The organism is Salmonella sp. 32031103-2018-00083-FB-01-SM-01, from assembly GCF_017571995.1.
GTDB classification, from domain to species: Bacteria; Pseudomonadota; Gammaproteobacteria; order Enterobacterales; family Enterobacteriaceae; genus Salmonella; species Salmonella enterica.
Window position 1 is genome coordinate 1 of the sequence record NZ_JAGEQL010000011.1, and the last position, 47,845, is coordinate 47,845.

The 47,845-nt window shown below is 52.7% G+C and carries 42 protein-coding genes; 20 read left to right on the forward strand and 22 right to left on the reverse strand.

Annotated elements, in window-relative coordinates; genetic code table 11:
• The 9 genes from J4614_RS21080 to mdh form a co-directional block, all read right to left on the reverse strand.
• A partial coding sequence (locus J4614_RS21080; RefSeq protein ID WP_208293307.1) for a sodium ion-translocating decarboxylase subunit beta occupies positions 1-965 on the reverse strand: 965 nt, incomplete at its 3' end.
• Positions 966-977: 12 nt separating this feature from the next.
• Entirely contained in the window at positions 978-2,753 is a 1,776-nt protein-coding gene (gene oadA / locus J4614_RS21085; protein WP_111771791.1) for a sodium-extruding oxaloacetate decarboxylase subunit alpha, read from the reverse strand.
• A 16-nt stretch (positions 2,754-2,769) separates the two neighbouring features.
• Positions 2,770-3,018, reverse strand: coding sequence for an oxaloacetate decarboxylase subunit gamma (locus J4614_RS21090; RefSeq protein ID WP_076166666.1), 249 nt, complete (start codon positions 3,016-3,018; stop codon positions 2,770-2,772).
• 156 nt (positions 3,019-3,174) lie between these two features.
• Positions 3,175-3,792 carry a L(+)-tartrate dehydratase subunit beta gene (ttdB, locus tag J4614_RS21095; RefSeq protein WP_000162406.1) on the reverse strand — a complete coding sequence of 206 codons (618 nt, stop codon included), beginning with the start codon at positions 3,790-3,792 and terminating at the stop codon, positions 3,175-3,177.
• Positions 3,792-4,691, reverse strand: coding sequence for a L(+)-tartrate dehydratase subunit alpha (gene ttdA, locus J4614_RS21100; protein WP_000045349.1), 900 nt, complete (start codon positions 4,689-4,691; stop codon positions 3,792-3,794). Before ttdA ends, ttdB begins: the two co-directional genes overlap by 1 nt.
• Before the next feature lie 32 nt (positions 4,692-4,723).
• Entirely contained in the window at positions 4,724-5,992 is a 1,269-nt protein-coding gene (locus tag J4614_RS21105; RefSeq protein ID WP_000433390.1) for an SLC13 family permease, read from the reverse strand.
• Between the two features lie 210 nt (positions 5,993-6,202).
• Entirely contained in the window at positions 6,203-6,868 is a 666-nt protein-coding gene (locus tag J4614_RS21110; RefSeq protein WP_001171581.1) for a GntR family transcriptional regulator, read from the reverse strand.
• Positions 6,855-7,484, reverse strand: coding sequence for a GntR family transcriptional regulator (locus J4614_RS21115; RefSeq protein WP_000723776.1), 630 nt, complete (start codon positions 7,482-7,484; stop codon positions 6,855-6,857). Before J4614_RS21115 ends, J4614_RS21110 begins: the two co-directional genes overlap by 14 nt.
• Before the next feature lie 119 nt (positions 7,485-7,603).
• On the reverse strand, positions 7,604-8,542 hold the full coding sequence (mdh, locus tag J4614_RS21120; protein WP_000861586.1) for a malate dehydrogenase: 939 nt from the start codon (positions 8,540-8,542) through the stop codon (positions 7,604-7,606).
• A 414-nt stretch (positions 8,543-8,956) separates the two neighbouring features.
• Here mdh and argR point away from each other — a divergent pair, with 414 nt between their 5' ends.
• The 3 genes from argR to yhcN-B all read left to right on the forward strand — a co-directional run bounded on the left by argR (position 8,957) and on the right by yhcN-B (position 10,425).
• Positions 8,957-9,427: a transcriptional regulator ArgR gene (argR, locus tag J4614_RS21125; RefSeq protein WP_001257852.1), complete on the forward strand. Its 471-nt coding sequence runs from the start codon at positions 8,957-8,959 to the stop codon at positions 9,425-9,427.
• Between the two features lie 364 nt (positions 9,428-9,791).
• The gene (gene yhcN / locus J4614_RS21130) at positions 9,792-10,055 is read left to right on the forward strand and encodes a peroxide/acid stress response protein YhcN (RefSeq protein WP_000695693.1); all 264 of its coding nucleotides are present in this window, start codon (positions 9,792-9,794) and stop codon (positions 10,053-10,055) included.
• Positions 10,056-10,158: 103 nt separating this feature from the next.
• Positions 10,159-10,425, forward strand: coding sequence for a DUF1471 family stress response protein YhcN-B (gene yhcN-B / locus J4614_RS21135; RefSeq protein ID WP_000853277.1), 267 nt, complete (start codon positions 10,159-10,161; stop codon positions 10,423-10,425).
• 59 nt (positions 10,426-10,484) lie between these two features.
• Here the strand turns inward: yhcN-B and J4614_RS21140 are convergent, their stop codons facing one another.
• The 4 genes from J4614_RS21140 to aaeX all read right to left on the reverse strand — a co-directional run bounded on the left by J4614_RS21140 (position 10,485) and on the right by aaeX (position 14,045).
• A complete protein-coding gene (locus tag J4614_RS21140) occupies positions 10,485-10,757 on the reverse strand; it encodes a hypothetical protein (protein WP_001103887.1) in 273 nt (90 codons plus the stop codon).
• Between the two features lie 171 nt (positions 10,758-10,928).
• Positions 10,929-12,896: a p-hydroxybenzoic acid efflux pump subunit AaeB gene (aaeB, locus tag J4614_RS21145; RefSeq protein ID WP_138020036.1), complete on the reverse strand. Its 1,968-nt coding sequence runs from the start codon at positions 12,894-12,896 to the stop codon at positions 10,929-10,931.
• A gap of 5 nt (positions 12,897-12,901) precedes the next feature.
• Positions 12,902-13,834, reverse strand: a complete 933-nt coding sequence (gene aaeA / locus J4614_RS21150; protein WP_023213997.1) for a p-hydroxybenzoic acid efflux pump subunit AaeA — start codon at positions 13,832-13,834, stop codon at positions 12,902-12,904.
• Positions 13,835-13,841: 7 nt separating this feature from the next.
• Complete coding sequence (gene aaeX / locus J4614_RS21155) at positions 13,842-14,045, reverse strand: p-hydroxybenzoic acid efflux pump operon protein AaeX (RefSeq protein WP_000051840.1); 204 nt, start codon at positions 14,043-14,045, stop codon at positions 13,842-13,844.
• 181 nt (positions 14,046-14,226) lie between these two features.
• On the opposite strand from aaeX, the gene aaeR reads away from it, so the two are divergent.
• On the forward strand, positions 14,227-15,156 hold the full coding sequence (gene aaeR, locus J4614_RS21160) for an HTH-type transcriptional activator AaeR (protein WP_000440300.1): 930 nt from the start codon (positions 14,227-14,229) through the stop codon (positions 15,154-15,156).
• Positions 15,157-15,277: 121 nt separating this feature from the next.
• Here the strand turns inward: aaeR and tldD are convergent, their stop codons facing one another.
• The 8 genes from tldD to csrD form a co-directional block, all read right to left on the reverse strand.
• Positions 15,278-16,723 carry a metalloprotease TldD gene (gene tldD / locus J4614_RS21165; RefSeq protein ID WP_000055936.1) on the reverse strand — a complete coding sequence of 482 codons (1,446 nt, stop codon included), beginning with the start codon at positions 16,721-16,723 and terminating at the stop codon, positions 15,278-15,280.
• A 144-nt stretch (positions 16,724-16,867) separates the two neighbouring features.
• Positions 16,868-20,668 (reverse strand): AsmA2 domain-containing protein YhdP, encoded by a 3,801-nt coding sequence (gene yhdP, locus J4614_RS21170; RefSeq protein WP_094888754.1) that lies wholly within the window; start codon positions 20,666-20,668, stop codon positions 16,868-16,870.
• Between the two features lie 106 nt (positions 20,669-20,774).
• Positions 20,775-22,244, reverse strand: a complete 1,470-nt coding sequence (gene rng, locus J4614_RS21175; protein WP_000123188.1) for a ribonuclease G — start codon at positions 22,242-22,244, stop codon at positions 20,775-20,777.
• A complete protein-coding gene (locus J4614_RS21180) occupies positions 22,234-22,827 on the reverse strand; it encodes a nucleoside triphosphate pyrophosphatase (RefSeq protein ID WP_000210306.1) in 594 nt (197 codons plus the stop codon). Before J4614_RS21180 ends, rng begins: the two co-directional genes overlap by 11 nt.
• 8 nt (positions 22,828-22,835) lie before the next feature.
• Positions 22,836-23,324, reverse strand: a complete 489-nt coding sequence (gene mreD / locus J4614_RS21185; RefSeq protein WP_000179403.1) for a rod shape-determining protein MreD — start codon at positions 23,322-23,324, stop codon at positions 22,836-22,838.
• Between the two features lie 2 nt (positions 23,325-23,326).
• The gene (gene mreC / locus J4614_RS21190) at positions 23,327-24,379 is read right to left on the reverse strand and encodes a rod shape-determining protein MreC (RefSeq protein ID WP_000802538.1); all 1,053 of its coding nucleotides are present in this window, start codon (positions 24,377-24,379) and stop codon (positions 23,327-23,329) included.
• A 64-nt stretch (positions 24,380-24,443) separates the two neighbouring features.
• Positions 24,444-25,487 (reverse strand): rod shape-determining protein MreB, encoded by a 1,044-nt coding sequence (gene mreB, locus J4614_RS21195; RefSeq protein ID WP_000913396.1) that lies wholly within the window; start codon positions 25,485-25,487, stop codon positions 24,444-24,446.
• A 307-nt stretch (positions 25,488-25,794) separates the two neighbouring features.
• Positions 25,795-27,735: an RNase E specificity factor CsrD gene (gene csrD / locus J4614_RS21200; RefSeq protein ID WP_023233437.1), complete on the reverse strand. Its 1,941-nt coding sequence runs from the start codon at positions 27,733-27,735 to the stop codon at positions 25,795-25,797.
• 203 nt (positions 27,736-27,938) lie between these two features.
• Between csrD and J4614_RS21205 the strand changes: the two genes are divergently transcribed.
• From J4614_RS21205 to J4614_RS21265, 13 genes are all read left to right on the forward strand, one after another.
• Positions 27,939-28,913, forward strand: coding sequence for an MDR family oxidoreductase (locus J4614_RS21205; protein ID WP_001148240.1), 975 nt, complete (start codon positions 27,939-27,941; stop codon positions 28,911-28,913).
• Positions 28,914-29,025: 112 nt separating this feature from the next.
• The gene (gene msrP, locus J4614_RS21210) at positions 29,026-30,030 is read left to right on the forward strand and encodes a protein-methionine-sulfoxide reductase catalytic subunit MsrP (RefSeq protein WP_000723876.1); all 1,005 of its coding nucleotides are present in this window, start codon (positions 29,026-29,028) and stop codon (positions 30,028-30,030) included.
• Positions 30,031-30,630 (forward strand): protein-methionine-sulfoxide reductase heme-binding subunit MsrQ, encoded by a 600-nt coding sequence (gene msrQ, locus J4614_RS21215; protein WP_001240053.1) that lies wholly within the window; start codon positions 30,031-30,033, stop codon positions 30,628-30,630.
• 392 nt (positions 30,631-31,022) lie between these two features.
• On the forward strand, positions 31,023-31,493 hold the full coding sequence (gene accB / locus J4614_RS21220) for an acetyl-CoA carboxylase biotin carboxyl carrier protein (RefSeq protein WP_000354628.1): 471 nt from the start codon (positions 31,023-31,025) through the stop codon (positions 31,491-31,493).
• Between the two features lie 10 nt (positions 31,494-31,503).
• Positions 31,504-32,853, forward strand: a complete 1,350-nt coding sequence (accC, locus tag J4614_RS21225) for an acetyl-CoA carboxylase biotin carboxylase subunit (RefSeq protein ID WP_000884627.1) — start codon at positions 31,504-31,506, stop codon at positions 32,851-32,853.
• 108 nt (positions 32,854-32,961) lie between these two features.
• Positions 32,962-33,204, forward strand: coding sequence for a YhdT family protein (locus tag J4614_RS21230; RefSeq protein WP_000340018.1), 243 nt, complete (start codon positions 32,962-32,964; stop codon positions 33,202-33,204).
• Positions 33,194-34,645, forward strand: coding sequence for a sodium/pantothenate symporter (gene panF, locus J4614_RS21235; RefSeq protein WP_001175748.1), 1,452 nt, complete (start codon positions 33,194-33,196; stop codon positions 34,643-34,645). The genes J4614_RS21230 and panF overlap by 11 nt, the downstream gene beginning before the upstream one ends.
• 11 nt (positions 34,646-34,656) lie before the next feature.
• A complete protein-coding gene (gene prmA / locus J4614_RS21240) occupies positions 34,657-35,538 on the forward strand; it encodes a 50S ribosomal protein L11 methyltransferase (RefSeq protein ID WP_001145853.1) in 882 nt (293 codons plus the stop codon).
• Positions 35,539-36,198: 660 nt separating this feature from the next.
• Complete coding sequence (dusB, locus tag J4614_RS21245; protein ID WP_001219664.1) at positions 36,199-37,164, forward strand: tRNA dihydrouridine synthase DusB; 966 nt, start codon at positions 36,199-36,201, stop codon at positions 37,162-37,164.
• A 25-nt stretch (positions 37,165-37,189) separates the two neighbouring features.
• Positions 37,190-37,486, forward strand: coding sequence for a DNA-binding transcriptional regulator Fis (gene fis, locus J4614_RS21250; protein WP_000462905.1), 297 nt, complete (start codon positions 37,190-37,192; stop codon positions 37,484-37,486).
• Positions 37,487-37,571: 85 nt separating this feature from the next.
• Complete coding sequence (gene yhdJ, locus J4614_RS21255; protein WP_000642611.1) at positions 37,572-38,456, forward strand: adenine-specific DNA-methyltransferase; 885 nt, start codon at positions 37,572-37,574, stop codon at positions 38,454-38,456.
• A gap of 82 nt (positions 38,457-38,538) precedes the next feature.
• Entirely contained in the window at positions 38,539-38,703 is a 165-nt protein-coding gene (locus tag J4614_RS21260) for a DUF2556 family protein (RefSeq protein ID WP_000620015.1), read from the forward strand.
• 150 nt (positions 38,704-38,853) lie between these two features.
• On the forward strand, positions 38,854-40,953 hold the full coding sequence (locus J4614_RS21265; RefSeq protein WP_208293308.1) for a bifunctional diguanylate cyclase/phosphodiesterase: 2,100 nt from the start codon (positions 38,854-38,856) through the stop codon (positions 40,951-40,953).
• Positions 40,954-40,955: 2 nt separating this feature from the next.
• On the opposite strand, the gene envR is transcribed toward J4614_RS21265, so the two are convergent.
• Positions 40,956-41,618 carry an acrEF/envCD operon transcriptional regulator gene (gene envR / locus J4614_RS21270; RefSeq protein ID WP_001085721.1) on the reverse strand — a complete coding sequence of 221 codons (663 nt, stop codon included), beginning with the start codon at positions 41,616-41,618 and terminating at the stop codon, positions 40,956-40,958.
• Positions 41,619-42,030: 412 nt separating this feature from the next.
• Between envR and J4614_RS21275 the strand changes: the two genes are divergently transcribed.
• The 3 genes from J4614_RS21275 (at position 42,031) to J4614_RS21285 (ending at position 46,770) form a co-directional block, all read left to right on the forward strand.
• Complete coding sequence (locus J4614_RS21275) at positions 42,031-43,188, forward strand: efflux RND transporter periplasmic adaptor subunit (RefSeq protein ID WP_000160380.1); 1,158 nt, start codon at positions 42,031-42,033, stop codon at positions 43,186-43,188.
• Between the two features lie 11 nt (positions 43,189-43,199).
• The gene (locus tag J4614_RS21280) at positions 43,200-46,313 is read left to right on the forward strand and encodes an efflux RND transporter permease subunit (RefSeq protein ID WP_023214451.1); all 3,114 of its coding nucleotides are present in this window, start codon (positions 43,200-43,202) and stop codon (positions 46,311-46,313) included.
• A 235-nt stretch (positions 46,314-46,548) separates the two neighbouring features.
• Positions 46,549-46,770, forward strand: coding sequence for a membrane protein (locus J4614_RS21285; protein WP_000825645.1), 222 nt, complete (start codon positions 46,549-46,551; stop codon positions 46,768-46,770).
• Positions 46,771-47,845: the final 1,075 nt, after the last annotated feature.

The following is a 47,845-nucleotide window of genomic DNA, read 5'->3' on the forward strand; positions in this document are numbered from 1 at the left end:
CCGAGGAAGATGGTCACGATATTAATCAGCCCGTTCTGCACCGTGTCGCTCAGACGCTCCACCACGCCGCTTTCGCGCATCAGGTTGCCAAAGCAGAACATCCCCAGCAGCGGCGCGGCGTCCGGCAGCAGCAGGGCCACCAGCATGAGCAACACCACCGGGAAGAGGATTTTTTCCCGCTTACTCACCGTGCGCAGCTGCACCATGCGGATTTTGCGCTCAGTCTCCGTGGTCAGCGCCTTCATAATCGGCGGCTGGATTAACGGCACCAGCGCCATATACGAGTACGCCGCTACCGCAATGGCTCCCAGCAGCTCCGGCGCCAGTTTGCCCGACAGGTAAATCGCCGTCGGGCCGTCCGCGCCGCCGATAATGCCGATGGCCGCCGCCTGCGGCAGGGTGAAGGAAATCAGGCCGAAGTAGTTCAGCGTCAGCGCCCCGAGCACGGTGGCGAAGATACCGAACTGCGCCGCCGCGCCGAGCAGCAGGGTGCGCGGGTTGGCCAGCAGCGGGCCGAAGTCGGTCATCGCGCCGACGCCCATAAAGATGACCAGCGGCGCGACGCCGGAGCCAATCGCCACTTTATAGAACAGCGCCAGCACCCCCGGCGTGTAGCCCATGTCCACCGCCAGGTTCTCCATCTGGCTCTGCACCGACGGCAGCGCCAGCGCTAATGCCTCTTTAATGGCGTGCACGTCCGGCGCGCAGTTAAGCTTCGCGGCAATCACCGCCAGCTGCCCGGCGTCGTGATGCGCCAGCAGGCTCTCCAGCGCGGTCAGCGCCATGCCCGCTTCCGGGATGTTGGAGAGCAGGCCGCCGAAGCCAATCGGCAGCAACAGCAGCGGCTCGAACTTTTTCGCAATCGCCAGCCACAGCAGCAGCAGGCTGACCAGCAGCATGATGGCCTGGCCTGCGCCAAGGTGCATCAGCCCCATGCCCTGAAGCAGGGCGTTCAGACTTTCCATTTCAGTTCTCCGTTACGCCAGCGTCATCAGGGTGTCGCCGACGGAAACCGCGTCCCCGGACTTCACCGCAATACCGCGTACCGTCCCGGCCTGCGCGGCGCGGATTTCGGTCTCCATCTTCATGGCTTCCAGAATCAGCAGCACGTCGCCTTCGGCCACCGTCTGGCCCTCGGTGGCAATCACCTTCCAGATGTTGCCCGCCAGCGGCGCGGTGACCGGTGTGCCTGCGCCCGCCGGGGCGGCGGCCTGAACCGGTGCGGAAGAGGCCACCGGAACAGCCGCAGTAAGCTGGCTGATATCGCCGCCGTCGCTGACCTTCACCACAAAGGCCTTACCTTCCACTTCCACGGTATAGACGCCGGAGGCGGCAGACTTCTCTGCTTTTGCCACCGGCTGCGTGGCTTCCGCCTGCGGCACCGGCTCAAACGCCGCCGGGTTGTGGCGGTTCTCAAGGAATTTGAGGCCGGGTTGCGGGAACAGCGCCACGGTGAGCACGTCGTCGATGGCGTTTCCCGCAAGCTGGATGCCCTTCTCCTGCGCCTGGCGCCTGACGTCCGCTTCCAGTTCAGCCAGTTCCGGCTTCAGCAGGTCCGCCGGACGGCAGGTCACCGGAGCGCCCCCTTCCAGCACCCGCGCCTGTAGCGCCGCGTTAACCGGCACCGGAGTGTGGCCGTATTCGCCTTTCAGTATCCCGGCGGTTTCCTTCGCGATGGTCTTGTAGCGTTCGCCGGTCAGGACGTTGAGCACCGACTGGGTGCCGACAATCTGCGAGGTGGGGGTCACCAGCGGGATAAAGCCGAGGTCCTCGCGCACGCGGGGGATTTCCGCCAGCACCTGGTCGAGTTTGTCCGCCGCGTTCTGCTGCTTCAGCTGGCTTTCGAGGTTGGTCAGCATTCCGCCCGGCACCTGCGCCACCAGAATGCGGCTGTCGTAGCCTTTCAGCTGGCCTTCAAAGGCGTGATATTTTTTGCGCACCTCGCGGAAGTACGCCGCGATGCTTTCCAGCTTCAGGATATCCAGCCCGGTGTCATATTTTGTGCCGGCAAGCGTGGCAACCAGCGCCTCGGTGGCCGGGTGGCCGTAGGTGGCGCTCATGGAGGAAATCGCCGTGTCCACGCCGTCAACGCCCGCCTCGATAGCCTTCAGCAGGGCCATCTCCGCCATCCCGGTGGTGGCGTGACAGTGCAGGTGCAGGCGTACCTCAAAACGTTTTTTGATTTCGCTGACCAGCTCATACGCCGCCATCGGCGTGAGAATGCCGGACATATCCTTGATGGCAATCGAGTCAACGCCGGTTTCCAGCAGCTGTTCGGTCAGGTCCAGCCAGGTCTGCAGGGTGTGGGCCGGGCTGGTGGTGTAGGAGAGCGTGCCCTGGGCGTGTGCGCCGTGGCTGCGCACCGCCTGCAGGGCGGCTTTCATATTGCGCGGGTCGTTCATGGCATCGAAGACGCGGAACACGTCCATGCCGTTTTTGACGGCGCGTTCGACAAAACGCTCCACCACGTCATCGGCGTAGTGGCGATAACCGAGCAGGTTCTGCCCGCGCAGCAGCATCTGCAGCGGGGTTTTGGGCATGGCTTTTTTGAGTTCACGCAGGCGAACCCACGGGTCTTCGCCGAGGAAACGGATGCAGGCGTCAAAGGTCGCACCGCCCCAGCACTCCAGCGAGCCGTAGCCGACATCGTCAAGCTGAGCGGCAATCGGCAGCATATCGTCAAGGCGCAGGCGGGTGGCGAACAGAGACTGGTGGGCGTCGCGCAGGACGACATCGGTAATGGCAATGGTCATGGATCCCTCCGGGAAATTAAACGTGGTGGCGGTGATGGTGAATGGCGGCGGCAATGACCGGCTTTAAGCGGGCGAAGTCGTCAGCGGGCGCGGCGGCGGCAGGTGCCGCCTTCGGCGCCGGGACCGGTTCGGGGAAGAAGCGGTTGACGGCGGCGGACATACCGCGGATGGCGAAAATCAGCAGGAACAGAAACGCCAGCACGAACCCCATGCCGAGGAACATCAGGGTGAAGCCTTCACCTAATAGCAGAGCTGCATCAGTCATAAAATAGCCTTCAGGCAGGAGGCACGATAATGGTGCTATTTATGACGATGAAATAATAAGGGTGGATTTCCCTGAGCCGCCCCCGGCCAGAGCCCTTGGTTATTATTATCGTCATAACGTATTGCCACCATTATCGTGCAATTTACGTAATCAGGTTTATTTGATGAAACTTACGTTCTGGCATATTTCATCAGCGATGAGCTCTTTACGCTGATTAAAAATAATTTTGTTCTGTTCAAACAGATTATTCCCATGGGTATCAATAGAAACAATCAGCGGGCCAAACTCTTTAACCCGGCAGACCCACAGCGTTTCCGGCATCCCCAGATCGCGCCATTGGGCATCTTCAATTTCTTCCACGCACACGGCGGCTACAACCGCACAACCGGCAGGGAATACGCAGTGCAGCGCTTTGTGTTCAGCACAGCCCTCTTCGGTACCTTTACCCATACCGCCTTTACCCACAATTAATTTCACGCCGGTCTGCGCAATAAATTCTTTTTCGAATTTCTCCATACGCATGCTGGTGGTTGGTCCAACGGAGACCATTTCAAACTTATCGTCTTCGCCTTTAATTGGGCGGACAATTGGGCCAGCGTGTAAAATAGCGCCGCCGCGAACATCTACCGGAAGTTCGCGACCACCTTCAATTAAACGGCGATGGGCTACGTCACGGCAGGTAACAATATGACCGTTGAGATAAATAATATCGCCAGCCTTAATATCCGCTAAATCTTCATCTTTAATTGGCGTAGTCAGGATTTTTTTAGTCATCAGAAATTCACTCCGCTGTGAGACGTAATGGTGTAATTCAAATCTTTATCGAAAACGATATGCCCTTTACGGTGCGACCAGCAGCCGACGTTTACCGCCACGCCGATGGTAGAAGGATGACGCGCGGTGTTTTCAATGTTCACGCCCATAACGGAGGTATTACCGGACATCCCCTGCGGCCCCAGGCCAATTTTGTTAATGCCGTCTTCCAGCATTTTTTCCAGCGAGGCTGCACGCTCATTCTCGTTATGCGAACCGATCGGACGCATCAGCGCTTTTTTCGATAGCAGTGCCGCCGTTTCAACAGAGGTCGCTACGCCCACGCCAACCAGCAGCGGCGGACAAGCGTTGAGGCCGTAGCTGGTCATCACATCCAGTACAAAGCGGGTCACACCTTCATAGCCTGCACCCGGCATCAGCACCATCGCTTTCCCCGGCAGAGAACAACCACCGCCTGCCATATAGGTATAAATGCTGCACTGATCGGAATTGGGAACGATCTCCCAGAAGACCGTCGGCGTGCCTTTACCCACGTTTTTACCGGTGTTGTATTCATCAAAAGTTTCTACGCTGTTGTGGCGCAGCGGAGAATCTACAGTTGCTTTGATCACCGCCTCACGCAACAACGCTTCCAGCTCGCCAATCAGCGGAAAGTTCGTCCCGCACTCCACCAGAAACTGAATGACACCGGTGTCCTGGCAGGAAGGACGATCCAGCTCTTTCGCCAGACGCTGGTTCTCAATCATGGTAGTAAAGATGACGTCGGCCAGTTTACTGGTCTCTTTCTTATGCAAATCTTCCAGTTTTGCAGTGACATCATCAGGCAAAACTTTGCCGGTATATCCCACAAACTTGGCCATAACGTCGGTCATATGGGATATCTGTTCACTTTTGCTCATAAATGCTCCTTAGTCAGAACAGCTTCCGTTAATTACGGATGAAAAGGGAAAAGGATTGGCAGCAGGATCAAGCTGACAATGGTTGAAACGATAATCAGGGGGATACCGGCCTTAGCGTAGTCGACAAATTTATAGCCACCCGCGGAGAGCACCATCATGTTGGCAGGCATACCGATAGGGGTTGCGTAGGCGCAGGAACCGCCAATGACCGTCGCCATCAGAACCGCACGTGGGTCGGCCCCCATACCTGCGGCAATGGACAAACTCACCGGCACCAACAGCGCTGTCGTTGCGGTATTGGACATAAAGTTGGTCATCACAACGGATAAGGCGAAAACGGCGATCAGCAACATGAACGGTGAGGAGTTTTGCCCCAGCATGCCGATTACATAGTCCGCAACCAGCTTGCCTGCCCCGGTCATTTCCAGCGCTTTTGCCAGCGCCAGGGTGCCGCCAAAGATAAAAATAGTCTGTGAATCAATGGCTTTATAGGCCTGTTTTTCCGTGAGTACGCCGCTTACGACCAGCACAAGAGCGCCAATACAACCGGTCACGGCCAGGCTGACACCGATCTTCTTCTCAAAGATCATGCCGAGGATCGTTGCGATCAACACCACGAGTGAGAGCCGTTGTTTCCACTGTGGAACATGGCTGTAGTCACGTTGCTCCCCGACGCTCCCCACCTCACCGCCGGTCGCATTATTCGGCAGAAAGCGATAGCCAATAGTCAGGAAGTAGAGAATGCCGCAGATGAGCATCGGGAGACCGATTTTTGCGTATTCAAAAAAGCCAAAGCCGCCGCCAATATTCTGTAGCGCAGACTGCGCGATAAGATTTCCCGGCGCGCCAATTAACGACAGGTTACCGCCCAACGCAGCGGCGAAAACCAGCGGCATCAGTAGACGAGAACGCGAGAAGCCCGATTTTGCCGCCACGCCGATCACCACCGGAATCAAAACCGCAGCGGTACCGGTGTTAGAGAGGACGCCAGACATCAACCCCACCACCACCATAATGGTGAAGATCAGCTGTTTTTCTGTTTTCGCGAAGCGCGTGATGACGCCGCCCACTTTGTTTGCCATACCGGTCTCGAACAACGCACCGCCTACGATGAACATCGCGACAAAGAGGATGACGTTAGTGTCGATAAAGCCAGCAAAGGCCTGTTTGATATTCAGAACGCCGGTGATAACTAAGGCCACGCAGACAATCATGGAAGTGACGGCCAGCGGCACTTTTTCCCATACAAACATGACGATAGCGAACACCAATAAACATAGGGTAAGGGTAATGGGTTCCATATTTATAATTATCCAATCAATGATATATGATATTGTATCCAATATTGACAGGGAGAAATTATTCCCATACAAAAACTAAGTCAAATCGTTTCTCAGGAAAGATGCAGGAGTGGGATCTACATCAAGATCGTGGTTAGATCGTTACTGGACGTGATTAATAGAATTGAAGAATTGGTTGAAGCGCCTGCGATGCTCACGCAGGCGAAAAGATCAGGCAGAAGGGTCACCAACATAGCGGGTCAGCATATTCTCCATCGAGCGAATAATGTGTTCGCGCATGCGCTGGCGTGCCAATGTTTCATCATGAAGTTCAAGAGCTTGCAGAATACTTTTATGTTCCTGAATGGAAATCACGGCATACTCTTCTTCGGTGACCTTATGGCCCATCGAAAGGCCGTTCCACATATTACAGAGCAACATTTTCATTTTTTCGTTGCCAGCAACATTCCAGATTTCCATATGAAATGCCTGATTCAGGTCGGAGTATTCCGCCGAGTTATTTTCCGCGAGAGCCTTTTCAGCGGCATAATGCACCTGGGCTATCCGCGAGATATCGGTGCCGGGACGAGAAGCTTTAGCCACCGCCTCACTTTCTAACAGCGCGCGAATTTCATAGTGTTCACGGATCGTTTGTTCATTGATGCCCAACACCACCGCCCCTTTATTAGGGCGCACTTTTATCAGCCCATCCGCCGCCAGAATCTGAAACGCCTCGCGCACTGGCATACTGGACACGCCGACCATTCCGGCAATGCCTTCTAACGTAATCTCCTGCCCTTCCACTAACTCTCTCGAAAGAATCGCTTTACGCAGCACCGCCGCGACCTGTTCTTTCGCTGAAAGAAGCTTAATCTTCCCTAATTTAGGCTTCTGCACTTTCCCAATCCTTCATATGTTGACGCATTATTTCTGCTAAAGAGAGGAAATAACGCTGCATAACTTGCCCAATCTCATCACGCCGCCCCTGGCGTATGACGTCAGCCAGTTCAGCGAAAAGCTGCGCCGACTCCTGATTATCTTTTTTCAGATGCAAAATAACATAAGAAACATAGCCGTCCAGGAACTGCTGATACACCTTTTCCAGATAGCGGTTATTCACATAAGAAATCAGCATCGCATGACACTCCAGTTCGCAGGATTTGTCTTCTGCGACAGCCAGCGCTTGCGCACGTATCAGAAGGGCATCGCCTACTTCGCTGGGTATCAGCGAAAACATTTCGGCGGCCATCGCGGCAATTACGCGAAAAATATGACTCACGCGATCGGCCTCAAGATGCGCGACCTGCATGTGCCTGTTGGGCAGTCGGATTAAAAAACCTTCCTGTTCGAGTGACTGTAGCGCTTCTCGAACCGGCATTCGTGAAAGACCAAGCTGCTCCGCAATACTTTCCTGCGCGAGTTCTTCTCCCGCTTTTATATTGCCGGAAAGAATTTCATAGCGAAGCATTTGCGTAATGTGATCGCGGGTTTGCGTTCTTTGGATCTTTTTCACGACGTTCTCGTTAATAACCGATAAGACGTGAGGAGTTTAGCAGATTTAGTACTTGATTTCGTGGCTTGTTTACAGTCAAAGAAGCCGGAGCAAAAGCCCCGGCATCGGGCAGGAACAGCTTATTTATTAATAAAATCTTCACCCAACTGAATATCTTTTTTCAGCGTATCCAGCATAGCGTCCAGCGAATGTTGCTCGAAAGCGCTCAGTGTGCCGATGGATTTACGCTCTTCTACACCGTTTTTACCCAGCAGCAGCGGCTGAGAGAAGAAACGGGCATACTGACCGTCGCCTTCCACATAGGCGCATTCCACCACGCCTTTTTCGCCCTGCAGAGCGCGAACCAGAGAAAGACCGAAACGTGCGGCAGCCTGACCCATAGAGAGGGTTGCCGATCCGCCGCCGGCTTTCGCCTCGACGACTTCAGTACCGGCGTTCTGAATACGTTTAGTCAGCTCGGCCGCTTCTTGTTCGGTAAAACTTACGCCTGGAATCTGCGACAGCAGCGGCAGAATCGTCACGCCGGAGTGCCCGCCAATCACCGGGACTTCAACTTCCGTTGGCAGCTTACCTTTCAGCTCTGCAACAAAGGTATTAGAGCGGATGATATCCAGCGTGGTGACGCCAAACAGTTTGTTTTTGTCGTATACGCCTGCTTTTTTCAGCACTTCCGCCGCAATCGCAACGGTGGTGTTCACCGGGTTGGTGATAATGCCCACGCACGCTTTCGGACAGGTTTTAGCGATCTGCTGCACCAGGTTTTTCACGATGCCGGCGTTAACGTTAAACAGGTCGGAACGGTCCATACCCGGCTTACGCGCCACACCCGCAGAAATCAGTACTACGTCAGCGCCTTCAAGCGCCGGGGTTGCGTCTTCACCGGAGAAACCTTTGATTTTTACAGCGGTGGGGATGTGGCTCAAATCAACGGCCACACCGGGAGTCACTGGAGCGATGTCGTACAGGGAGAGTTCTGAACCTGAAGGCAGTTGGTTTTTTAAAAGTAATGCCAGCGCCTGACCGATACCACCAGCAGCGCCGAGGACTGCGACTTTCATCCTAAACTCCTTATTATATGATTAGCTAAGTGTCTATTGCTCCGCGGCGGCGACCTTAATTCACAAATTCAATGATTACAATCCTCACTCATCAAGAATGCGGAGTCGCGCAATTTTGGCTTTTATGCATTTAATTTGCGTAATCCGGATCGGCTGCAACCAGAGAGCAACGTTCCTACAGGTGGTGACAATATACCCTACTATCCTCTCAAAACAACATCATTTTGATAACAATTAATTTACTTTTAATCTTATTTGCGAGGCGTGACACAGGCATGTTTCTTGATAACGAAATTTGATAAAATTCCGCTCTTTCATAACATTATTTCAGCCTTAAACAAGGCAGACTGTTTGCATAAAAATTCATCTGTATGCACAATAATGTTGTTTCTACCGCCATATTACGGGTGACTTATGCGAAGCTCGGCTAAACAAGAAGAACTAGTAAGAGCGTTTAAAGCGCTCCTCAAAGAAGAAAAATTCAGCTCACAGGGCGAAATCGTCCTCGCGTTGCAGGATCAGGGCTTTGAAAATATCAATCAGTCCAAGGTCTCGCGCATGTTGACTAAGTTCGGCGCAGTGCGTACACGTAACGCAAAAATGGAAATGGTGTACTGTCTTCCGGCTGAACTGGGCGTCCCAACAACATCCAGTCCGTTGAAAAATCTGGTGCTGGATATCGACTATAACGACGCTGTCGTGGTGATTCATACCAGCCCCGGCGCGGCACAACTCATTGCGCGCCTGCTGGATTCACTGGGGAAAGCAGAAGGTATTCTCGGCACGATTGCCGGCGACGATACTATCTTCACTACGCCTGCCAGCGGCTTTTCCGTAAGAGATCTGTACGAAGCCATTCTGGAACTTTTTGAACAAGAGCTCTAGTCCCACTTCCTCCGTCGTCGTACGGCGGAGGCACCTTTTTGTCCTCTCCCCTCGCCGCTTTCCTGTACGGCTATCATTTGGCAAATCATGCCCTTAAACATTCACCACATGAATGACAAATCAAAAAAACGCACAAAATGCCAAATTTATTAAGACATTGATTTTATTTCATTTTTTAAATGACAGCGGCGAAAAACAGCAATTTTAATTCCATAACGTTATAAAAAATAAAATTTTTAATGTCTTTAAAAAGCAGAAACAATTAGCGTGGTATTAATTAATCGCGTGATTAGTGTATACTTAATTTTGTGATGAGGGTCACGAAACAAAGACCCCAGTAAAGGAATTCGACGAGGTAAAAATCATGAAAATCAAAACCACTGTTGCAACATTAAGTATTCTGTCCGTTCTCTCTTTTGGCGCTTTCGCCGCAGAACCTATCAGCGCAGAGCAAGCGCAAAACCGTGAAGCAATCGGATCGGTTTCAGTCAGCGCTATCGGCTCATCGCCTATGGATATGAACGCCATGCTGAGCAAAAAAGCGGATGAACAAGGCGCTACGGCCTACCACATTACCGAAGCGCGTAGCGGCAGCAACTGGCACGCCACTGCCGAACTGTACAAATAAAATTCACCTGCCATCGCATATAACGTGTCGTTACTTCGCGGAGATATCGCATAAGAAAAGCCCATTAATCCGCGAGGTTGACCCTATAAAGGAATAAAAGACCATGAAAACGAAATACATTATCGCATCACTCGGCCTGGCCACTCTGCTCTCTTTCGGCGCAAATGCCGCAGTACACCAGGTCAACGCGGAACAGGCGCAGAATCTGCAACCGATGGGCACCATTTCCGTCTCGCAGATTGGCAGTACGCCAATGGATATGCGCCAGGAGATCGTCGCTAAAGCCGAAAAAGCAGGCGCTAATAGCTATCGCATCATCGAATTAAAAGAAGGTGATAACTGGCACGCCACCGCCGAGTTGTATAAGTAAACCCTCGTCGTCTAACCCGACGACTTGCCCCCGCCTGTCGGGGGCTTTTTTATGCTTTTTCAATGCCGGACATTAAACCGTAGCCGCCCCTCCAGCTCTTCTTCCGCTTCATCAAAGAGTAAAATCAGCGCCCCGTAGCGCCTGCGCAGTTTATCAGGCAGGTGAACGAACTCAATCTCTAGCGGTAGGGGTAAGATATCGCTCATTACCGCATCCCATAATGTATCAAGATCGCTTACTTTCTCACTGGCAAGACCAAACGTCTGCGTAAACTCGCGATAAAAATCGCTTTGGTTTTTAATATCATTAAAATCAAAAGTATAGACATTCATAGCCAGCCACCATCCCCGACAGACAATTGTCTGTTTTACTACTAAGCATCATTATGCAGAGGTTTCACTTCCAGAAACGCTTTTAGCCCCGGAGCACTCTTGCGCTGTTTTTGTATCTCAAATAAGTATAGTCATAAAAAAACCGACGCTTTTGGCATCGGTTCTTGTGGGTTAGCTATCGGTAAGCGCGTTCTGGTATTTATGTAACATGCCCGTCAGGCGTTTAACCGGTTCCGTCACCTGCGGCGGCGCCTCCCAGATACGTAATTTCTCCTGATAGATATCCAGCTCATCCAGCAACTGACCAAAGTAGCGTCGCCGTTTATCATCGCTTCCGGCGGAAATAACATGGTCTGCGGTACGACGAAGCTGACGGTGGAACACTGACAGATCTTCATTAACCGGTATCGGCGCGTCGCGCAGACGTTGATGAGCAATGATCATCGTTAGCGCCAGGCGAAACTTCGGCAAATCGCCAGGGAATTTATTCATCAGCAAAAAGAGTTGCTGATATAACGCAGGCAGACGGTTTTCTTTACGACGTACCACGTTGGTCGTCATTGCCGAGACCGCAGCGGAAACAAACTGATTAAGCAGCACGCGACCGGTTCGATCTTTGGATTTATCACGCACCAGCAGGATGACGATAAACGCCAGCATACAGCCGACAATTTGCCCCAACGCGCTGTCGAGGAACTGGCTGAAATGGAACGTCATCGGATTATCCAACACAATAATGTTAATCGTACTGGCCAGCGCCCCCATCGACCCCAGACGCCGTTTCTGGACCTCAATGCCGATAAAGAACCCCAATACCGCCAGGCTCAAACATAACAACAGCATACTTTGCTGCGTATTGGGAATAATCACCAGGAAATAGAGCAATCCCAGCGGCAACGCCGCCAGAGTGCCATAAATAAAATCAATGCAGACCATGCGCGGATTGGGTAAACGCATCGCCAGCGAGGTCACCACGGCAATCATCACCATCGCGCCATTACCCGATGTCCAGCCGGTCCATAGCCAGAATAATGTCCCCAGTATGCAGGAAAGCGTGGTGCGCCAGAAGTTCACCATCGCATGGTGACGTTCAGCGGATTCCACTTTAACTACGGGCTCGCCTTGCAGGATCTCTTCTTCCGTCGCGCTGATTTTGGTGTTACTGATCACACCGCGTTTAAGCAGCAGATAGCGCGTCGCAGCGCCTACCCAGCTATAAAGCGTGACGGGCGTTTCGCGCTCGCCGGTCCAGACAATGACACGCCGCATCCGTTTTAACTGCCTGTGGACATCCTGTACCGTTTCAACCGGCGTCTCGAACAGTTCCCGGAATGTATCGGTAATCAGTTCCGGCCGCGTGTTTTGAATAAGATAAGTTTCACAGGATTGCGTAATCAGCGTGAGCGAAAGCGTATTCAACGCTTTCAGGCGGCGGTTAGCGCGTACCCAGCGCGAAGATTCCATATTCAGATTACTTCGCATCCCCTCCAGCGCCGCCGTGCGTCGCACCAGATCGCCCCAGGCGTTGTCGACTTCTTCGCTGTCGCCATGCCTAATACAAAGTTGCATTAGCTGATATTGCGCTACCAGTAAACTGTCCAGTTCGCGATCAACCTCCTGCTTTATCGATCGCGGCGAGAAAAGCAGATCCGCTAAAATAGCGCAGCCAATGCCGATGACGATTTCGCTACAGCGCTCAAGCGCAAATTGCGGCGTGAGCAGCGGCTCCGTCTGAATGGTAATCACAATGATCAGCGCAGTATAACCTGACAGTCCCCACGCATAAGAGTTTTCGATCCGTACTAAAGAGGAGATCCAGGTACAAAAACCGGCCCAGACACAGCACACCAGAATCATCAATAGCGGCGCGCGGATCATAGAGATAATAATGATAAGCGCGGCGATACAGCCAATAAACGTCCCGATAATACGCAACATTCCGCGATAACGGATAGCGCCGGAATAGGGTTCCCCGCCGGCGGCAAATGCCGGGCCTGCCGCCACGATCGCGGCGGTCAGCACCGCCCAACGCGGCGTCTCCAGTTGAAAATGGAAGCCGATAAATAATGCCAGCACAATGGCGCACGCCAGCTTTACCGCAAAACGAATGTGCTGGTTGGCAATGGAGAAAATGCCCATGACGATTAACCGAATTCGCGCAGCCGGTGCGCCATTTTACGGAAGAAGGAGTCCTGGCTTGCGTCACGATCCTGCTTACCGGTGATCACGACGGTTGCCGTCGTACCGGCAGGCCACAAATTTCCCTGCTGCTCGTCAAGCCGGATGCGCACCGGAACACGCTGGGCCAGACGCACCCATTCGAGGTTAGAGTCTATCGTCGCCATCCCTTTCGCATCGCTGGTACTGCTGGCATTCGTTACCCCTGCCGCCACGCTATCGACGGTACCTTTTAATACCCGGTTGCTGCCAAGCGGCGTGATTTCGGCACGATATCCCGGACGCACGCCTTCCAGCTTGGTCTCTTCCATATAGGCCTGCACGTAAAAAGAGTTCTTTTTCACCAGGGCGACGGCTGTGGAACCGCGGGTAATAAATTCACCGGCATAAACATTGAGGTTAGTCACCCAGCCGTCGGCAGGCGCGCGAATGACGGTGCGTTCCAGATCGAGTTTAGCCAGATCGCGCGTCGCCTGGGCTTTAGCCAGTTGATGCAGTACAGTCTGCAAGACATTGTTCGCCTGATCGATCTCTTCCCGGGACATCGCCTGTACGCCGAGGCGATTACGGCGACTGGCTTCCTGGCGTTTTTCCTGCGCCAGGACCTGATAATAGGCTACATCAGCTTCCGCTTCCGCCAGCGCTTTTTGATAGCGTGGCTGATCGATGGTAAACAGGACCTGATCCTTTTTCACCAGTTGGTTATCATGCACGTTTACATGGGTAATCAGGCCCGCGACATCCGGGGCAATAGCGACGACATCGGCGCTAAAACGCGCGTCGCGCGTCCAGGGAGATTCGGTGTAATACACCCAGGCGCGGAAAATGGCGATAAAGGCCAGAATAACCAGTACGAGGGTAATGGCCGTACGGGAGAGTTTTCTTGTTAGTGTTTTCACTTCAACCTCAAACGAACAGGCGCGATATTAAATAAAACAGACAACAATACAGCGCGGTATTGAACAAAGCCGGATGCCAGACAAAATCATAGATACCCGTCGGCACAAGCATCCGACGCACCAGCCAAAAAATAGCCAGTGACAAAAGCAATTCGAAAAATATCGGTGGGAAGGAAAGACCAAACACCACGATAACGGGAAACAGACTCATGTTGACCTTGATTTCTGAGAGAGAGCAGGCGATAGATTGTTAAGCTACATCGCCGCAGAGAAGGGCAAGAGACGCCAGGCGAGAGCGACATAGCTCTTATTCGAATAATAGTATATTAACGTAATTGTTATGCTGTTATCTATATTATGTGATCTAAATCACTTTTAAGCCAGAGTGAATAATGGAACGATTAAAACGAATGTCGGTATTCGCCAAAGTTGTCGAGTTTGGCTCTTTTACCGCCGCAGCCAGACAGCTGCAAATGAGCGTATCGTCCATCAGCCAGACTGTGGCGAAACTGGAAGATGAGCTTCAGGTTAAATTGCTCAACCGCAGCACACGCAGCATTGGGCTCACCGAGGCTGGAAAAATCTATTATCAGGGCTGTCGTCGTATGCTGCATGAAGTGCAGGATGTTCATGAGCAGCTTTACGCTTTTAATAACACGCCTATCGGTACATTGCGTATCGGCTGTTCTTCAACCATGGCGCAAAATGTGCTGGCCGGGCTTACCGCAAAATTATTAAAAGAGTATCCCGGTCTGGCGGTCAATCTGGTGACAGGAATTCCGGCTCCGGATTTAATTGCCGACGGGCTGGACGTGGTGATCCGCGTGGGCGCGCTGCAAGACTCCAGCCTGTTTTCCCGTCGACTTGGCGCGATGCCGATGGTTGTGTGCGCCGCCAAGCCCTACCTCGCTCAGTACGGCGTCCCGGAAAAACCCGCCGATCTCAGTAGCCATTCCTGGCTGGAATATAGCGTGCGCCCGGATAATGAGTTTGAACTTATCGCGCCGGAAGGAATTTCTACCCGACTGATTCCACAGGGGCGGTTCGTCACTAACGATCCGATGACGCTGGTACGCTGGCTGACCGCCGGAACCGGAATCGCCTATGTGCCGCTGATGTGGGTGATCGATGAGATCAATCGTGGCGATCTGGAGATCCTGCTGCCTCGCTATCAGTCCGATCCCCGTCCGGTGTACGCGCTGTACACCGAAAAGGATAAGCTGCCGCTTAAAGTGCAGGTAGTGATTAACGCGTTAACTGACTATTTTGTCGATGTCGCACACCTGTTTCAGGGGATGCACGGGCGAGGGAAAGAAAAATAAAAACACCGGGTAATTGCTGAAGACGATTGTAGCCAGATGCCACCCGACGCAGACATTGCCTGATGGCGCTGCGCTTATCAGGCCTGGGCGGCACACACCACAGGCCTGATAAGGCGGACAGTTATGCGGTGCCGCCAACCGTCAGGTTATCGACTTTCAGCGTCGGCTGGCCTACGCCTACCGGCAGACTTTGACCCTCTTTACCGCAAACCCCCACCCCGTTATCCAGCTTAAGGTCGTTGCCGACCATGGAGATCTGTTGCATCGTTTCAATGCCTGATCCAATCAACGTCGCGCCCTTCACCGGCGTCGTGACTTTGCCGTTTTCAATCAGATACGCTTCCGAGGTAGAGAACACAAACTTGCCGGAGGTGATATCCACCTGACCACCGCCAAAGTTAGGCGCATAGATGCCGTATTCAACGGATTCGATAATTTCCTGCGGCGTTGACTGCCCCGCCAACATATAGGTATTCGTCATACGCGGCATTGGCAGATGCGCGTAAGATTCGCGACGCCCGTTACCGGTCGGCGCAGCGCCCATCAGGCGCGCGTTCAGCTTGTCCTGCATGTATCCTTTCAGCACGCCATTTTCAATCAATACGTTGTACTGGCCTGGCGTACCTTCATCATCGATAGCAACGGAGCCACGACGGTTCATCATTGTGCCGTCATCCACTACGGTGCAAAGCGCGGAGGCAACCTGCTCGCCGATCTGACCGCTAAACACAGACGTCCCACGACGGTTGAAATCACCTTCCAGCCCGTGCCCGACCGCTTCGTGCAGCAATACGCCCGGCCACCCGGCGCCCAGAACCACCGGTAACGTCCCCGCTGGCGCAGCGACCGCGGAGAGATTAACCAGCGCCATGCGTACCGCTTCTTTCGCCCACGCGTCGGCGCGAACCTCGCCGTCGAGATCGGCAAGAAAATACTCATAACCAAAGCGACCGCCGCCGCCGCTGGCGCCGCGCTCGCGTTTACCGTCTTCTTCCACCTGCACGCTAACGGACAACCGCACCAGTGGACGGACATCCGCCGCCAGCGTCCCGTCGGTCGCCGCCACGAGGATTAATTCATATACGCCGGTCAGGCTGGCGTTAACTTCCTGCACGCGTTTATCGGCTTCTCGCGCCGCTTTATCAACGCGTCTGAGGATATCCAGCTTCTCTTCGCGGCTCATACTTTGCAGCGGATCAAGGGTGGTGTAGAGCGGCTGATGCGCTACGGCGGCGAGCGTTTTTACCTTGCCTTCGCCGTTCTCGCGTACAATGGTTCGCGCTGCCTGCGCACTCTGCTCCAGCGCCAGGAGGCTTATCTGGTCAGCATAAGCAAAACCAGTTTTTTCGCCGCTAATGGCGCGAACGCCAACGCCCTGGTCGATATTATATGAACCATCTTTAATGATGCGGTCTTCTAAAACCCAGGATTCGTGATAGCTCGACTGAAAATAGAGGTCGCCATAATCAAGGCGGCGTTCGGCCAGTTGGCCCAAAATAGCGAACAGATCCTGATGGTTCAGGCCATTCGCTGCTAGCAATTGTTCACTTACCAGGTTCAGACTCATCGTTTTTGCTACTCGTTGATTTCTGCCGGATGGCGGTTCACGCCTTATCCGGACTACGTTGTTAGATTGTACAAACCGGATAAACGCAGCGCCGTCCGGCATGACTATTTACTGAGAGTGGGGCAATTCCTCGCCCCCGTCAAATCATTGCTGGCTTTCTTTTCTCGGTTGGCGCAGAACTTCGTTGATCTGCGGCGCATCGACCGGACCGGTAATGCGATAACGCAGAATGGAGACCTTGCTCCATAGCGGCCCCAACACTTTACTGGCGGCAAATACCGCCGCGCCGACAATCGGGTTAACGGCAAACGCGGCAGCGACGCCCACGGTGGCGGAAATTTCCGGCGCGACAACGGCCTCCATATCAAGACGACGACGCACCAGATCAACAGAACCTTTCATTGCAATATCCGCTTCCAGCCCATCCACCAGCGTATCGTCAGTATGCAGGACGCCATCTTTAATCCACGCGGTACTATGAATAGAGTCGAAATAGAAGCCCTCGCTAAAGGTATCTCTGAAGTCAAACCGCAGCTTACGCAGCAACGCATCAAAACTGAGCAGCCGCAGTAACTGTCCGGCATGACCGCTACTGAGATCAGTAAACTCACCTTTACCCAGACGCGTGCGTAAAATCCCGTTGAGCGTGGCTTCCTCAGGTTGCCAGGGCGGGTTTCGCCAGTGCAGATCGTAATCTACGTTAAAAGATGCGTTCTGGATTGGCGTCGAGATGCCGAAGAACCCGGCAGCCGTGTCGAGGTTACTACCATGCAGACTACCTTTCAGCGAGGTTCGTTCATTACCCGGCGCATTCACCCACTCGCCGTTCGCTTTCAAACGGGCGAATCCGGTATCGATCAGGCCATTCGCCAGAGTCAGCGTATTGCCTTTGATGGCGAAATCGCCATCAATACGCCCATATTTTTGCCCCCACAGCCAGCACTCTTCGCAGCGAAGCTGTAAGTCCGGCCAGCCGCGGAAGCTAATCGTGTTCGCCGAAGCCAACGGCGATGTCGGCGTGGGTGACGAGGCGTGCGTTTTTGAGACGCCAGGGTTGTAGTACAGGTACTTAATGTTCGCCAGCCACGGCGCATGGTTGCGCATGAGCAGCGTGGCGTTCACCTCACGGCCCTGCGCTTCAATTTTTGTTCCGTTCAGCGAGGGGGCTGAAACGACGCTCAAATTGTTCCACTGCTGGCCGCCCAGCGATAGCGCGGGAGTACGCAACGTGATGCGTTGAGGAAACTCGGCCGAACTGCTCACGTTATCCGCCGCGCCTTTCTGGAATAACGCCAGCCACTGGGCGCCATCCAGCGCCGGCAGATTGAGCTCAACGCCTTGTTGAGCAGGTAATGGCGGAATCGTCCGGCTGTCCGTCGTCCAGATAGCCCGATCCAACGTCAGCTTCTGATTTAATAACCAGCGGCTGTTAAAGTGATTTTTACTCCCTGCGCTCCCCGTTAGCGCAAAACTTTTCAGGTTGCCGTCAGCCTGAATGTTCACCGGAATGGCTTCGCCTGCGGGTTTATTTAGCGGAGAAGGTAAGTGACTGCTCACATTTCTCAGATCGCCGTTCAGCTCGATGTGATAAGTGGTGTCAGCGTGATACGGAAGATCGATGCCGACTTTACCATTCCACGTCACGCTGCCGCTCAGGGCGTCATTCAGTTGCGGCGGTAAGACGCCCATACGCGTTGGCTGCCAGTTACCGTTCAGGTTGACGGCGACCTGATAGGCTTTTGCCCCTTCCGTCGTACTGAAATCCAGGTTAAGCGGCTGATTAAACCAGTTTGCCGTCAGCGGCCCGCTTTTTAGCGCGCCATTCACAAAGCTGAATTTACCGTTCAGATTTTTGAGCGTGCTGTTTAGCGGCTTAATAAACAGACTGTTATTACGCAACGAGACATCGCCCTCGGCGGTAACCTGTTCGCCATCCAGCGGAATATCAAGATGTAAGCGAGCATTCACATCGCCATCTAATTGGAGCTCCGCCAGCGTCGAGCCAAGCGAGTCTTTTAGCGGCGTCTCGTCAAAATAAGGCCCAACGGCTTTTCCCGGCCCGTTAATATCGGCATCAATGAGCAGTTTCTCTTTGGAATAATCCGGAATCGCCGCCGCGAGTTTGCTGGCCTTCACTCCGCCCAAATCGACGCTATCCGAACGCATCCACAGGCCGTCGTTCAGGAAATCCAGTTCAATGTTGAGATTTTTTAGCGCCGGCCAGTCGGGTTGAAAAGCAAACGTCGCATTGCGCAGCGGCACCAGCACTTCAAACTGACCTTCGTTATGCTTATAGGGAAAGAGGTGCGGGTTACCACCGTAAACCAACGTGGCGTTATCCGCCTCGCCGCCCTGAATCGCGCCGCTAAGGTAATCGACCAGCGCTTTGCCCATCAGGTTTTCCGGAAAATAGCGCCACGCCTGAGATCCATCGTCGGTACTGATGCCGGCCAGAATGCCCAGCCACGGTTCGTCGCCCGTCGGTTGCAGATAGCGGAACCCGCCGCGCGCATGTACCGCCTTTGCTTTGACGTCAATGTCGCGGCCATCAAGCTGAAAGCCGTTCTCATTCTTCAACCAGCTAAGCGTCGCGACGCCGTTTTCAATTTCCAGCGGCGCGCGAAAAACGGTTTCATAGGGCATTTTAGCCTGCTGCATCGCAACCTTCATCTGCCCGTCTTCTACGCTTCCCGCCAGCGTACCGGAAAAATGTTCCGCGCCGGGCAACAGCTTCCACTGTTTCCAGGCAAGATTTTCCCACGATGCCTGAAAACGCGTTTTTTCGGTCGCCTGTAGCGGAATATCCAGCGCCAGTGTGGCGATCTTTCCGCTCGGCTGCGTAGCCTGCCATATTTCGCCCAGCACAGGCGACAGTTTAGCCGCCAGCGGACGTAATGCTTCCAGCCCCGCCAGTTCAAGGTTACTGGCGCGAATGCGTAGCTCATCGCTACGTGTGTGATTCTCGCCGCCGACGTCCTGCTGCGGGAGCCAGGCCACGGTTAAGGCTCCGCTCGGCCAGGATTTACCATCAAGCGTAATCCGTGTGTCCGGAATATAAAACTGCCAGCCCGGCTGCTCACGGCTAATCTGCGCCGTCAGGTTATCGACAGACAGCGTGTGCGTCGTGTTATCGCCCAGCCAGCTTGCGCCGCCCTGTTTCAGCCAGACGTCTCCTCCGGCGATTTCGCCTTTACTGAGCGTCATCCAGCCTTCCAGACTGAAACGCGCCGTCTGGAGCGCCACATTATCCTGCATCCATTTGCCCAGCCACGGCTTGACGTCAATATCGTCGGCCTGTAACCAGACTCTGCCGTTATTCAGCAAACCGTCGTCATCGCGTAAATCCATCCGCACCTGCATCACGCCGTGCTGCCCGGTCAGGCTGGAGAGGCTGACCTCGCCTTCGGCGCGGTGTCGCTCTTTGCCGTTTAGCCAGGTAAGCTGTGGGATCGCCAGCTCCGCGCGTTGTCCGGAAAGCGTCAGAAAACTGATTTGGCTATCGCGCAGATCGAAATGATCGAACTGCCGCAGGAAAAGATCGCTTAAACGGCTGGTTTCGATGCCTTCGCCGTCGCTGCTTTGAAGAGGCGTGTTGGTGCGGAAATTGAGTTGCCAGAAGGTCAGGTCGCGAAACTGCCAGCGCATATGCAACAGGCTTTGCCAGACGTCCAGCGCCAGCGTAACGCGTTTTATCGACAGTTCGCCGCCATCTTTCAGGGCGGCATGAATATTATGCGCTTCCAGCGTAGGGCCAAAATTTTGCCAGCTTGCGGAGAGTTGGCTGGCGGCCACCGGCACGCCGGTCACAGACTCAATCTTATTCAGGATAGCTGGACGCCAGGCGTCAAGATGAGGCAACGCCAGGCGCAGCCCGCTAACCAGCAGCGCTGCAATGACGATGAGCGCGGCTCCAGTGAGCAATAAAATCCCCGGCAATCGCCTCACGCGTCTCTCCTTGTCTGCCAAAAAATACGACTCACACCCTTGCTTTGCCGGACGGCGGCGTGAACGCCTTATCCGGCCTGCAAATGCTCGTACGGGTCGCGGTCTTTTACATCATTACGACGTCAAACTGCTCCTGGTTATAAAGCGGTTCGACCTGAACTTTAACCTGTTTGCCGACAAAGATTTCGACTTCCGCCAGCGCGTGTGATTCTTCGCCTTTCAGCGCTTCCGCCACCGCAGGAGAAGCATAAACCAGGAAGCGATCGGAGTCATAAGCGTGATGAACACGTACAATTTCACGCATGATCTCATAGCAGACGGTTTCCACCGTTTTTACCGTCCCGCGGCCATGACAGGTTGGACACTCGTTACAAAGCACATGTTCCACGCTTTCACGAGTCCGTTTACGGGTCATTTCCACCAGCCCCAGCGGCGAAAAACCGTTAATACTGGTTTTTACGCGATCCTTACTTAACGCCTGTTCCAGCGAATGCAGCACCCGACGGCGATGATCTTCATTATTCATGTCGATAAAATCGATAATGATAATGCCGCCCAGATTACGCAGGCGTAGCTGGCGGGCAATGGCCTGAGTCGCTTCAATATTGGTATTAAAAATGGTGTCGTCGAGATTACGGTGTCCGACAAACGCGCCGGTATTGATATCTACCGTCGTCATCGCTTCGGTTTGGTCGATAATCAGATAACCGCCGGACTTGAGTTCAACCTTACGCTCCAGCGCGCGCTGGATTTCATTTTCCACGTCATAAAGATCGAAGATCGGCTGATGGCCACTGTAATGCTCCAGCTTACTGGTCATTTCCGGGATGTATTCTGCGGTAAACTCCAGCAGCGACTCATAGGTCAGACGTGAGTCGACGCGAATTCGGTCCAACTGCGCATCGGCGAAATCGCGCAGCACGCGCTGCGCCAGCGCCAGTTCGCCATACATCTGGTAGCGCGTTTGCGGACGCTTTTTGCGCTCCATGACTTTCGTCCAGACGCGCTTGAGATAGGCGGCGTCAGACGCGAGATCCTCTTCACACACGCCTTCCGCCGCAGTACGGATAATAAACCCGCCCTGTTCGTCGCAGTATTCCGCCACCACCTTTTTCAGGCGCTCGCGTTCACTTTCGCTTTCGATACGCTGGGAAACGCCAACGTGTGACGCCCCGGGCATAAAAACAAGGTAACGGGAGGGCAACGTGATGTCCGTGGTCAAACGCGCGCCTTTCGTGCCGAGCGGATCTTTCACTACCTGCACCATCAGATCCTGTCCCTGACGCACCAGTTCGGAGATATCGCGCACCGTAAACTGTTTTTGCTCGTCGCCCGCCACGCATTCGGTATGCGGCATAATGTCGGAAGCATGAAGAAATGCGGCTTTATCCAGCCCAATATCTACAAAAGCCGCCTGCATACCTGGAAGTACACGACTTACACGACCTTTGTAGATATTGCCTACGATTCCGCGTCGCGCTTCGCGCTCAATATGGATTTCCTGAAGAATACCGCCATCAATGTACGCCACGCGCGTTTCCGATGGCGTTACGTTTACCAACAATTCAGCCGTCATGTTTATCCCTTTTATCACGCAGTGCGTTAAAATGACTCAACAACTCATACGTTTCAACCAGCGGTAAGCCGACCACGGCGTGATAGCTGCCATTTATCTTCCTGACAAAACAGCCACCCCGCCCCTGAATACCGTATGCACCTGCTTTATCTAAAGGCTCGCCGCTGGCGACATAGCCAGTAATATCCTGCGCAGAAAGCGTGCGGAAAGTCACCTCCGTTACCACCAGACAATCCAGCGTCTGCTGCGAGTCCGCAAGCGCAACAGCAGTCATCACCTGATGCGTATTTCCGGAAAGCAAACGCAGCATTTCTGCGGCATGAGCGGCGTCGCGCGGCTTTTCCAGCACCTCGCCATTTAACACGACTATCGTATCCGCGCCCAAAACCGGCAGATCACGGGGAACCAGCGCCACGCCAGCCTGCGCCTTTTCGCGCGCCAGCCGAACAACATACTGCTGCGCGCTTTCCTGAGCACGCCGTTGCTCTTCAATACCAGGCACGACCTGCTCGAATGAAAATCCAAGTTGAGTCAATAATTCCTGGCGACGCGGGGAACCGGAAGCAAGATACAGAGTTGTCATATCGACCTTTATTGCACAGCAAACTGCTGGCGTACTTTACGCATCAGCAAAAAGAGCCAGGGCCACAGCACGCCATTGACTACACTACTCCAGAACACTTCCGGTCTGAAAGAGACGTTGATCACTAAAAACTCGGCCCAGAAAACAATAATGTCCACGGCCAGTGAAAGCAACATTACCACCAGCGCCTGCTGCCAGAGCGCCAGGTTACGGAAGAGCTGGAATTTCAGAGCGACCAGATAGGCGACAATACTCATCGACAGAGCGCGCACGCCAAGTGTGGAACCGCTGATGAGATCAAGTATGGCACCCATCACAAATCCCGTCCCCACATTTACGCGGTGCGGCAGGGCCAGAATCCAGTACAGTAAGATGAGCAAAACCCAGTTTGGCCGGAAAACAATGATGTCGTCCGGCCAGGGCATGATTTGCAGCAACAGCGCAATAAGAAACGAGAGCCAGATAACCCAGCGCCCCTGGCTACGATAGCTCGCCACCATTACCCTCCCGGCGCACGCGCAGGCGGCGTGGTCGCGCCCGAAGGCGATGGTTGCGTTGATACCGGCGCCGTCTGGCCCGCAGATGGCTGAGTAATCCCCGTCGCCGGGTCCGGCACTGGCGCCGGCGGCCCCATCGCATCCGGAGAAGGCAACACCTGCGGCATCATCTGCATCAGGCGCTCATTGGCGACGCGGTGAACCTCTTCCGGCGTCATCGGATTGGCGCCGTTACGATCGGCTCCCCACAACAGCAGCAGATAGCGTAAACGCTGCAAACCCGCGGTTGGACGTGCCTGAATGACGGTATAGGCGCGCTGAGTGTCCAGCTTGACGGAGGAGACCACCGCCACCGGATACCCTTCCGGGAAACGTCCACCAAGTCCGGACGTTACCAGCACATCGCCGACGCGAATATCGGTATTGGCGGGCAGATGTTCAAGCTGAAGATCGTCAGTACAGCCGTTACCGGCGGCAATCACGCGGATGTCATTGCGCAGTACCTGAATCGGCAGCGCATGAGTCGCATCGCAAATCAGCAGTACGCGGCTGGTCAGTTTCGCCACGGCGACAACCTGCCCTACGACACCTTTGTCGCTAATGACCGGTTGACCTTCATATACGCCATTAACGCTGCCTTTATCGATAACGACCTGATCGCTGTAAGGATCGTTAACCGTTGAAATAACCTGCGTCACCATTTTCTGCTCGTCCTGACGCAGCGGCGACCCCAGCAGCTCGCGCAACCGCGCGTTCTCCTGTTTGTACTGCCCCAGCATCAGCAGATCGCTGTTTTTTAGCAGTAATTCCTGGCGCAGCGCCCGGTTTTCCAGCTCAAGCTGGTCGCGAGAAGCCAGCGTTTGTGACACGCTGTCGAGCAGTTCACGAGGGCCGTTTGAAATAAAATAGAAAGGACTGACGGCAGTGTCCATGTACGTTCGGATTTGACTGAACGTCCCCAGGCGGCTGTCGGCAATGATAACGCCGAGCGCCACCAGCACCGCCAGAATAAGGCGAATCTGTAGCGACGGGCCACGGCTAAAAATTGGCTTCATAGGCTATGCGTATTCTCGCGTCGGAGAGGCAGGACAATCCAGGGATAATCCTGCCCGTATCCAACTACTCTTCGCTGAACAGGTCGCCGCCGTGCATATCGATCATTTCCAGCGCCTTGCCGCCGCCGCGCGCCACACAGGTCAGCGGATCTTCAGCAACCACGACAGGAATGCCCGTCTCTTCCATTAACAGACGGTCAAGGTTACGCAGCAGCGCGCCGCCGCCGGTGAGCACCATACCGCGCTCGGAGATGTCTGACGCCAGCTCCGGCGGACACTGTTCCAGCGCTACCATTACCGCGCTGACGATACCGGTCAACGGTTCCTGCAACGCTTCCAGAATCTCGTTTGAGTTCAGGGTAAAGCCGCGTGGAACGCCTTCCGCCAGGTTACGGCCACGCACTTCGATCTCACGGACTTCGTCGCCCGGATAAGCGGAACCGATTTCGTGTTTAATACGTTCTGCGGTAGCTTCACCGATCAGAGAACCGTAGTTACGACGAACGTAATTAATGATGGCTTCGTCGAAGCGGTCACCACCAATACGGACAGAAGAAGAGTAAACCACGCCGTTCAGGGAGATCACGGCAACTTCAGTGGTACCACCACCGATATCCACAACCATTGAACCGGTTGCTTCAGAAACTGGCAGACCTGCGCCGATCGCGGCCGCCATCGGCTCTTCGATCAAAAAGACTTCACGGGCGCCTGCGCCCTGAGCGGATTCACGAATCGCGCGGCGTTCTACCTGCGTCGCGCCGACCGGCACGCATACCAGTACGCGCGGGCTTGGGCGCATAAAGCTGTTGCTATGCACTTGTTTAATAAAGTGCTGGAGCATTTTTTCGGTCACAAAGAAGTCAGCGATAACGCCATCTTTCATCGGACGGATCGCAGCGATATTGCCCGGCGTACGGCCCAGCATCTGCTTCGCATCATGACCGACTGCAGCCACGCTTTTCGGCGAACCGGCACGATCCTGACGAATGGCCACAACGGAAGGCTCATTCAATACGATGCCTTGTCCTTTTACATAAATGAGGGTATTCGCGGTACCCAGGTCAATGGACAGGTCATTGGAAAACATGCCACGAAATTTTTTCAACATACTAAGGGATAATCCTGAAAGCTGGGGCGGAAAACAAAATCCGCTTACTTTACCAACCACACGCAGCAGCGACAAGGCGCAAAAATCATCTGCTACGGTGAAAATTAGTGCAGTTCGTTTCCTTTGTTACAAATCTCGGCCTGAGTCCCTCAGGGCTGAAAAAATCAGCAGCAATCCTCGCCTTCGTTTGCAACCTGTCAAAGGTCATTCACCTGCATATTTGCTGCAACAATCTGGCGAGCAGACAAGCACACCCCCATGAGGCGCAGCGCGCGTTATTCTACGTGAAAACAAATTAAACGGCAGGTTAAACCGAGTATCTTTGCGAATATTTTTTCACGTTTGTGTCAAGTAGTTGGGAGGAGGCAAAAAAATCACCCTGCCCGCCAGCCACGCCGCGTTTTGTCAGCGTCTGCCACTCGCCGCGCGAACGGACGCCCGTCGCGTAAACCTGCGTAGGCGTACCCGCGCAGGCCTCTACCAGACTTTGAACCAGAAGCTGGTTTTCCGTTCGCTTCTCAATGTTTCTGACCAGACTCGGATGCAGCTTGAGTAATTCCACATTGAGCGCTTTAATCCAGCTCGTGCTAACCAGCGTCAAACCCGCCTGTGTCACCGCCACCCGAACGCCAAGCGCATTGACTAAGCGAAGGATGGGTTGTAACCGGCTGATGTGTTGACAAACATCTGCCTCCGCAAGTTCAATAATTATGCGATTTCGCTGTGATTTTTCACACTGCATTAACGTATCGCGCAACCAGCGCTGAAAACGCGGACGAATCAGCGACTCAACCGTCAACTGCATTGCCAGATTTTCATCCGGCCAGTAGCCCAGCAACGTAATCAGGCGGCTAATTTGTAATCTGTCATACTCTTCCGATAAACCAAATTGCAACACCATCGGCATATACTCCGCCGAGCTCACCTCTTCTTTACCGTCATAGATGCGACACATCAATTCCCGATGATGTACGCGACCTTCTCGCGTGACCGCCGGTTTTTGATAAAGTCGCGGTCCGCCCCGGTTCAGCATCTGCTCAATCAATGTGCGCCAGCGCACATTGCCGCGCCCTTTTTCCGGCAGAGTGTCGTCGTAGATAGCCCAGCTATTTCCCCCCTGCAGGGCGGCATTCCGCGCCGCGGCTTCAGCATGTTCCATCACCTGCTCGGTGGACTGTCCGCTGCGCCAGGCGCAAATGCCAATATGTACCATATCGTCACGATCGAGCATTTTGTTAGCCGGTAGCGCATCGACAGCTTTTAAAAGTTGTCCGGCAATACTTTCCGCTTCTTTTAGCGTTCGATGCGGTAGCAGCACGGCAAAGTCGCTGCGGTGATAACGCGCCAGCAGCGAGCCTGGGTAACGCATAATAAATGTCGATAGCAGATTGATAAGCATAAACATCTGCTCTTCCGCCTGATTGCCTCCCAGGCTGTCGCGCAGAAGATTGAAGTCTGGCAAGCGGATCATCATCACCACGCCATGCACTCCCACTTTTTCCTGATCTTCCAGCAGCGTCGCCAGCTGGTTATCAAAGAACAGACGGTTACCGAGTCCGGTTTTGGTGTCCTGCGCGGCGTAGGAGCGAATGAGGGTGTCCAGGCGGCTACGCTGTTCGTGAGCAAACTGAATTTCGGAAAGCAATACATCAAGCGCGCTACTGGTGCGCGCTGGCCATTCGTAAACAGAACCCCGGACATTCTCCCCGCGTTCGCCGTTCAGAATGCGCGTTGAGCGAATTTCCAGAAGCTCTTGCCCGGAAAGCTGCCGCTGCAGCCAGCGCACCGATAAAAACAAAATCAGAACGATAAAACCGATCGCCAGCGTCAGCGGCGCCGTGGTGATCAGTGAGTGAAAATAGTTACCCATCGGGTCCTGATAAACCAGACGTAGCGACATTCCTGGATGTTTTATCAGCGGTACGACCAGCTCGCGATACATGTCGCTGGTGCCGGCTGGCCGATAACCTCTGGCACGAGAATGGCTGTAGACGCTGCGCTCCCCCTGCAACAGATCGACACGCACAATATCGGAAGCGATCATGAGTTCGTCGATTTGCGGCGTCAGCGAGACAATATCATGGGTCACCAGGTGCGTATCAATGGCTGTCGCCGTCGCCTGCACACGGCTGACATACTTATACTGTACGGCGTTATAAAAGCTTAGCGAGCAACCTATCAGAGTCACGAAGATCGTTAACCCCGTGAGCAGCGTGATAAAAGCTGAGAATTTCGTCGTTAATCGCATCCTTGAGTTAACTCCGACGGTTATAAACAGTATGAAAAAGCGAATCTGAAGGCGGAATTCGCCACGGCGCGCAATGAAGCAGGCATACTACCAAAATGGATCTATCTGGCAATTTATTGCGTTGCATCGGCATCCCGTTTTAATTAGCGAGTATAGTCTTCGTAGCTATTTTTCCAATCTACCATGTAAAGTGAGGACAGGTTATGCAGGCGTTGATCTTAGAACAGCAGGACGGTAAAACCCTCGCATCCGTGCAACATCTCGAAGAGAGTCAACTGCCGGCAGGTGATGTGACGGTGGATGTCCACTGGTCCAGCCTGAATTATAAAGATGCTCTGGCTATCACCGGAAAAGGGAAAATTATCCGTCATTTTCCGATGATTCCTGGTATTGATTTCGCCGGCACCGTTCACGCAAGCGAAGATCCTCGCTTTCATGCAGGCCAGGAAGTACTACTGACTGGCTGGGGCGTGGGCGAAAACCACTGGGGCGGCCTGGCCGAACGCGCACGCGTTAAAGGCGACTGGCTGGTCGCGCTGCCTGCGGGACTGAGCAGCCGTAACGCCATGATCATCGGCACCGCCGGTTTTACCGCCATGCTGTGCGTCATGGCGCTTGAAGATGCAGGTATTCGCCCGCAAGACGGTGAGATTGTCGTCACCGGCGCCAGCGGCGGCGTGGGCAGCACTGCCGTTGCATTACTGCATAAGCTGGGCTATCAGGTTGCAGCAGTATCAGGACGTGAAAGCACCCACGGCTATCTTAAGAGCCTGGGAGCTAACCGTATTCTCAGCCGCGATGAGTTTGCTGAATCTCGCCCGTTGGAAAAACAGCTGTGGGCCGGTGCAATTGATACCGTTGGCGATAAAGTACTGGCGAAAGTGCTGGCACAGATGAACTATGGCGGTTGCGTGGCCGCCTGCGGCCTGGCGGGCGGCTTCGCGCTGCCGACCACCGTTATGCCATTCATTCTGCGTAATGTGCGTTTGCAAGGGGTGGACTCGGTGATGACCCCACCGGCACGTCGCGCAGAAGCCTGGGCGCGTTTGGTTAAGGATCTGCCGGAATCGTTCTATGCTCAGGCCGCCACAGAGATTACGCTGGCGGATGCGCCGAAGTTCGCCGATGCCATCATCAATAATCAGGTTCAGGGCCGTACGCTGGTGAAGATAAAATAACGTCACGTATAAAAAAATTTACACTTAATTAACTATTTATTTTTACACATTGACACACTCCCTGTCATATTCACTACACGCCATGTTGTGGTGAGTAGACCGGGAGTCTGTGATGAAAAAGATACGTCCATTAACAGAAGCCGATGTGACTGCGGAATCGGCTTTTTTTATGCAGCGCCGACAGGTGCTAAAAGCATTAGGCATCAGCGCGGCCGCCTTATCCTTACCCTCAACGGCGCAGGCCGATCTCTTCAGTTGGTTTAAAGGCAACGATCGTCCGAAAGCGCCTGCCGGTAAACCGCTTGAGTTTAGTCAGCCTGCCGCCTGGCGAAGCGATTTAGCGTTAACGCCGGAAGATAAGGTGACGGGCTACAACAATTTCTATGAGTTTGGCCTCGATAAAGCCGACCCGGCGGCCAATGCCGGGAGTCTGAAAACCGAACCGTGGACGTTGAAAATCAGCGGGGAAGTCGCGAAGCCATTTACGCTGGATTACGACGATTTAACACATCGTTTTCCATTAGAAGAGCGTATCTATCGAATGCGCTGCGTCGAAGCGTGGTCCATGGTCGTGCCGTGGATTGGTTTCCCTTTATATAAGCTACTCGCGCAGGCACAGCCCACCAGCCACGCTAAATATGTGGCATTCGAAACGCTATACGCGCCGGATGATATGCCAGGACAGAAAGATCGCTTTATTGGCGGCGGACTGAAATACCCTTATGTCGAAGGGCTACGTCTGGACGAAGCTATGCATCCGCTGACTCTGATGACCGTTGGCGTCTATGGTAAGGCGTTACCCCCGCAAAACGGCGCGCCCATTCGACTCATCGTTCCATGGAAGTATGGTTTTAAAGGTATTAAATCTATCGTCAGCATTAAACTCACCCGCGAACGTCCGCCAACCACCTGGAATTTGTCGGCTCCCAACGAATATGGTTTTTACGCCAATGTGAACCCGCATGTGGATCATCCACGCTGGTCTCAGGCTACCGAACGCTTTATTGGTTCAGGCGGTATCCTTGATGTGCAAAGGCAGCCGACGCTACTGTTTAACGGCTACGCCAATGAAGTCGCTTCGCTGTATCGCGGTCTCAATTTGCGGGAGAATTTTTAAGTGCGTCTGACAGCAAAACAGATAACCTGGCTAAAAGTTTGTCTGCATCTTGCCGGTTTTTTGCCGCTTCTGTGGCTCTTTTGGGCGATAAATCACGGTGGACTCAGCGCAGACCCGGTAAAGGATATCCAACACTTTACCGGCAGAACCGCGCTCAAATTTTTGCTCGCCACCTTGCTGGTTTCACCGCTGGCGCGCTACGCTAAACAGCCATTATTGATACGCACACGCCGCCTGTTGGGGTTATGGTGTTTCGTTTGGGCTACGCTGCATTTAACCAGCTATGCCTTACTGGAACTGGGGATACATAACCTGGCGCTGTTAGGAAGCGAGTTGATTTCACGCCCTTATTTGACGCTTGGGATCATTAGCTGGCTGGTGTTATTGGCGCTGACGTTGACCTCAACGCAATTTGCGCAGCGTAAATTGGGCAAACGCTGGCAAACACTGCATAACGTCGTCTATCTTGTCGCGATCCTGGCTCCCATACATTACCTGTGGTCGGTAAAGATTTTATCACCGCAACCGGTCATCTACGCGGCATTAGCGTTAGCCCTTTTAGCGTTGCGTTACCGGAAGTTTCGCCAGTGGTGGCGCTAGTTTGGTGAACTGTGCGGTCGATTGCAAAACGCAAAACAGGTAATGTCCTTTTTATGTTTCGGGTTGATTATCTTCCCTGATAAGACCAGTATTTAGCTGCCAATTGCGACGAAATAGTTATAATGTGCGACTTTACATTGCCCAACGGCGATTTTCGTTCGCAGAAAGGGTGACAATCGAGCAATGAAGGTATATTTTGTTTTTTGCCCGAAAATGGCAGAAGATAGCCACACAATGACTGGCAAATCATGAATTTCACCTTCGGGTGCTACGGCATAACAGGCAAATCAAAGATGCGCGGTATTTTACCCGCGGCAGTCATTCACATGCTTTACAGACGGCGCTAAAACGCCTGTCACAATCACACTAAACAAAGAGTACGGAACCCACTCATGGATATTCGTAAGATTAAAAAACTGATCGAGCTGGTTGAAGAATCAGGTATCTCCGAACTGGAAATTTCTGAAGGCGAAGAATCTGTTCGCATCAGCCGCACAACGGCAAACGCCGGTTTTCCGGTGATGCAGCAGGCTTATGCGGCGCCGATGATGCAGCAACCCGCTCTGTCTAACGCTGTCGCGCCAACGGCTACTCCAGCAATGGAAGCGCCTGCCGCAGCGGAAATCAGTGGTCACATCGTACGCTCCCCAATGGTTGGTACTTTCTACCGCACCCCAAGCCCGGACGCGAAAGCGTTCATCGAAGTGGGCCAGAAAGTGAACGTGGGCGATACCCTGTGCATCGTTGAAGCCATGAAAATGATGAACCAGATCGAAGCAGACAAAGCAGGTACTGTGAAAGCGATTCTGGTCGAAAGTGGTCAACCGGTAGAATTTGACGAGCCACTGGTCGTCATCGAGTAACGAGGCGAACATGTTGGATAAAATTGTCATCGCCAACCGCGGCGAGATCGCATTACGTATTCTTCGAGCCTGTAAAGAACTCGGCATCAAGACCGTCGCTGTGCACTCAAGCGCGGATCGCGATTTAAAACACGTATTGCTGGCGGATGAGACGGTCTGTATTGGCCCGGCACCGTCCGTAAAAAGTTATCTGAACATCCCGGCTATCATTAGCGCCGCTGAAATCACCGGCGCGGTGGCAATCCACCCGGGTTACGGCTTCCTTTCTGAGAACGCCAATTTTGCCGAGCAGGTTGAACGCTCCGGCTTTATCTTTATCGGCCCGAAAGCGGACACCATCCGCCTGATGGGCGATAAAGTGTCCGCGATTACCGCGATGAAAAAAGCGGGCGTGCCGACCGTACCAGGATCTGACGGCCCGCTGGGCGACGATATGAATGCGAACCGCGCTCATGCCAAACGTATTGGCTATCCGGTGATCATCAAAGCGTCCGGCGGCGGCGGCGGCCGCGGTATGCGCGTGGTTCGTAGCGATGCTGAACTGGCGCAGTCCATCTCCATGACCAAAGCGGAAGCGAAAGCGGCTTTCAGCAACGACATGGTATACATGGAAAAATACCTGGAAAATCCACGCCACATCGAAATTCAGGTGCTGGCGGACGGCCAGGGCAACGCTATCTATCTGGCGGAACGCGACTGTTCCATGCAGCGTCGCCACCAGAAAGTGGTTGAAGAAGCCCCGGCGCCAGGCATTACGCCGGAACTGCGTCGCTATATCGGCGAACGCTGCGCGAAAGCGTGCGTAGACATCGGCTATCGCGGCGCAGGGACGTTCGAATTCCTGTTCGAAAACGGCGAGTTCTATTTCATCGAAATGAACACCCGTATTCAGGTTGAACACCCGGTGACTGAAATGATTACCGGCGTCGATTTGATCAAAGAGCAGTTGCGCATCGCGGCGGGTCAGCCGCTGTCGATCACACAGGACGAAGTTGTCGTTCGAGGCCATGCGGTAGAATGCCGTATCAATGCCGAAGATCCGAACACTTTCCTGCCAAGCCCTGGCAAAATCACGCGCTTCCATGCGCCTGGCGGCTTTGGCGTTCGCTGGGAATCTCATATCTACGCGGGCTACACGGTGCCGCCGTACTATGATTCCATGATCGGCAAACTCATCTGCTACGGTGAAAACCGCGACGTGGCGATTGCCCGTATGAAAAATGCCCTGCAGGAACTGATTATCGATGGTATCAAAACCAATATCGATCTGCAGACCCGCATCATGAATGACGAGCACTTCCAGCACGGTGGAACCAACATCCACTATCTGGAGAAAAAACTCGGTCTTCAGGAAAAGTAATCGCACGTTAATCTCAAAAGGCCGGTGAATCCGGCCTTTTTTATTTCTGGGGATAGCGATGCCCCATCATGTACAATTCCCGCTTTCTTCACCCATAAGGGACAAAAAATGGACGCTCGTTTTGTTCAGGCCCATAAAGAGGCGCGCTGGGCGCTGTGGCTGACCCTTTGCTATCTGGCGGCATGGTTAGTGGCTGCTTACTTACCTGGAGACTCGCCGGGAATTACCGGTCTGCCGCACTGGTTCGAGATGGCCTGCTTATTGACGCCGCTGGTCTTTATTTTGCTGTGCTGGGCGATGGTGAAATTCATTTATCGCGATATTTCGCTGGAGGATGACGATGCAGCTTGAGGTCATTCTACCGCTGGTAGCCTATCTGGTCGTGGTCTTCGGGGTCTCGATTTACGCTATGCGCAAGCGTACCGCTGGCACCTTTTTAAACGAATATTTTCTTGGCAGCCGTTCGATGGGCGGGATCGTGCTCGCGATGACGCTTACCGCCACCTATATTAGCGCCAGTTCCTTTATCGGCGGTCCCGGCGCGGCTTATAAATACGGTCTGGGCTGGGTCTTGCTGGCGATGATCCAGCTTCCCGCCGTCTGGCTTTCACTGGGTATTCTGGGTAAAAAATTCGCTATCCTGGCGCGTCGCTATAATGCCGTCACGCTTAACGATATGCTATTCGCTCGTTACCAAAGCCGCCTGCTGGTGTGGTTGGCAAGCCTGAGTTTATTGGTCGCGTTTATTGGCGCAATGACCGTACAATTTATCGGCGGCGCGCGACTGCTGGAAACCGCGGCGGGAATTCCCTACGAAACCGGCCTGCTAATATTTGGCGTCAGTATCGCACTCTATACGGCGTTTGGCGGCTTTCGCGCCAGCGTACTTAACGATACGCTACAGGGCCTGGTGATGCTGGTCGGCACGATAGTGCTGCTGGTGGGCGTGGTCCATGCGGCGGGCGGTCTAAGTCAGGCCGTTGACACGCTGCACGCTCTCGACCCCAAACTGGTAACGCCGCAGGGTGCCGATGACATACTTTCTCCCGCCTTTATGACCTCTTTTTGGGTACTGGTCTGTTTTGGCGTGATTGGCCTGCCGCATACGGCGGTGCGCTGCATCTCCTATAAAGACAGTAAAGCGGTACACCGGGGCATTATTATCGGTACGATTGTCGTGGCGATTTTAATGTTCGGGATGCACCTTGCCGGCGCGCTGGGTCGCGCGGTGCTTCCGGATCTGACGGTGCCGGATCTGGTGATCCCAACGCTAATGGTGAAAGTTTTGCCGCCGTTTGCCGCCGGGATCTTCCTCGCTGCGCCAATGGCGGCGATCATGTCAACAATTAACGCCCAACTGCTGCAAAGTTCCGCGACGATCATTAAAGATCTCTATCTCAATCTACGCCCCGATCAGATGCAAAATGAGATCCGGCTGAAGCGTATGTCGGCAGCGATTACTTTACTGCTAGGCGCGCTGTTGCTGCTGGCCGCATGGAAACCGCCAGAGATGATCATTTGGCTCAACCTGCTGGCGTTTGGCGGCCTGGAAGCGGTGTTCTTATGGCCGCTGGTACTGGGCCTTTACTGGGAGCGGGCAAACGCGGCAGGCGCGCTAAGCGCCATGATCGTGGGCGGCGTGCTATATGCCCTACTTGCCACATTTAATATTCAGTACCTGGGCTTTCATCCGATTGTGCCCGCGTTACTGTTAAGTTTATTGGCTTTTCTGATCGGAAACCGATTCGGCTCTTCCGCTTCGCAAGCCACCGTATTGTCTACTGATAAATAAAGAGTTTTGCCATGCCATGGATCCAATTGAAACTGAATACCACCGGCGCGAATGCTGAAGAGCTGAGTGATGCGCTGATGGAAGCGGGCGCCGTTTCCATTACCTTTCAGGATACGCACGATACGCCGGTTTTTGAGCCGTTGCCGGGCGAAACCCGTCTGTGGGGCGATACCGATGTGATCGGTCTGTTCGACGCCGAAACCGACATGAAAGAAGTTGTCGCGATTCTGGAGCAACATCCGCTGCTGGGTGCCGGATTTGCCCATAAAATCGAACAACTGGAAGATAAAGACTGGGAACGCGAATGGATGGATAATTTCCATCCGATGCGTTTTGGCGAGCGTCTGTGGATTTGTCCCAGCTGGCGTGACATTCCGGACGAGAATGCCGTCAACGTGATGCTCGACCCGGGACTGGCGTTCGGTACGGGTACGCACCCCACCACCTCTTTATGTCTGCAATGGCTGGACGGGCTCGATCTCAACGGCAAAACCGTGATCGACTTTGGCTGCGGTTCAGGCATTCTGGCGATTGCCGCGCTGAAGCTGGGAGCGGCAAAGGCGATTGGTATTGATATCGATCCGCAAGCTATTCAGGCCAGTCGCGATAATGCCGAACGCAACGGCGTGTCTGACCGGCTGGAGCTGTACCTGCCGAAAGACCAGCCAGAAGCCATGAAAGCCGACGTGGTCGTCGCTAACATCCTGGCAGGCCCATTACGCGAACTGGCCCCGTTAATCAGCGTACTGCCCGTTGAGGGCGGTCTGCTGGGGCTTTCAGGTATTCTAGCCAGCCAGGCGGAAAGCGTCTGCGATGCTTACGCCGAGCTTTTCACTCTCGACCCGGTCGTCGAAAAAGAAGAGTGGTGCCGCATTACTGGCCGTAAAAAATAATTCTTGTCAGCGTGGTCGCCCGGCCACGCTTTTCTCCACACAACTGCCTTAACACCTTTCTGTCACCGAGACATCATTAAATTCATCAAATGAATGCCTGAAATAACTTCTTTGTCACTATCCGTCTGGATAAACAGCTGCTACCAACGGACAAAAGGTACTGGCGTTTAACGGGTCGCAGCCATCGCCCTCGTGCTTAGTAAATGCTGTCCGGGTTGTTCTGCAGCATCCGCTAACGCGCTCTTCAGCACAGCTGGAAAAATTTATGCGTGCCATTCATGAACACAAAAGCGCGTCTGTGCGCCCCCTTCCGACTGGCAATGGAGAAAAGTCACGCGCAGCGGGAAGTGATCTTGTCCTGAAACGAGACGGCGATCCCATTCATTTGGGGTAATTAGCTTATAAAAAAAGCAGATTATTCCGCTTATCTTGTTTCTGGACGAAGAAATAGAGAGAAGTTACGGGAATTTGTAAGCGCGTACAAAACCGCCGACAATAAATAACTCTATGATTTTACTGAATTATAAATTTATTTTGCTGTTTTTAAGCACGATTCATTGATCTACAACAGTGGATTGTTCAAAGTTTGGCCTTTCATCTCGTGCAAAAAATGCGTAATATACGCCGCCTTGCAGTCACAGTATGGTCATTTCTTAACTCATGCGCATCGGACAATATCAGCTCAGAAATCGCCTGATCGCAGCGCCCATGGCTGGCATTACTGACAGACCTTTCCGGACGCTGTGCTATGAGATGGGAGCAGGATTGACAGTATCCGAGATGATGTCTTCTAACCCGCAAGTGTGGGAAAGCGATAAATCTCGTTTACGGATGGTGCACGTTGATGAGCCAGGTATTCGCACGGTGCAAATTGCCGGTAGCGACCCTGTTGAGATGGCCGATGCCGCACGTATTAACGTGGAAAGCGGCGCCCAGATTATTGATATCAATATGGGGTGCCCGGCGAAGAAAGTGAATCGTAAGCTGGCAGGTTCAGCCCTCTTGCAGTACCCGGATTTAGTGAAGTCTATACTCATCGGGGTCGTAAACGCAGTGGACGTTCCTGTGACTCTCAAGATTCGCACCGGCTGGGCGCCGGAACACCGTAACTGCGTAGAGATTGCCCAACTGGCTGAAGATTGTGGTATTCAGGCTCTGACCATCCATGGCCGCACCCGCGCCTGTTTGTTCAACGGAGAAGCTGAATACGACAGTATTCGGGCAGTTAAGCAGAAAGTTTCCATTCCGATTATCGCGAATGGCGACATTACTAACCCGCATAAAGCCAGAGCTGTTCTCGACTATACAGGGGCGGATGCCCTGATGATAGGCCGCGCAGCTCAGGGAAGACCCTGGATCTTTCGGGAAATCCAGCATTATCTGGACACTGGGGAGCTGCTTCCGCCGCTGCCGCTGGCAGAGGTAAAGCGCTTGCTTTGCACGCATGTTCGGGAACTGCATGACTTTTACGGTCAGGCAAAAGGGTACCGAATCGCGCGTAAACACGTCTCCTGGTATCTCCAGGAGCACGCTCCAGACGACCAGTTTCGGCGCACATTCAACGCTATTGAGGACGCCAGCGAACAGCTGGAGGCGTTGGAGGCATACTTCGAAAATTTTGCGTAAACAGAAATAAAGAGCTGACAGAACTATGTTCGAACAACGCGTAAATTCTGACGTACTGACCGTTTCTACCGTTAACTCTCAGGATCAGGTAACCCAAAAACCCCTGCGTGACTCGGTTAAACAGGCACTGAAGAACTATTTTGCTCAACTGAATGGTCAGGACGTTAATGACCTGTATGAGCTGGTACTGGCTGAAGTAGAACAGCCCCTGTTGGACATGGTGATGCAATACACCCGTGGTAACCAGACCCGTGCTGCTCTGATGATGGGCATCAACCGTGGTACGCTGCGTAAAAAATTAAAAAAATACGGCATGAACTAATTTCGATTAGCTAACTGCTTGTTTAAAAAGGCGCTACTCGGCATGGGGAAGCGCCTTTTTTATACGCATCACATGGAATTTGGTCATGAAAGCGGAATGTGAACCTCAGTACTTTGGCGATGAATCGAAGAAGATTATTCACGGTGACGCGCTAACAGAACTTAAAAAACTGCCTTCTGAAAGCATTGACTTAATTTTTGCCGATCCGCCTTACAATATCGGAAAAGATTTCGACGGTATGGTCGAATCCTGGGACGAAGCGTCTTTTCTGGCCTGGCTGTATGAATGCATTGATGAGTGCCACCGCGTACTGAAGAAACACGGCACCATGTACATCATGAATAGCACAGAAAATATGCCGTATATCGATCTCAAATGCCGAACGCTTTTTACCATCAAAAGCCGTATCGTCTGGTCCTATGATAGTTCCGGGGTGCAGGCGAAAAAATACTTTGGTTCTATGTATGAACCGATCCTGATGATGGTAAAGAACCCGAAAAGCTATACCTTTAACCGTGACGCGATTCTGGTCGAGACCACCACGGGCGCTAAGCGCGCGCTAATCGATTATCGAAAAAACCCGCCCCAACCATACAATCAGAAAAAAGTGCCGGGCAACGTCTGGTCATTTCCTCGCGTACGTTATCTGATGGATGAATATGAAAACCATCCTACGCAAAAGCCCAGCGCGCTGTTAAAACGGATCATACTGGCCTCTTCTAACCCGAGCGATACTGTATTGGACCCTTTCGCGGGCAGTTTCACCACAGGCGCTGTCGCAGCGGCGTCAGGTCGTAAGTTTATCGGTATTGAACTCAATAATGAGTACGTAAAAATGGGGCTCAGAAGATTGAGCGTCACTTCGCATTATTCAGAAAATGAACTTGCAAAAGTCAAAAAGAGAAAAACACAAAACCTGTCCAAAAAGCAGCGAAATGTCGGGATAAACGCGCTATCTTCAGAGAAGTAAAAGCATTGTAAGTCCGCTTTTCAGCGTCAAAATTTCATGTATATTCCCAGCACGCATGGGCATGAATACACAGGATTTGACGATGATACGTAAGTATTGGTGGCTGGTTGTTTTTGCCGTCTCCGTTTTTCTTTTTGATGCGCTTTTGATGCAATGGATCGAATTGATGGCAACTGAACAGGATAAGTGCCGAAACATGGATTCGGTTAACCCTCTCAAATTGATCAATTGTACCGATCTGGAGTAGCGAACCGGGCGATTTAACCTATGATTATTTATCACCCGGATTTCTTTTATCCCTTATAAAAACAGGGAATTAAAACACGTTGAGGATAAAAGAAGGGGTGATACTGTCTCGTCCTTTTCTTTTCCTGCATAACCAATGAGCTAATGATACATGCCGGTTAGTGAGTACAACCACATCCTTGTGGCGGTTTCATTTGCTGTCGCTATTTTTGCGTCCTATACCGCATTAAATATGGCCGGACGCGTAGCCGGAAGCGCCCGATCAAACGCCAGAATATGGCTAATGGGCGGCGGCTTCGCGCTGGGCGTCGGTATTTGGGCGATGCATTTTGTCGGGATGCTGGCGATGGATCACGCGATGAACATGCGCTTCGATCCGTTCCTCACCGGCCTCTCCATGCTGATCGCGATCGGCTCCTCCCTGTTTGCGCTATGGCTGGTCAGCGCTGAAAAACTGCGCCTGCGCCGTTTACTGCCGGGCGCGCTGGTGATGGGACTGGGCATCAGCGCAATGCATTATACCGGGATGGCGGCGCTGCAATTTGCTTCCATTATCGTCTGGAATAGCGCGTGGGTTGCCCTCTCTATCATTATCGCGCTACTGGCGTCCTGCGGCGCGCTGTGGCTCACGTTCCGCCTGCGTCATGAGGAAACAGATGTCGCCCTGAGGCGAGCAGGCGCCGCGGTATTAATGGGGATAGCTATCGCCGGCATGCATTACGCTGGCATGAAGGCCGCACACTTTCCCCAAAACTGGCCGATGGAGCATCGTGGCGTCGATAGCAACTGGCTGGCTGTTCTTGTCAGCGTGGTCGCGCTGACTATCCTGGGCATTACTCTTCTGGTTTCTTTATTTGACGCCCGGCTTCAGGCCCGTACCGCACTACTTGCCTCTTCACTGGCGCAGGCGAACCAGGAACTGGCGCAGTTGGCGCTGCATGATACGCTCACCCGTTTACCAAACCGGGTACTCCTTGAGGATCGTCTGGAACAGGCCATCAGCAAAGCGAATCGGGAAAGCACGTCTTTCGCGCTACTGTTTATGGATCTGGATGGCTTTAAAGCCGTTAATGACGCTTATGGTCATGATATTGGCGATAAGCTACTGGTGGCGGTCACGCATCGTCTGAACCAACCGCTGAGCGGTCAGTTTACCCTGGCGCGGATTGGCGGCGACGAATTTGTGCTGCTTGCAGAAGTCAGCGCGCCTGACGAAGCGGCTTCCCTTGCCAGCGCGCTGGTACATTCGATAGATGCGCCCTTTACGATAGATCTGTATGAACTGGTCGTCACCCTTAGCGTGGGAATAGCGCTCTATCCGCTGGACGGAAAAAACGAACGGGAACTGATGTTCAACGCCGATGCCGCAATGTACCACACGAAGCATACGGGGCGTAACGGATACCATTTCTTTCAGCCATCAATGAATATGCTGGCGCAAACCCAGCTTCAGCTAATGAATGATCTTTGGCTGGCGCTGGAAAGACAAGAGCTCAGGCTGGTGTATCAGCCTAAATTTCAGGCTCCTGCCGGCCCCATTGTAGGATTTGAGGCCCTGTTGCGCTGGTATCATCCAAAACAAGGCGTACTGAATCCTGACCAGTTTTTACCGCTGGCGGAAAAAACGGGTCTTATCGTCACTATCGGTAGCTGGGTGATAGACGAGGCGTGTCGACAGCTACGCGAGTGGCACTTACAGGGATACGCCTTATGGTCAGTGGCGGTAAATCTTTCCGCCTTACAATTTGAGCAGCCCGGCCTTGTGGACACCATTACGCGGAGCCTGGCCCGACACAGTATCCGTCCCGATTTATTGATTCTGGAAATCACCGAAACCACGGCGATGAACAAGCCAGAGCAAAGCGTCGCTATACTCACCAGATTAACGGAAATGGGGGTTAAGGCCTCTATTGACGACTTTGGCACCGGTTATTCCAGCCTTCTCTATCTGAAACGTCTTCCGGCGTGCGAACTAAAAATTGATCGCGCTTTCGTACATGAACTCAGCGAGGCAAGCGACGGCGCGACCATTGTTGCGGCTATTGTCGCGCTGGCGAAAGCGTTAAATCTGCAAATTGTGGCAGAAGGGGTAGAAAATGAAACGCAGCAACAATTTTTGACCCAGTTAGGATGCCATACACTTCAGGGGTTCCTGCTTGGCAAGCCGCGTACGGCAGAGGAAATTGCTCGCGATATTCGGGACCCTGCCAATATATTCACAAGATCAATATATAATATCAACTCAAAATAATCTCAGGCTTCTTCCGCCTGTTGTTCATTTGGCATTAATTGCCTCACACTGCCATCCGGGCTTAGCATTTTTAATACATTATCGACTAATGCAGGCGCCTGCTTATAAAGATCATAACTTGTGGGATTCATTAACCAGTTCTTTACTATTCCGCTAAAACTACCATGCAGAATAATTAATATGACATCCAGATCAAGACTGCCTGAGATCAGCTTTTTATCCATACATCGCTGTAATACTTCAAGCAGCGACTGATGATGGAAACCAATCTTCTCCCGAATGGCCTGTTCCGATATCATACCATTATGGAATTCACATTTATGATATAAAATCTGCATTAATGCCTGCTGACGAGGCACTGCCGCAATATATTGTAAGGCTGCAATAAATTTCTCTCGTAGATCCTGTAAAGGATTATCATTCCAGCATCCCGTAAGCCTATCCTGAATAAGTTCGCGTAAAGGTGGTTGCTGTAACCAAACCTCATTAAACAACTGCGTTTTATTCTCAAAGTGCCAGTAGATGGCGCCCCGCGTGACATCAGCGGCATCAGCGATATCATTCAGCGTCGTGTTGGCAACGCCGCGCAAAGCGAACTGCGCAATAGCGGTTTCAATCAAGTGTTGCCGCGTTTTAAGCGCATCCGCCTTCGTTTTCTTCGCCATAATTAAGATATCCTGGACCATAAAAACGATAAATACGCTGATAAAATACTCAGCATAAAAAACAACTTTACCATGTCCTTTTTAGTCAGACGAGAGACAGCTATTTTTATTTCGCACAACACCGCCAAATCAATAATAAAAACAAATAAATTAATAAAACACATTCATATAAAATATATATTTCGAATCATGTTATTCAACATCATGATTTTACTAATCGGGACATTATGAAACGACAGGGAATAGTTCTTTTTTTTGCTTTTATGTGCCGTGAACCTCATCCCAAAATAAGTATTGCTTACATCACAAGCTAATAATTTGTAGGATACCCCACTGCTATTCTATTTTTCGCGCGTTAACGCCTTACCGTTATCCGGTGAATAACGAGCTTTCGGTTTTTTAAGGAACAGTAATGACGAAACATGCCAGGTTTTCACTCCTGCCCTCATTCATCATATTCTCTGCTGCGCTGCTGGCCGGTTGTAATGACCAGGGAGATACCCAGGCTCATGCCGGCGAGCCGCAAGTCACCGTCCATGTGGTCGAAACAGCGCCGCTAGCCGTAACGACCGAACTTCCCGGACGTACGTCCGCATTTCGCATTGCGGAAGTTCGCCCCCAGGTGAGCGGGATCGTGCTTAAAAGAAACTTCACCGAAGGTAGCGATGTAGAGGCCGGGCAGTCGCTTTATCAGATCGATCCTGCCACCTATCAGGCCGATTATGACAGCGCTAAAGGCGAACTTGCTAAAAGCGAAGCGGCTGCGGCTATCGCGCACCTGACGGTCAAACGCTATGTTCCACTGGTCGGCACAAAATATATCAGCCAACAGGAATATGATCAGGCGATTGCCGACGCCCGCCAGGCCGATGCCGCCGTTGTGGCGGCAAAAGCCGCTGTTGAAAGCGCGCGTATTAACCTTGCGTATACCAAAGTCACCTCGCCCATCAGCGGGCGTATAGGAAAATCTAATGTGACTGAAGGCGCGCTGGTGACTAATGGTCAGTCAACTGAACTGGCTACCGTGCAACAACTCGACCCGATTTATGTCGACGTGACGCAATCAAGCAACGACTTTATGAGACTCAAGCAATCCGTCGAACAAGGTAACCTGCATAAAGACAGCGCCAGTAGCACGGTTCAACTGGTAATGGAAAATGGTCAGGTCTACCCGATTAAAGGCACGCTGCAATTTTCCGACGTTACCGTAGATGAAAGCACCGGCTCTATCACGCTCAGGGCAGTTTTCCCTAACCCGCAACACAGTCTGCTTCCCGGTATGTTTGTGCGCGCCCGCATTGATGAAGGCGTCCAGCCCAATGCCATCCTTGTCCCCCAGCAGGGCGTAACCCGCACGCCGCGCGGCGACGCAATGGTGATGGTGGTTAACGATAAAAGCCAGGTTGAAGCCCGCAATGTCGTGGCGGCTCAGGCTATTGGCGATAAATGGCTCATCAGCGAAGGGTTAAAACCGGGCGATAAGGTCATCGTCAGCGGCTTACAAAAAGCGCGACTGGGCGTCCAGGTGAAAGCCACTACCGATGCTCCTGCAGCGAAAACGGCGCAATAAGGTAACCGTACATGGCAAACTTTTTTATTAGACGTCCTATTTTCGCCTGGGTTCTGGCCATTATCCTGATGATGGCTGGCGCACTGGCAATAATGCAACTTCCCGTTGCGCAGTATCCAACCATTGCGCCGCCAGCGGTTTCTATTTCTGCAACCTATCCTGGCGCGGATGCGCAGACGGTACAGGATACGGTTACTCAGGTTATCGAACAAAATATGAACGGTATCGATAACCTGATGTATATGTCCTCTACCAGCGACTCTGCTGGTAGCGTGACCATCACCCTGACCTTCCAGTCCGGAACCGATCCGGATATCGCGCAGGTTCAGGTGCAAAATAAATTGCAGCTCGCCACGCCTTTACTGCCGCAAGAAGTCCAGCAGCAGGGGATTAGCGTTGAAAAGTCCAGCAGCAGCTTTTTGATGGTCGCCGGGTTCGTCTCAGATAATCCGAACACTACCCAGGACGACATCTCTGACTATGTCGCCTCTAACATTAAGGATTCTATCAGCCGTCTGAATGGTGTGGGCGACGTTCAGCTATTTGGCGCACAGTACGCCATGCGTATCTGGCTGGATGCGAATCTGCTAAATAAATACCAGCTCACGCCAGTTGATGTCATCAACCAGTTAAAAGTACAGAACGACCAGATTGCGGCAGGCCAACTGGGCGGCACGCCAGCATTACCGGGCCAGCAGCTTAACGCCTCAATCATCGCCCAAACGCGTCTGAAAGATCCGCAAGAGTTCGGCAAAGTTACGTTGCGTGTCAATACCGACGGTTCTGTCGTCCATCTCAAAGATGTCGCGCGTATTGAGCTTGGCGGTGAAAACTATAACGTTGTAGCGCGCATTAACGGTAAACCGGCCTCCGGTCTCGGTATTAAACTGGCGACCGGCGCTAACGCGCTGGATACCGCAACCGCAATCAAAGCGAAACTGGCAGAACTGCAGCCTTTCTTCCCTCAGGGAATGAAGGTGGTTTATCCTTATGACACAACGCCCTTCGTAAAAATATCTATCCACGAAGTGGTAAAAACGCTGTTTGAAGCGATTATTCTGGTGTTCCTGGTAATGTATCTGTTTTTACAGAATATCCGGGCAACCCTGATTCCTACCATCGCTGTTCCTGTCGTGTTGCTAGGCACTTTTGCGGTACTCGCCGCCTTTGGCTATTCCATCAATACCCTGACGATGTTCGGCATGGTACTGGCGATAGGGCTGTTGGTTGACGATGCGATAGTGGTCGTAGAAAACGTTGAACGTGTAATGATGGAGGATAACCTTTCTCCCCGAGAGGCGACGGAAAAATCCATGTCGCAGATTCAGGGAGCGCTGGTTGGTATCGCGATGGTACTGTCTGCGGTATTTATCCCGATGGCCTTTTTTGGCGGCTCGACCGGGGCAATTTATCGCCAGTTCTCTATTACTATTGTTTCAGCAATGGCGCTATCCGTTCTGGTTGCGTTGATTCTGACGCCAGCGCTGTGCGCTACGCTACTTAAACCCGTATCTGCTGAACATCACGAGAAAAAAAGTGGCTTCTTTGGCTGGTTCAATACCAAGTTTGATCACAGCGTTAACCACTATACTAACAGCGTAAGCGGTATCGTGCGTAATACGGGTCGCTATCTCATTATCTATCTACTTATTGTAGTCGGAATGGCGGTTCTGTTTTTACGCCTCCCAACCTCCTTCCTGCCGGAAGAAGATCAGGGGGTTTTCCTGACTATGATTCAGCTCCCCTCTGGCGCTACGCAAGAACGTACGCAGAAAGTGCTGGATCAAGTCACTCATTACTACCTGAATAATGAAAAAGCGAACGTCGAAAGCGTGTTTACCGTAAACGGCTTTAGCTTTAGCGGTCAGGGACAAAACTCAGGGATGGCATTTGTCAGCCTTAAACCCTGGGAAGAGCGTAACGGTGAAGAAAACAGCGTCGAAGCCGTTATCGCCAGAGCGACACGCGCCTTTAGCCAGATTCGCGACGGGTTGGTGTTCCCCTTCAACATGCCGGCAATTGTCGAGTTAGGTACCGCGACAGGTTTCGACTTTGAACTGATTGATCAGGGAGGACTCGGTCACGATGCGTTAACAAAAGCGCGTAATCAACTGCTGGGTATGGTCGCGAAGCATCCTGATCTATTAGTGCGCGTACGCCCGAACGGGCTGGAAGACACGCCACAGTTCAAGCTGGATGTCGATCAAGAAAAAGCGCAGGCGCTCGGTGTTTCGCTGTCTGATATCAACGAAACCATCTCCGCGGCGTTGGGCGGCTATTACGTTAACGACTTTATCGATCGCGGACGAGTGAAAAAAGTATACGTTCAGGCTGACGCTCAGTTCCGTATGCTGCCGGGAGATATCAACAATCTTTATGTACGCAGCGCCAATGGCGAGATGGTGCCCTTCTCTACCTTTAGCTCAGCACGGTGGATTTATGGTTCGCCACGCCTGGAACGCTATAACGGGATGCCGTCAATGGAACTGCTCGGCGAAGCAGCGCCCGGACGAAGTACCGGTGAAGCCATGTCGTTAATGGAAAACCTGGCTTCACAGCTGCCAAACGGTATTGGCTATGACTGGACAGGTATGTCGTATCAGGAACGGTTGTCAGGTAACCAGGCGCCGGCGCTGTACGCAATCTCACTCATTGTCGTTTTCCTCTGCCTTGCCGCTCTGTATGAAAGCTGGTCAATTCCGTTCTCGGTAATGCTGGTCGTACCGCTCGGCGTGGTTGGCGCTCTGCTTGCAGCGTCATTGCGCGGTCTGAATAATGACGTTTACTTCCAGGTTGGCTTGTTAACCACTATTGGCCTTTCTGCTAAAAACGCCATCCTGATTGTCGAGTTCGCCAAAGATCTCATGGAAAAAGAAGGACGTGGATTGATTGAAGCGACGCTGGAAGCATCCCGTATGCGTTTACGTCCTATTCTAATGACCTCGCTGGCCTTTATTCTCGGGGTAATGCCGTTAGTTATCAGTCGTGGCGCAGGTAGTGGGGCACAGAACGCAGTAGGCACAGGGGTTATGGGGGGAATGTTAACCGCAACCTTATTAGCTATCTTCTTCGTGCCAGTATTCTTCGTTGTTGTAAAACGCCGATTTAATCGCCATCATGATTAACCGGTACACAGAGGCGTCTTCGGACGCCTTTTTAAACGGTACGTCTTTATCTCCGCTATTCCCCTCTCCGCTTACCTCTGCATTCTCCATAGTTTTTACAATTCACATGAATTGAGATGATTCCTCATGTCGGCCATTTTTTCTGTGGTGGTAAAATAACTCTCGTTTTCGCAGCGGTTAGAGCCAGCATTTACGTTGCTGTACTTCGCGAAACGCTGATTAATGAGGTAACACCATGAAAAGACTAATTCCAGTTGCATTGCTTACCACCTTATTGGCAGGTTGTGCACATGATTCTCCCTGCGTACCGGTTTATGACGATCAAGGGCGGCTGGTTCATACCAATACATGTATGAAAGGTACTACGCAGGATAACTGGGAGACAGCAGGCGCTATTGCTGGCGGCGCTGCGGCGGTAGCAGGGTTGACGATGGGTATCATTGCGCTTTCTAAATGATACATGCAGGCGCGGCAATGCCGCGCTTTCAGTAATAATATAAAGGTCGTAAGGATACTCAGCGACGTTATCTGTTCAGCCTATCCCCCGAAAGTTAACACGATAAAACGCTCTCTTTTCTTACTCGCCCATCCCGATAGTATTTATTCTATTCCTTGTCCGATGCAGACAAAATTGTAGCTTGATAGCATCGTAAGCCGCATTACAAACAGGCTTTATACAGTAAGACTTAGAGCGTGATCATTAGGCGTAATTATTACAGACAGTCTGGATATAAACCGGAGCATACACGTAATACATGAGGATTTTGAGCACTGTCCCAGGGCCAAACTGGCAAATAAAATAGCCTAATGGGCCAGACTCTTAGTCCTCAGCGAATATCTCTATTGCTTATTAGAGGCGTAAGTAAAAGCCGTTTGTACATCTACGTCAGCACGGTTCACATTCGATGGTTCAGGCGGATATATGGCGGGAAATCACGTTTACTAAAACGGTTTTTATCCACTCTACGAAGATGTTATATACCCAAAATAATTCGAGTTGCTTAAAGGCGGCAAGGGAGTGAGTCCCCAGGAGCATAGATAACTATGTGACTGGGGTGAGCGACAAATCTGCCGGGAGCAGATTTGAACGTCGCGTGCGACGGCCCGTCAGGGCGAGGCCCATGAATGGGCCGAGTAATCCGTAGCCAACACATAAGCGACTTGAAGTATGAAGGGTATAAACCAAATATAAAACGCGTCGGCGTCATTATCCGATAACTTTTTCCATAGAGAGATAAATGCAAAAAGGCCCAATCTTTCGATTGGGCCTTTTGCTTTATTTGATGTCTGGCAGTTTATGGCGGGCGTCCTGCCCGCCACCCTCCGGGCCGTTGCTGCGCAACGTTCAAATCCGCTCCCGGCGGATTTGTCCTCCTCAGGAGAGTGCTCACCGACAAACAACAGATGACTAGTCCTGATATAGGTTGACAGTTTTTTGTCTGTAAAACGCCTGATGAACATCATCGGGCGTTTTGTATTTCAGGGCCAGGTGTGGCCGTTCATGGTTATAAATTGCCACGGACTCTTTTACT

What these genes read in the sequence shown, in the direction of transcription:
- tldD (WP_000055936.1), bottom strand. Translation starts at nt 16,723, where the DNA reads ATGAGTCTGAACCTGGTAAGTGAACAATTGCTAGCAGCGAATGGCCTG.
- dusB (WP_001219664.1), top strand. Translation starts at nt 36,199, where the DNA reads ATGCGCATCGGACAATATCAGCTCAGAAATCGCCTGATCGCAGCGCCC.
- rng (WP_000123188.1), bottom strand. Translation starts at nt 22,244, where the DNA reads ATGACGGCTGAATTGTTGGTAAACGTAACGCCATCGGAAACGCGCGTG.
- panF (WP_001175748.1), top strand. Translation starts at nt 33,194, where the DNA reads ATGCAGCTTGAGGTCATTCTACCGCTGGTAGCCTATCTGGTCGTGGTC.
- J4614_RS21280 (WP_023214451.1), top strand. Translation starts at nt 43,200, where the DNA reads ATGGCAAACTTTTTTATTAGACGTCCTATTTTCGCCTGGGTTCTGGCC.
- accB (WP_000354628.1), top strand. Translation starts at nt 31,023, where the DNA reads ATGGATATTCGTAAGATTAAAAAACTGATCGAGCTGGTTGAAGAATCA.
- aaeB (WP_138020036.1), bottom strand. Translation starts at nt 12,896, where the DNA reads ATGGGCATTTTCTCCATTGCCAACCAGCACATTCGTTTTGCGGTAAAG.
- J4614_RS21090 (WP_076166666.1), bottom strand. Translation starts at nt 3,018, where the DNA reads ATGACTGATGCAGCTCTGCTATTAGGTGAAGGCTTCACCCTGATGTTC.
- mreC (WP_000802538.1), bottom strand. Translation starts at nt 24,379, where the DNA reads ATGAAGCCAATTTTTAGCCGTGGCCCGTCGCTACAGATTCGCCTTATT.
- J4614_RS21105 (WP_000433390.1), bottom strand. Translation starts at nt 5,992, where the DNA reads ATGGAACCCATTACCCTTACCCTATGTTTATTGGTGTTCGCTATCGTC.
- msrP (WP_000723876.1), top strand. Translation starts at nt 29,026, where the DNA reads ATGAAAAAGATACGTCCATTAACAGAAGCCGATGTGACTGCGGAATCG.
- mreB (WP_000913396.1), bottom strand. Translation starts at nt 25,487, where the DNA reads ATGTTGAAAAAATTTCGTGGCATGTTTTCCAATGACCTGTCCATTGAC.
- prmA (WP_001145853.1), top strand. Translation starts at nt 34,657, where the DNA reads ATGCCATGGATCCAATTGAAACTGAATACCACCGGCGCGAATGCTGAA.
- aaeR (WP_000440300.1), top strand. Translation starts at nt 14,227, where the DNA reads ATGGAACGATTAAAACGAATGTCGGTATTCGCCAAAGTTGTCGAGTTT.
- J4614_RS21275 (WP_000160380.1), top strand. Translation starts at nt 42,031, where the DNA reads ATGACGAAACATGCCAGGTTTTCACTCCTGCCCTCATTCATCATATTC.
- ttdB (WP_000162406.1), bottom strand. Translation starts at nt 3,792, where the DNA reads ATGACTAAAAAAATCCTGACTACGCCAATTAAAGATGAAGATTTAGCG.
- mdh (WP_000861586.1), bottom strand. Translation starts at nt 8,542, where the DNA reads ATGAAAGTCGCAGTCCTCGGCGCTGCTGGTGGTATCGGTCAGGCGCTG.
- J4614_RS21260 (WP_000620015.1), top strand. Translation starts at nt 38,539, where the DNA reads ATGATACGTAAGTATTGGTGGCTGGTTGTTTTTGCCGTCTCCGTTTTT.
- csrD (WP_023233437.1), bottom strand. Translation starts at nt 27,735, where the DNA reads ATGCGATTAACGACGAAATTCTCAGCTTTTATCACGCTGCTCACGGGG.
- accC (WP_000884627.1), top strand. Translation starts at nt 31,504, where the DNA reads ATGTTGGATAAAATTGTCATCGCCAACCGCGGCGAGATCGCATTACGT.
- J4614_RS21205 (WP_001148240.1), top strand. Translation starts at nt 27,939, where the DNA reads ATGCAGGCGTTGATCTTAGAACAGCAGGACGGTAAAACCCTCGCATCC.
- argR (WP_001257852.1), top strand. Translation starts at nt 8,957, where the DNA reads ATGCGAAGCTCGGCTAAACAAGAAGAACTAGTAAGAGCGTTTAAAGCG.
- yhdJ (WP_000642611.1), top strand. Translation starts at nt 37,572, where the DNA reads ATGAAAGCGGAATGTGAACCTCAGTACTTTGGCGATGAATCGAAGAAG.
- J4614_RS21230 (WP_000340018.1), top strand. Translation starts at nt 32,962, where the DNA reads ATGGACGCTCGTTTTGTTCAGGCCCATAAAGAGGCGCGCTGGGCGCTG.
- aaeX (WP_000051840.1), bottom strand. Translation starts at nt 14,045, where the DNA reads ATGAGTCTGTTTCCCGTTATCGTGGTGTTTGGTCTTTCCTTCCCACCG.
- J4614_RS21180 (WP_000210306.1), bottom strand. Translation starts at nt 22,827, where the DNA reads ATGACAACTCTGTATCTTGCTTCCGGTTCCCCGCGTCGCCAGGAATTA.
- J4614_RS21285 (WP_000825645.1), top strand. Translation starts at nt 46,549, where the DNA reads ATGAAAAGACTAATTCCAGTTGCATTGCTTACCACCTTATTGGCAGGT.
- yhcN (WP_000695693.1), top strand. Translation starts at nt 9,792, where the DNA reads ATGAAAATCAAAACCACTGTTGCAACATTAAGTATTCTGTCCGTTCTC.
- yhcN-B (WP_000853277.1), top strand. Translation starts at nt 10,159, where the DNA reads ATGAAAACGAAATACATTATCGCATCACTCGGCCTGGCCACTCTGCTC.
- J4614_RS21140 (WP_001103887.1), bottom strand. Translation starts at nt 10,757, where the DNA reads ATGAATGTCTATACTTTTGATTTTAATGATATTAAAAACCAAAGCGAT.
- oadA (WP_111771791.1), bottom strand. Translation starts at nt 2,753, where the DNA reads ATGACCATTGCCATTACCGATGTCGTCCTGCGCGACGCCCACCAGTCT.
- envR (WP_001085721.1), bottom strand. Translation starts at nt 41,618, where the DNA reads ATGGCGAAGAAAACGAAGGCGGATGCGCTTAAAACGCGGCAACACTTG.
- J4614_RS21265 (WP_208293308.1), top strand. Translation starts at nt 38,854, where the DNA reads ATGCCGGTTAGTGAGTACAACCACATCCTTGTGGCGGTTTCATTTGCT.
- fis (WP_000462905.1), top strand. Translation starts at nt 37,190, where the DNA reads ATGTTCGAACAACGCGTAAATTCTGACGTACTGACCGTTTCTACCGTT.
- ttdA (WP_000045349.1), bottom strand. Translation starts at nt 4,691, where the DNA reads ATGAGCAAAAGTGAACAGATATCCCATATGACCGACGTTATGGCCAAG.